The organism is Pseudomonas sp. Pseusp88 (genome assembly GCF_047303955.1).
Taxonomy (GTDB): domain Bacteria; phylum Pseudomonadota; class Gammaproteobacteria; order Pseudomonadales; family Pseudomonadaceae; genus Aquipseudomonas.
Window position 1 is genome coordinate 1 of the sequence record NZ_JBGLYM010000027.1, and the last position, 57,206, is coordinate 57,206.

The following is a 57,206-nucleotide window of genomic DNA, read 5'->3' on the forward strand; positions in this document are numbered from 1 at the left end:
GTCCCCTTCGTCTAGTGGCCTAGGACACCGCCCTTTCACGGCGGTAACAGGGGTTCGAGTCCCCTAGGGGACGCCACGATTTCTCGCTCTGCGAGACCAAGGGTCATTCGATTATTGAATGGCCCTTTTGTTTTTCTGGGGCTTTAATTTCCCTTGTCTTCTTGATCTCCCTTCCTGAATTGAAATGACACCTGCCTCTGTAGGAACGACCTGCGGGCGATGGCGCTCTACCAGTCGATAAAATTACTGCTCGTAATGCCTCCATCGCCAGCAAGCGGCGCCTACGAGATCGCCGGCGTTCAGTAGTTCAAGTTTTACCTTGCCAATTGTTATGACGAATATAATATTATCCGTGTAATTGGGGAGGTGAGCATGAGCGATAAAAAAGCCCAGACCCGCGAACGCATTCTCGAAGCCGCCAGCTGTGCGTTGATCAGTCGCGGCCCGGCCGATCCCAGTGTCAGCGAAATAATGGGTGCGGCCGGGCTGACCGTGGGCGGCTTTTACGCGCATTTCGACAGCAAGGAAGCCTTGATGCTCGAAGCGTTCAGCAGTCTGCTGCAGCAGCGGCGCAATCTGGTTGCCCAGGTCGACGAGCAATTATCCGGGAATGAGCGCAGGGCGCTGGTGGCGGCGTTCTATCTGTCGCGCAAGCATCGTGACGACCCGCATCGCGCTTGCCCCTTGCCGTCCATGGTCGGTGAGCTGACGCGCCTGCCCGAGAGCTTTCAGAGCGTGCTGTGTGAGCATCTCGAGCTGATGATGGCGCAACTGGCTTCGCGCCCTGAAGAAGCCGACAAGGTCCTCGCTGATATCGCCCTGATGCTCGGTGGAATGGCTCTGGCCCGCGCACTGGGTAACAGTGAGTTGTCGGACCGTGTGCTGCGGGCGGCGAAGTCGGCTGTGGTCTGATTGCAATCCGTTACACTGACCTTTGATTCGGGAACGACGTGCGGGAGCGGATTCATCCGCGAAGGCTGCCTGTCTGGCGACGAAAATGCGTCGGTTGTAGCGGCGTCTTCGCGAATGAATTCGCTCCCACAGGAATCGGGCCCCCTATAAATTCAAATGGTTTTGTGTAGCGGGAGCAAGCATGGTCTGGGATTTGGCAACGCCGTTCCTTATCGATCTGACGGTAATGGCTGAAGATATCGATGGCCTGGGGCACGCCAACAACGCGGTGTATGTCAGCTGGCTGGAACGTTGCGCCTGGCGTCACTCGCAGCGCTTGGGCCTGGACCTGACGGTCTATCGAAATCTTGATCGGGCCATGGCCGTGGTGCGCCATGAGGTGGATTATCTGGCGGCCGCTTATGAAGGCGACGAACTGCAACTGGCCACCTGGATCGTCGACTGGGATCAGCGCCTGCGCATGACCCGCCGCTTCCAGCTGCGCCGGGCCAGCGACGGCGTCACCCTGTTACGGGCGCAAACCACTTTTGTCTGCATCGAGCTGTCCAGCGGCAAGCCCAAGCGTATGCCCGTCGAGTTTATTGATGGCTACGGTCAGGCGCTTGTTTCCAAGCAGGTTGCCACTGAGTAAACTGCCGGACTTTTTTCGAGTGTGAAACATGCAAATTGCTCTGGCGCCCATGGAGGGACTGGTCGACGACATCCTGCGCAATGTGCTGACGCAAGTCGGCGGCATTGACTGGTGCGTGACCGAATTCATCCGGGTGACCGAGCGCGTGATGCCGGCCAGCTATTTCTACAAGTTGGCCTCCGAGCTGCACACCGATGCCAAGACCGCCGCCGGAACGCCATTGCGCCTGCAACTGCTGGGCTCTGACCCGGTGTGCCTGGCCGAAAACGCAGCGTTTGCCTGCGAGCTGGGGGCGCCGGTGCTGGACCTCAACTTCGGCTGCCCGGCCAAGACCGTCAACCGCTCCCGCGGTGGCGCGATCCTGCTCAAGGAGCCGGACCTGCTGCACGATATCGTCAGCCAGGTGCGCCGCGCCGTGCCCAAGGACATCCCGGTCACCGCGAAGATGCGCCTGGGCTATGAAAACACCGACGGTGCCCTGGATTGTGCCCGGGCCCTGGCCGATGGCGGGGCGGCGCAGATCGTCGTGCACGCGCGGACCAAGGTCGATGGCTACAAGCCGCCGGCGCACTGGGAATGGATCGGCAAGATCCAGGAGGTGGTCAAGGTTCCGGTGATCGCCAACGGTGAAATATGGACCGTGGACGACTGGCGCCGCTGCCGGGAAATCTGTGGTGCCCGGGATATCATGATCGGCCGCGGTCTGGTGGCCCGCCCTGATCTGGCCCGGCAGATTGCCGCGGCACAGGCCGGGGAACAGGTCACGCCCATGACCTGGGCCGAGCTGCAGCCGATGCTGCATACCTTCTGGCGCCGCTGCCTGGAGAAACTCAACGAGATCCAGGCGCCAGGCCGCCTCAAGCAATGGGTCGTCCTGCTGACCAAAAGCTATCCCGAGGCTGTGGTGCTCTTTGATGCCCTGCGCCGGGAGACTGATTGCACGCGCATTGGGCATTTGCTGGGTTATCGGCTGCCGGAAGCGGCCTGAAAAAATCTTCGAAAAATCTCTTGAAATGCATTTGGCGATCCTTATCTAAGGGTTACGCGATGCCGAAGTCGGGTCGCGTCATTAACCCCCTCGCTGAATTTCAGGAGATACAAAATGACTGCTGCATTTTCTCTGGCTCCACTGTTCCGTCATTCCGTTGGCTTTGACCGTTTCAACGACCTGTTCGAATCGGCCGCCCGTAACGAAACCGCTGGCAGCTACCCTCCCTACAACGTCGAGAAGCACGCTGAAGATCAATACCGCATCGTCATCGCGGCAGCAGGCTTCCAGGAAGACGATCTGGAGCTTCAGGTCGAGAAGGGCGTCCTCACCGTGACCGGCGCCAAGCGTGAGAACACTGCCGAAGGTGTGACCTTCCTGCACCAGGGCATCGCCCAGCGTGCGTTCAAGCTGTCGTTCCGCCTGGCTGATCACATCGAGGTCAAGAGCGCGGGCCTGACCAATGGCCTGTTGAATATCGACCTGCTGCGCCTGGTGCCGGAAGAGGCCAAGGCCAAGCGTATTCCGATCGCCGGTCAGAAGACCCTGGCGTAATTCCAGGCGCATAAGGCCGTTCTTGTGGGACCGGCTTCAGCCGGGAAGGCAATGCTACAGTCGCTGAGTTTCAACCGCCTGTGGCACTGCTTTCCTGGCTGAAGCCGGTCCCACGTTATTGGCGGCTGCGCAACAGCTGCGCGAACTCGGCAATATTCAACGGCTCGCTGAACAGATAGCCCTGATACAGGTAGCAGCCCAGCTGTTCGAGAAACTCCAACTGCTCGGGCTTTTCCACACCTTCGGCGATCACGATCAGATTGAGGCTCTGGGCCATGGCGACAATGGCGCGGATGATCTCGGCGTCGTTGGGGTCGGTGGTGGCGTCACGGACGAATGACTGGTCGATTTTCAGCGCATCCACCGGCAGGCGCTTGAGGTAGGTCAGGGACGAGTAACCGGTGCCGAAGTCGTCCATGGCGAAGCTGATGCCGAGTTTTTTCAGGCGACGCATTTTCGCGATGGTGTCGTCCAGATTCTGAATAACCACGCCTTCGGTGATTTCCAGCTTGAGCAGGTGACTGGGGACGCCGTTGCTATGCAGGCTGCGTTCGACCCGTTCAACAAAGTCGTTCTGACGGAACTGCCGGGGGCTGATATTGACGCAGAGCTTGAAGGCCTGCGGGTTGATCAGGTTGTCCCGTAACAGTTGCCCGCAAGCCTTGCAGGCTTCTTCGAGGACCCAGCTGCCTACTTCCAGGATCATCCCGCTTTCTTCCAGCACCTCGATGAAGCGGTTGGGCGGCAGGGTACCGTTTTCCGGGTGCAGCCAGCGCAGCAGGGCTTCTGCACCGATGATGCGGCTGCCGCGGGCATCGACCTGGGGTTGATAGCTGAGCATGAACTCGCCCCTCACCAGGGCCAGGCGCAGATCGTTCTCCAGGCGCAGGCGGTCGCTGGCGGCTTTCTGCATGCTGTTCTGGAACAACTGGGTGGTGTTGCGCCCGGAATCCTTGGCGCGATACAGGGCGATATCGGCGCGCTTGAGCAGGTCGGCCGGGTTGGAGCCGTGATCGGGGATCAGGGCGATCCCCATGCTCGGCGTGACCTGCAACCTCTGGCCGTCGAGGAACATCGGCTCGGCGAGGATCTCGCGCAGGGTGTTGGCCAGTTCGTATACCTGCTCGATGACTTCGCTGCGGCTGCCGTCCAGTTCACTGAGCAGCACCACAAACTCGTCGCCGCCCAGGCGTGCCACGGTGTCTTCCAGGCGCACGCTGGCTTCCAGGCGCGCCGTTACCACCTTCAGTACTGCGTCGCCCACCGGGTGGCCGAGGGAATCATTGATGTGCTTGAAGTGATCGAGGTCGAGGAACAGCAGGGCGCCGCGCCGGTCATGGCGCTTGAGCAGTTCGATCTGCTCGCTCAGGCGCTCTATCAGCAGGGCGCGGTTGGGCAGGTTGGTCAGGGGGTCGTGATAGGCCAGGTGCTCGATCTGCGCCTGGGCGTTCTTCAATTGAGTGAGGTCGCGAGCGGTGATGAGCAGGCAGGCGATCTCGTTGAGGATGATCGGTTCGATGGATAATTCCACGGCTAACGATTCACCATTCTTCTTGCGGCCGATCATTTCCCGGTGATGGACCCGACCTTTGTCGCGCAGCTCTTCGAGCAGCAGCAGGCGCTGTTGCGGGTCGGCCCAGATACCGACTTCCCGGGCAGTGCGGCCGATCACGTCATCCGGGTCATAGCCGGTCAGGCGGCAGAAACCGGTATTGATCTCCAGATAGCGCCCGGTTTCCTGTTCGGTGATGGTGATGGCGTCGGGACTGGAATAGAACGCTTTGGCGAATTTCTCTTCGCTGGCCTGCAAGGCGGCCTGGGCCCGTTGCTGCTGGCTGATATCGCGCAGGGTGGTGACGATGCAGGGCTGTTCGTCGACGACAATCAAGCGGCTGCTGACCAGGCAGGTCAGGTCCTCGCCATCCTTGCTGCGCAGCATCACCTGGAGGTTGTTGACTTCGCCTTCATCGATGATCTGCTGATTGCGTTTCAGGCGTTGCAAGGGGTCGGCCCAGAAACTGGTCTGTTTGACGTCCAGGCCAATAATGTCCTCGGCTTTCCAGCCGAATACCTGGCTGAACGCCGGGTTGATCTCGATGAATTCGCTGGTTGCGAAATGGGTGACGCAGACTGGATAGGGGCTGACCTGGAACAGGCTGGCGAATTTCTCTTCCGAAGCCTTGAGGCGCTTTTCCCGCTCCACTTGCTCGGATATATCGAGAAGAGTGCCGGCCATGCGCAAAGGCTTGCCGCTGGCATCCATGTGCAGGCGGGCGCGGCAATCCAGATAGCGCACCGAGCCGTCTTTCAGGGGCAGGCGATAGGTCAATTGCTGGTTGCCGACCTCACCGTTGCGCAGTCCGTCGTAGGCCCGGCGCAGATTGGCGCGTTCGGATGGGCAGGTCTGGGCGAAGAAAGCATCCAGGGATTCATGGAAGGGCTCGTCGGGCAGGCCGTGCAGTTCGGCGGCGCGGCCGGAGCAATAGATCATGTCGCTGGGAATGTGCCAGTCCCAGATACCCATCTGCGCCGAGTCCAGAGCCAGGTCCAGGCGCTCCTGACTGTCACTGAGCGCCTGCTCGGTATGCTTGTGGCGACTGTTGTCGAGAAACGAACCGAGCAGGTAGGGGCCGTCGGGCAATTCAACCCGCTGGACGTAGTAGGTGCCGTCCAGGCAGCTGCCGTCGCGAGTGCTGATCTGCACGTCAAGGCTGACCTGGGCCTCGCTTTCCAGGGCCAGGGCGATGAGTTGCTGGCGCTGCCGCGGATCGGGCCACAGGCCGATCTGCAGCGTGGTGCGCCCGATAATATCTTCCGGCCGCCAGCCGAGCAGGGTTTCAACGTGCTGGTTGACTGCGCAGATCAGGCTGTCCTCAAGACGGGTCAGCAGCACGAGGTTCGGGCTCAGGTTGTACAGGGTCGCGAAACGTTGCTCCGACGACTCGTCCGGATCGGCTGCCTGACCGGGCAATTGAAATGTACGGCTGTCCAAGGGGTTGGGCATTTGATCACGAGCCTTATAGGAAAAAGCCGGTATGACGATCGTTGAGGCAACCACCCGGGTCGCGCCAAAGCACACTGCGCTCGTGTCTACTGGGGCTGCTGTGCATCCAGTAATGCCATGAAGGCCCGTGCTGCATTCGAGAGTGTCCGCTCGGTATGCAGAATGTAGCCTAACTGGCGGGTCAGCTGTATGTCGGGCAATGGAATACGCGCTACCTGTTCATCGAGCATAGTACGCGGAAGCACGCTCCATGCCAGGCCAATGGACACCATCATTTTGATGGTTTCCATGTAGTTGGTGCTCATGGCGATATCCGGCTTGAGGCCCTGGACTTCACAGAGGCCTTTGACGATATGGTGGGTAAAAGTGTTTTCGCCGGGGAACACCGCCGGATAGCGGACGATATCCGGCAAGGTGATCGGCCCGCTGTTGGCCAGGGGATGTTCGGGGGCGCAGACAAAGTCCAGCGGGTCATCCCAGACCGGAACCGCCCGGACCAGCGTGTGAGGCTCGGGGGCCAGGGTAATCACCGCCAATTCCGCGCGGCCATGAAGGATTTCCTCGTAGGCCACTTCCGAGTCGAGGAACTGGATATCCAGGGCGACCTGCGGATAGCGCCGGGTGAACTCCCTTAATAAAGGAGGCAAGCGATGCAGGCCGATATGATGGCTGGTGGCCAGAGTCAGGCGCCCGCTTACTTCGCCTGTGAGGTTGGTAAGGGCCCTGCGAGTGTCATCGAGCACGTTGAGGATCTGATAGGCCCGTGGCAGCAGGGCGCGGCCAGCCTCGGTCAGGCTGACCTCCCGGCCCAGGCGATCGAACAGCCGTACGTCCAGCTGCTGCTCAAGACCGGCGATGCGCTTGCTGATGGCTGGCTGGGTCAGATGCAGGCGTTCCCCGGCACCGGAGAAGCTGCCGGTCTCGGCGATGGCAATAAAGGCATTGAGGTTGGCCAGATCCATGTTCGAATTCCAGTTGGTTATCCAAAGCATAAAAATTATGAATTTGAGTTATTTAAGCATATTTCATACGATCACCCCCACAAGCCAAGGGGTCATCGAACTTCGAGCACCCAAGGCATAGAAACAAGCTGATGAGGAAACCGTCTGATGGCCGGCAAAACGCTCTACGACAAGCTTTGGGATTCGCATTTGGTCAAGCAGCGCGACGATGGGTCGGCGCTGATCTACATTGACCGTCATATCATCCATGAAGTGACTTCGCCCCAGGCTTTCGAAGGCCTGCGTCTGGCCGGGCGCAAGCCATGGCGTGTCGACAGCATTGTTGCCACTCCGGACCACAACGTGCCGACCACCCCTGAGCGCAAAGGCGGTATTGAGTCCATCGTTGACCAGGTGTCCCGTCTGCAAGTCCAGACCCTTGACGACAACTGCGACGAATACGGCATCACCGAATTCAAGATGAATGACCCGCGTCAGGGGATCGTTCACGTGATCGGCCCGGAGCAGGGTGCAACCCTGCCTGGCATGAGCGTGGTCTGCGGCGACTCGCACACCTCGACCCATGGCGCGTTCGGTGCCCTGGCCCATGGCATCGGTACTTCGGAAGTCGAGCACGTGCTCGCCACCCAGTGCCTGGTCGCCAAAAAAATGAAGAACATGCAGGTCAAGGTCGAAGGCAAATTGCCCTTCGGCGTGACGGCCAAGGACATCGTCCTGGCCGTGATCGGCAAGATCGGCACCGCTGGCGGTAACGGCCATGCCATCGAGTTCGCCGGCAGCGCGATCCGTGACCTGTCTATTGAAGGCCGCATGACCATCTGCAACATGTCCATCGAAGCCGGTGCCCGTGTCGGCATGGTGGCCACCGATGAAAAGACCGTCGAGTACGTCAAAGGCCGTCCGTTCGCGCCGAAAGGCGCCGAGTGGGACCTGGCCGTAGAGGCGTGGAAGGACCTGGTGTCCGACCCGGACGCGGTGTTCGACACCGTAGTCGAACTCGACGCGACCCAGATCAAACCGCAAGTCAGCTGGGGCACTTCGCCCGAGATGGTCCTGGCCGTTGATCAGAACGTGCCGGACCCGGCGAAGGAAGATGATCTGGTCAAGCGTGGCTCCATAGAGCGCGCTTTGAAGTACATGGGCCTCAAGGCCAATCAGGCGATTACCGACATTCAGCTGGACCGCGTATTCATCGGTTCCTGCACAAACTCGCGGATCGAAGACCTGCGTGCTGCGGCGGACGTGGCCAAGGGCCGTAAAGTCGCCTCGACCATCAAGCAGGCCATCGTCGTGCCGGGTTCGGGCCTGGTCAAGGCTCAGGCCGAGAAGGAAGGCCTGCACGAAATCTTCCTTGAGGCCGGTTTCGAATGGCGTGAACCGGGCTGCTCCATGTGCCTGGCGATGAACCCGGACCGTCTGGAGACCGGTGAGCATTGCGCGTCCACTTCCAACCGTAACTTCGAAGGCCGTCAGGGCGCGGGTGGCCGTACTCACCTGGTCAGCCCGGCGATGGCGGCCGCGGCCGCGATCAACGGTCGTTTCATCGACGTTCGCGACTTGATGCAGCACTAAGGAGCCCAACATGAAAGCCTTTACTCAGCACCACGGCCTTGTCGCTCCTCTGGATCGTGCCAACGTCGACACCGATCAGATCATCCCCAAGCAGTTCCTCAAGTCGATCAAACGCACCGGTTTCGGGCCGAACCTGTTCGACGAGTGGCGTTACCTGGACGTGGGTCAGCCTTATCAGGACAATTCCAAGCGCCCCTTGAACAAAGACTTCGTGCTCAACCACGAACGCTATCAGGGCGCCAGTGTCCTGCTGGCCCGGGAGAACTTCGGTTGCGGCTCCAGCCGTGAGCACGCACCCTGGGCCCTGGAAGAATATGGTTTTCGCAGCGTGATCGCCCCGAGCTATGCCGATATCTTCTTCAACAACAGCTTCAAGAACGGCCTGCTGCCGATTATCCTCAGCGACGCCGATGTCGATGAGCTGTTCCAGCAGGTCGAGGCCAACCCTGGCTATCAGCTGAACATCGACCTGGCCGCCCAGACCGTGACCCGTCCCGACGGCAAGGTACTGAGCTTCGAAATCGACGCATTTCGCAAACACTGCCTGCTCAACGGCCTGGACGATATCGGCCTGACTCTGATGGATGCCGATGCGATTGCGACGTTTGAAAGCAAGCATCGCGCTACCCAGCCGTGGTTGTTCAGGTAAAAGGTCCTGCCCCGGACATTGTTGTGGGAGCGGATTCATCCGCGAAGACGTCAGCACACTCAGCACTAAAGTGACTGATAGATTGCTTTCGCGAATAAATTCGCTCCCACGGGTTTTTGTGACTTCAGCAAGAGGATGTTATGAGCAAGCAGATTCTGATTCTCCCAGGTGATGGTATTGGTCCGGAAATCATGGCCGAGGCGGTCAAGGTGCTGGAACTGGCCAATAGCAAGTATCAACTGGGCTTCGAGTTCAGCCACGACGTGATCGGTGGCGCTGCCATCGACAAGCATGGCGTGCCATTGGCCGACGAGACCCTGGACCGGGCCCGTGCTGCCGATGCCGTGCTGCTGGGCGCCGTGGGTGGGCCGAAGTGGGATGCGATCGAGCGTGATATCCGTCCTGAGCGTGGTCTGCTGAAGATTCGTGCGCAACTGGGTCTGTTCGCCAACCTGCGTCCGGCGATTCTCTACCCGCAATTGGCCGATGCCTCGAGCCTGAAGCCGGAAATCGTTGCCGGGCTGGATATCCTCATCGTTCGCGAACTGACCGGTGGTATCTACTTCGGTGCGCCACGGGGCACCCGCGAGCTGGATAATGGCGAGCGTCAGGCCTACGACACCCTGCCGTACTCGGAAAGCGAAATCCGCCGTATCGCCCGTGTCGGTTTCGACATGGCCCGTGTGCGCGGCAAGAAGCTGTGCTCGGTGGACAAGGCCAACGTCCTGGCTTCCAGCCAGCTGTGGCGTGAAGTGGTCGAGCAGGTGGCCAAGGATTATCCGGACGTCGAGCTGAGCCACATGTATGTCGATAACGCGGCGATGCAGCTGGTGCGTGCGCCGAAGCAGTTCGACGTGATGGTTACCGACAACATGTTCGGCGATATCCTCTCCGACGAGGCGTCGATGCTCACCGGCTCCATCGGCATGCTGCCATCGGCGTCCCTGGATTCGAACAACAAGGGCATGTACGAGCCTTGCCACGGTTCGGCTCCTGACATTGCTGGCAAAGGCATTGCCAACCCATTGGCGACCATTTTGTCGGTGTCGATGATGCTGCGTTACAGCTTCAACCAGCACGCTGCCGCCGAGGCCATCGAGAAGGCCGTGAGCCTGGTGCTGGATCAGGGTTTGCGTACTGGCGACATCTGGTCGGAAGGCAAGGCGAAGGTCGGTACTCAGGAAATGGGTGACGCCGTAGTCGCCGCGCTGCGGAATCTGTAATATTTCCGGCCCGCCCTTGAGGCGTGGCCCACTTTTTGTAAAAGGTGTAGTTGCGATGAAACGTGTAGGTCTGATCGGTTGGCGTGGCATGGTAGGTTCCGTGCTCATGCAGCGGATGCGCGAAGAACAGGATTTCGATCTGATCGAGCCGGTGTTCTTCACCACGTCCAATGTCGGTGGCCAGGCCCCTTCAGTGGGCAAGGATGTCGCACCCTTGAAGGATGCGTACAACATCGACGAGCTGAAAACCCTCGACGTGGTTCTGACCTGCCAGGGTGGCGACTACACCAACGAGGTGTTCCCCAAGCTGCGTGAAGCAGGCTGGCAGGGTTACTGGATCGACGCCGCCTCGTCCCTGCGCATGCAGGACGACGCAGTGATCATCCTCGACCCGGTCAACCGCAAGGTCATCGACCAGCAACTGGACGCCGGCACCAAGAACTACATCGGCGGCAACTGCACCGTCAGCCTGATGCTGATGGGCTTGGGTGGCCTGTTCGAGGCCGGTCTGGTCGAGTGGATGAACGTCATGACTTATCAGGCGGCTTCCGGGGCCGGCGCGCAGAACATGCGTGAACTGATCAAGCAGATGGGCACCACCCACGCTGCCGTGGCCGACGACCTGGCCAACCCCGCCAGCGCCATCCTCGACATCGACCGCAAGGTTGCCGAGGCCATGCGCAGCGAGTCCTATCCGACCGAGAACTTCGGTGTGCCATTGGCTGGCAGCCTGATTCCGTGGATCGACAAGGAACTGCCCAACGGCCAGAGCCGCGAAGAGTGGAAGGGTCAGGCCGAGACCAACAAGATCCTCGGTCGTTTCAAGAGCCCGATCCCGGTGGACGGTATCTGCGTGCGCATCGGCGCCATGCGCTGCCACAGCCAGGCGTTGACCATCAAGCTGAACAAGGATGTGCCGATCGCCGACATCGAAGGCCTGATCGCCTCGCACAACCCTTGGGTCAAGCTGGTGCCAAACCACCGCGAAGCGAGCATCCAGGAACTGAGCCCGACCGTCGTGACCGGCACCATGAGCATTCCGGTAGGCCGTCTGCGCAAGCTGAACATGGGATCGCAATACCTGGGCGCCTTCACCGTGGGCGACCAACTGCTGTGGGGCGCGGCCGAGCCGCTGCGTCGCATGTTGCGGATTCTGCTGGAGCGCTAAGCGTCACGCGGTAACGAAAAACCCGCTTCCTTTCCGGGAAGCGGGTTTTTTTGTGCCTGTGCCTGGAGGGGGGTGATGGCAGAGGCGCTGCGAATCAAGACCCGTTCTCGACGACGGTGGATAAGCCATGATGACCCTGGGCAGGGTGCTGATGCTTTGGCTTTGCCCTCAGGCCAGATCAATACAGCGTATCGGCAATGCGCCCCGGCAAGGCCTTGTCATAGGCGTCGCCGTCGATTTCCGCTGCTGAAACATCCTTGAGAATCTGCCCCGCCGTCGGCAGGGCACTGCGCTCTATCTGACGTGCGGCATCCCACAGGCCAGCGCGGATCACCGCTCTGCTGCATTGGAAGTAGACGCTGGTCACAGTGATGCGCAACACGGTTTTAGGCAGCTGGCCATTTACCGCAAAGCGGGTCAGCAGCTGCGGCTCAACGCAGATCTGCGCCGTGCCGTTGACCCGCAAGGTTTCGCCGACGCCCGGCACGAGAAACAGCAGGGCCACGTGAGGGTCGTCGATGATATTGCGCAGCGTATCGAGCCGGTTGTTGCCGCGGCGATCCGGCAGATACAGGGTCTTGCTGTCTTCGATATGCACGAAGCCCGCCTGATCGCCACGGGGCGAGGCATCAAGGCCGCCGGGGCCGGAAGAGGCGAGGATAGCGAAGGGCGCCGCTTCGATGAAAGGGCGGTACACGGGGTGAATGTGATCGACTTCTTTCACCAGCGACGGACGGGCGACTGCACCGTACAGCTTTTCCAGGGCTTCGGTCGTCGTTACGTACGAAGTGTGGTCGACGTTCGTCATGCTTGTTCCTGTCAAAGTACATATAACTTGTCGGGCCCACGCCGCTGTTGTGGGAGTGGATTTTGTGGGAACGAATTCATTGGCTCAGTCTGCACTAAGTGTTGCGTACGAGGTGTCGCGAATTATGTGGATCGTCCCATACTGGCCAGTGTTTGCTACGCGACACTCTGATTCTCCTGGACGTCTTGCCTGGCCTGCCACAGCTCATTGCATGGGGTAGCGCAGGAACGCCGGATGCTGTTCGAGCAGTGCGGTGTGCTGTTGCAGACGGGGAAAGGCTTGGGCCTTGACCACCGGCGCAATCATCAACTGGGTGAAGGACCAGGCTACTGCCGCCGTTAATGCGCCCTGGGTCAGGCGCTCGGCGGGATTGTCCGGCAAGCGCTTTTCCAGCAGCGTGTAGGCCGCCAGCAACTGCCCGGTTACCCGATCCAGCCATGGCTCGTGGAGTTTTTCCGCCGGACGCAGGTTGTGTTCGTAGACGATCTGCACACTTTTCTCGCACGCCGCCAATGCCAGTCCGGCCAGTTCCAGATCCTTGCCGCGGGCGCCGGGTTGCTGGGGAAATAGCTTGTGCGACACGGGCGCCAGGGTTTCGAAATAGTCGAGGATCAGGTTGGAGTCCTGCAGCAGTGTGCCGTCATCCAACACCATGGTGGGCGCCTTGACCACCGGATTGATCCGGGAGAACTCGGCAAAGGTGCTGAACACCGACAGCGTCTGGTGCTCGAACTCGACACCGTAGAGTTCCAGGGAAATGGCCACGCGGCGCACATAGGGCGAGTCGAGCATGCCGATCAGTTTCATGAAGCCTCCATTCATCTTTTTGTTTAACGTGGCTTACTCTATAAAAAGACCGGCTCAACGAATATTGATGATTTTTACCCGCAAAGGTTAGTAAAACTTACATGAGCGTGATTCCTCCATCGGCCAGCCTGCGCAGTTTCGAGGCAACTGCAAGGCTCGGCAGCGTGACCCTGGCCGCCAGGGAGCTGCACGTGACTCACTCGGCCATCAGCCAGCAGATCAAGGTGCTGGAGGATATCGTCGGCCTGACCCTGTTTGTCCGGGAAGGGCGCGGGCTCAAGGTCAGCGAAGAAGGGCGCCTCTATGCCTTGCAGATTCGTCAGTCACTCGGTGATATCGCTGAAGCTACGCGCCTGTTGCAGGCGCAGCCGAAAACCGACGAATTGGTAGTGGCAGTGCTGCCGTCCTTTGCCAGGTCCTGGCTGTTGCCGCGGTTGCCGGATTTTCAGCGGCTGCATCCCCACATCAATATTCGCCTGCAAGCCAGCCTGGGCCTCGCCAATCTGTATCAGGAATCCATTGATATCGGCATCCGCATGGGCAAGGGCGATTGGGAAGGGGTCGAGCAACGCCTGTTGTTCGCTGACGAACTGGTGGTGGTCGCTGCTGCGCACTTCAATGGCGGGCAGTTGCCCCTGAGCCCTCGGCAGATTGTTGAGAGTCGCATCATCTATGGCAGCGAATCCTGGCTGCCCTGGTGCCAGGCCGCTGGCGTTGAGATGAGCGCCGAGCGTCGCGGTATTTCCTGCAATGACTCGAATATCGTTCTGGAAGCCGTGCGCCTGGGCCAGGGCATTGCGCTGGAGCGGCGCAGCCTGGTCCATGACGCCATTGAACGCGGTGAGCTGGTGCAGCTTGGCGAGGTCAGTGCCGCTTATCCCTATCCTTATTGGCTAGTGTGGCCGCCCCGGGAACGTTCGCAGCATAAACAGCAGGCGTTCATTCAGTGGCTGAGCGCAACGGTCGACGTCTATAAGGGATCGATCTGATAAATCCCAAAATATGGGATTGATATTTACATATTGAGATTTTTCGCCAATCAGGTTTATAGTCCGCCTCGCACCCACTGCTTGAATATCCAATTACAAAAAGGTGAAAGCGATGCAGGCGCACTTGATTGCGCTCGATTGGGGGACAACCTCTCTGCGGGCTTATCGACTTGGCGAACAAGGCCAGGTCCTGGAACACCGCTCGCTGTCTGCGGGCATCATGCAATTGCCTTCCACCCCTCGCGCCATCGGCGGCGTGATGTGTGCCGATGGTTTCGAGCTGGCTTTCGACGAGGCCTGTGGTGACTGGCTCGATGCCCAGCCGGACCTGCCGGTGATTGCCTGCGGCATGGTCGGCAGCGCCCAGGGCTGGCGCGAGGCGACCTACCGGGAAACCCCGGCCAGTGTTGCCGGGCTGAGCGAGGCCTTGCAGATCGTGCGCAGTCGGCGCGGAGTCGATGTGCATATCATTCCGGGCGTATTGCAGCGCTCGACCCTGCCCAATGTCATGCGCGGCGAAGAAACCCAGGTGCTTGGCGTGCTGGCCGGTCTGGCTGCTGTCGAGCAGGCGCAACCCCTGCTGATCGGTCTGCCTGGCAGCCACTCGAAGTGGGTGCGGGTGGTCGATGCCAGCATCGTCCATTTCGACACTTTCATGACCGGTGAGGTCTACGCTGCTCTCTGTGCCCATACCATTCTTGGCCGGACCATGCAGCGCAACGAGGAGTTCGCCGCCGACGCCTTTGATCGCGGCCTGCAGACAGCGCTGTCAGCAGAAGGCGCTGCCGGACCGCTGTCGACAATCTTCAGTTGCCGCACCCTGGGCCTGACCGGGCAGCTCGACGCCAGCGCCCAGGCCGATTACCTGTCCGGTCTGCTGATCGGCCATGAACTGGCCAGCCTTGCCGCCTTGCTGTGGCGCAATCATGAACAACTCCCCGCCGTGGTCCTGATCGGCAGCGACGCTCTGTGCCTGCGTTATGGGCGGGCCCTGACGGCGTGCGGTTTTGCCCAGGTTCGCGTGGCGGCCCAGGCCACCGAGCGCGGCCTGTGGCAGGTCGCGGTCCAGGCCGGCTTGCTGGCACCTATTAAAGAAGAGGTCTGAGATGCTCAAACAAGCACTGACACAAAACGGTCTGGTCGCGATTCTGCGCGGCCTGCGTCCGCAAGAAGCAGAGGCCATCGGCACTGTGTTGTACGAGGCCGGGATTCGCGTCATCGAAGTGCCGCTCAATTCGCCGCAGCCTTACGACAGCATACGTCTGCTGCGTTCGCTGCTGCCGGCTGATTGTCTGATTGGTGCGGGGACGGTCCTGACCCCGGCCCAGGTGAGTCAGGTCAAGGATGCGGGCGGCCAGGTGATCGTCATGCCCCACAGCGACCCGACGGTACTGCGTGCGGCGAAGGCGGCGGGGTTGTTCCTGTCACCGGGGGTGGCGACGCCGACCGAAGCCTTCGCTGCCCTGGCCGAAGGCGCCGATGTGCTGAAGATGTTTCCTGCCGAGCAAATGGGCCCGGCGGTGGTCAAGGCCTGGCTGGCGGTATTGCCGGCCGGCACGGTGCTGCTGCCGGTGGGTGGCATCACTCCGGACAATATGGCGGCGTTCATCAGTGCCGGGGTCAAGGGCTTCGGCCTGGGTTCCGGGTTGTTCAAGCCCGGCATGAGCGCAGCCGACGTGGCTGAAAGTGCCAAGGCTTACGTAGCTGCCTGGAACAAAGGCGTGTGATCGACGCGTGTGAGCGTCTTACTCGAACAAGAGAGCATTCGTTATGAAAATCACCAAACTCACCACTTTTATCGTGCCACCGCGCTGGTGCTTCCTCAAGGTCGAGACCGACCAGGGCATCACCGGCTGGGGTGAGCCGGTCGTTGAGGGCCGTGCCCATACCGTGGCTGCGGCCGTGGAAGAACTGTCCGATTACCTGATCGGCAAGGACCCGCGCAATATCGAAGACATCTGGACCGTTCTCTATCGCGGCGGCTTCTATCGCGGCGGCGCGGTACATATGAGCGCCCTGGCCGGGATCGACCAGGCGCTGTGGGATATCAAGGGCAAGCATTTGGGCGTGTCGGTCAGCGATCTGCTCGGCGGCCAGGTACGGGACAAGATCCGCGTCTACTCATGGATCGGCGGCGATCGTCCGGCCGACACCGCCCGTGCGGCGAAAGAAGCCGTAGAGCGCGGTTTCACGGCAGTGAAGATGAATGGCACCGAGGAGCTGCAATTTCTCGATACCTTCGACAAGGTCGACCTGGCCCTGGCCAACGTGGCAGCCGTGCGTGATGCAGTAGGGCCGAACGTCGGCATCGGCGTCGACTTCCATGGCCGGGTACACAAGCCCATGGCCAAGGTGCTGATGAAGGAGCTGGACCCCTACAAGCTGATGTTCATCGAAGAGCCGGTGCTCAGCGAAAACTACGAGGCCCTGAAAGAACTGGCACCCCTGACCAGTACGCCAATTGCTCTGGGTGAGCGGCTGTTCTCGCGCTGGGACTTCAAGCGCGTGCTCAGCGAAGGGTATGTCGACATCATCCAGCCGGATGCTTCCCACGCAGGTGGCATCACCGAAACCCGCAAGATCGCCAATATGGCCGAGGCCTACGACGTCGCCCTGGCCCTGCATTGCCCTCTGGGGCCGATTGCCCTGGCGGCTTGCCTGCAACTGGATGCGGTCTGCTACAACGCCTTCATTCAGGAGCAGAGCCTGGGCATCCACTACAACGAGAGCAACGATCTGCTGGATTACATCAAGAATCCCGAGGTGTTCGACTACGACAAGGGCATGGTCAAGATCCCCAACGGGCCTGGGCTGGGCATCGAGATCAACGAGGAATACGTCAAGGAACGCGCGGCCATCGGCCACCGCTGGCGCAACCCGATCTGGCGCCATGCCGATGGCAGTTTTGCCGAGTGGTGATGGCCTGACTCTCACCAAAAGAACACCGAATCATTGGAATTGAAATGAGATTGGTGGGACCGGCTTCAGCCGGCAAGGCGCTTGGATTGACCGAGGAGATGCGGCGGATGTACCGGCCCTTTCCCGGCTACAGCCGGTCCCACGGTGTTCTTCCCAGACCTCAATAACCATAAGAAGAGGCAAACCCCATGCAGACACGCACACTCGATAGCGCGGCGCTGGCTACGCCGACCCGCAAGCGCTTTTTCATCATGGTCCTGTTGTTTATCACTGTGGTGATCAACTACCTGGACCGCAGTAACCTGTCCATCGCCGCCCCGGCCTTGACCAGTGAACTGGGCATCGACCCGGTCCACGTCGGCCTGGTGTTCTCGGCATTCGGCTGGACCTACGCGGCCATGCAACTGCCCGGTGGCTGGCTGGTGGATCGGGTGCCGCCGCGCATTCTCTATACCGCCGCCCTGGCGCTATGGTCCCTGGCCACGGTGATGCTCGGCTTTGCCGGCAGCTTCGTCGCGTTGTTCGTCTTGCGCATGGCCGTCGGTGCCCTGGAAGCGCCGGCTTACCCGATCAACAGCCGCGTGGTCACCACCTGGTTCCCTGAGCGCGAGCGGGCCACAGCCATTGGTTTCTATACTTCCGGGCAGTTTGTCGGCCTGGCGTTCCTGACCCCGGTACTGGCCTGGCTGCAAGCCACTTTCGGCTGGCACATGGTCTTTGTCAGCACCGGGATGATCGGCATCGTCTGGGCGGCGATCTGGTACATGGTCTATCGCGAGCCACGGGACTTCAAAGGCGTCAATCCCGAGGAAATCGAGCTCATCCGCGAAGGCGGCGGGCTGGTGGATATCCAGGCGGACGTGAGCAAGAAGGCCCAAGGCTTCAGTTGGCTGGATCTGGGCATCGTGCTGAGCAAGCGCAAGCTATGGGGCATTTACCTGGGGCAGTTCTGCCTGAACTCGACCCTGTGGTTCTTCCTGACCTGGTTCCCTACCTATCTGGTGAAATACCGCGGCATGGACTTCATCAAGTCCGGCCTGCTGGCCTCTTTACCGTTCCTTGCGGCGTTTGTCGGCGTGCTGTGCTCAGGGTTTTTCTCCGACTGGCTGATCCGTCGCGGTTACACCGTGGGCTTTGCCCGCAAGTTGCCGATCATTGCCGGGTTGCTGATTTCCACGTCCATTATCGGCGCCAACTTCGTTGATTCAACGCCTCTGGTCATCGCCTTCCTGGCCCTGGCGTTCTTCGGCAACGGCCTGGCGTCGATTACCTGGTCCCTGGTCTCGACCCTGGCCCCGGCGCGGCTGCTGGGCCTGACCGGCGGCACCTTCAACTTCATTGGCAACCTGTCGGCCATCGCTACGCCTATCGTCATTGGTTTTCTCGCCACGGGTGACTCGTTTGCCCCGGCCATTACCTATATCTCGGTACTGGCATTGATTGGTGCGCTTTCCTACATCCTGCTGGTGGGCAAGGTCGAGCGTATTGAGTTGTGACATCTGCCCGGGCTGGCGGCGATAATGCCGTCAGCTTTTTGATCGGATAAGGCGTGATATGCAGCTTGAACCCCCGCAACCCGAATCACCTGCCGCAGCGCCCACGGGTACCCAGACCTTGCTGCGCGGCCTTGGCGTGATCCAGGCCGTGGCCAGCGGTGCCCGGGACCTCAAGGAAATCGCCCGGCTGATCGGCACCACCCGCAGCACGACTCATCGCCTGGCCAGTTGCCTGGTGGAGGAGCGCTATCTGCGCGTATTGCCGCAGGTGGGCTACCTGCTGGGGCCCAAGCTGATCGAGCTGGGTTTCCAGGCTCGCGAAGAAGTGCCCCTGGCCATGCTGGCGCGGCCTTATCTGGATCGTCTGTCGCAATTGACTGGCGATACCGTGCACCTGGCCGTGCGTGATGGCGATGAAGTGCTGTACCTGCACAAGAACCCCGGCCGTAATGGCCCGGAGATGCGTTCGCGAGTCGGTCATCGCATGCCCTTGGCCCGCACGGGCATCGGCAAGGCGTTGTTGCTCGACAGCAGCGAAGCGGAATGGCAGCGGTTGTATGAAATCAGTCGACCGGTGGCGGGGCGTAATCCGTTGTGGCCCAGTCATGAGGAGCAATCCTGGGAGCAGGTGCGTCAGCGCATGCTGGAGTACGTGCAGGGCGGCTACGCATTCGATCTGGAAGACAACGAACCATCGATCCGCTGCGTCGCGGCGCCGATTCGCGATGCCGGTAAACAGATTGTTGCCGGGATCAGTATCGCCAGTACCGTGCCGTACATGCCGCTGGAAAAGATGGCCGAGCTGGTGCCGCTGATCAAGCAGACGGCGGCGCAGCTGTCGGCGGAGTTGGGGGGGTAAGGCGTCTGCAGCCTTGTGGATCGTTGTGGGAGCGGATTTATCCGCGAATGCAGCATTCCAGACGATACGGCTGCATCGAATGTACTGTCCTCTTCGCGAATGAATTCGCTCCCACAGGATTCGACCTTATAGGGTCGAAGGTTAGGCTTTCAATGTGGCCATATCTATCACAAAGCGATACTTCACATCACCCTTGATCACCCGTTCGAAGGCTTCGTTGATCTTGCGGATATCCAGCATCTCGATATCACAGGTTATGTCGTGCTCGGCGCAGAAATCCAGGACTTCCTGGGTTTCGGCCAGGCCGCCGATCATGGAACCGGCCAGTACTCGACGCTTCATCACCAGGTTAACCGCATGCACCGGCGGGTTGATCGGTTCGATCAGGCCGACGAGGATATGCACGCCGTCGAACTTCAGGGTATTGAGGTAGGGGTTGAGGTCGTGTTGTACCGGGATGGTGTCCAGCAGGTAGTCGAACCGACCGGCGGCGGCCTGCATCTGCGCCTCGTCGGTGGACACGACCACATGGTCAGCCCCCTGGCGGCGGGCTTCTTCGGCCTTGGCCTGGGAGCGAGTGAACAGCGTCACTTCAGCGCCCATGGCCTTGGCGAATTTGATACCCATATGGCCCAGGCCGCCCATGCCCAGTACGCCGACCTTGTCACCGGCCTTGACGCCGAAGTGCTTGAGCGGTGAATAGGTGGTGATGCCGGCGCACAGAATTGGCGCAGCGCTAGCCAGATCGAGCCCGGCCGGAATGCTGACGACGAAGCGGTCGCTGACCACGATGGCGCTGGAGTAGCCGCCCATGGTCAGGCTGCCGTCGATGCGGTCGTGACCTGCGTAAGTCTGGGTCGGCCCTTCGACGCAGTATTGTTCCAGATCCGCCGTGCAGGCTTCGCAGGTGCGGCAGGAGTCGACCAGGCAGCCGACGCCGACCAGGTCACCGACCTTGAACTTGCTGACATTGGCGCCTATGGCGGTGACTTTGCCGACGATTTCATGGCCGGGCATCAGCGGGTAGGTGGCAAAACCCCACTCGTTGCGCGCCTGGTGGATATCCGAGTGGCAGACGCCGCAATAGAGGATCTCGATGGCCACATCGTCGGCCCGTGGGGCGCGGCGTTCGAAGGTCATGGGGGCCAGGGGAGCGGTCGATGTCTGGGCGGCGTAACCGATGGCTGTGTACATGATGAACCTCGCTAATGTGTATCGGATTGAAGGCGGCCATTGTCCGGGAGGCTGCCCGGACTGACGATGTTGATTCCTCCGAGTGTCATGCCTATTCCTCCGGCGCCCGTCGCCGCGTGATCGCCTCTTGGGGCAGATCTGCGATGATAGGGCTGTCTAATCCTCTGCCAGGTCTTTCATGTTGCAGTCCTACCATTCCGACGCCAATGCCGCCTTGGTCGCGCTGATCAAGCCTTTGGCCACGCGGCCGGGTTTCGTGGCGACACGCTTGCCGCAAGTCAACGTCGTCTCCCTCTATACCTATGTCGCCAGCAGCCCGCAGATCTACGAGCCGAGCCTGATGATCATCGCCCAGGGCGGCAAGTTCGCGACACTGGGCACTCGCACCCTGGACTACGGCGCCGGGCATTACCTGGTGCAAGCGCTGTCGGTGCCGTTCATGTGCGAGACCTTTGCTACGCCCGAGGAGCCGCTGTTCGGCGTATCGGTGGCGATCGATCGGGTGGTTCTGGGCGAGCTGGTCCAGGCTCTGGGCGAGGAGCCGGACCAGATCGTCGAGGCGCAGACGCCGGAATCCATGACCTCGGCGGTGCTGGATACGGCCTTGCGCGAGAGCCTGGAGCGCCTGCTGCGCTGCCTGCACGATCCGCTGGAGTGCCAGGCCATGGGCAAGGCGCGGCTGCGTGAGGTGTTGTATGCGGCCTTGCGCGGGCCACAATCGGGTGTGTTGCGAGCGCTGGTCACCCAGCAAAGCCATTTCGCCCGGGTAGCCAGTTCGCTGACATATCTGCACAACCATTTCTCGGAGCCGCTGAACGTCGAGACCCTGGCACGCCAGGCGAACATGAGCGCTTCGACCTTCCATGAGCATTTCAAGCGCAGCACCCTGCTGTCGCCAGTGCAATACCTCAAGCGCCTGCGTCTGCTCAAGGCCCAGCATCTGCTGATCGTCGAAGGGTTGGGCGTGGCCCAGGTGGCGCTGCGGGTTGGCTATCAGAGCACGTCGCAGTTCAGTCGCGAATATAAACGCTACTTTCAGCGTAATCCGGGGGAGGAGGGGATAAGGAATACGGCCCTGTTACAGGCATAGGAGCGGATCAAGGGGGGCGAATTATAATGTGGGAGCGAATTCATTCGCGAATAGGCCAGTGAATGCAGTGCATCTGCGTTGACTGGAATACCGCTTTCGCGAATGAATTCGCTCCCACAGGTCTTTCCCAATGGGGGTGCCCGTTAGGGCATCTTACATATTGGGGTACGTTGGCCCGCCTGCGCCTTCCGGGGTGACCCAGGTGATGTTCTGGGACGGGTCCTTGATGTCGCAGGTCTTGCAGTGCACGCAGTTCTGCGCGTTGATCTGGAAACGCTTCTCGCCGTCTTCCTTGGTGACCACTTCGTATACGCCTGCCGGACAGTAGCGCTGGGCCGGCTCGTCATACAGCGGCAGGTTGGTGCCGATGGGAATGCTCGGGTCGGTCAGCTTCAGGTGGCAAGGCTGCTCTTCTTCGTGGTTGGTGCCGGAGATGAACACCGAGCTGAGCTTGTCGAAGCTGAGTTTGCCGTCGGGTTTCGGGTACTCGATTTTCTTCGAGTCGGCCGCCAGCTTGAGGCAGGCGTAGTCCGGCTTGGTGTCGTGCAGGGTAAACGGCAGCTTGCCAGCGAAGATGTTCTGGTCGATGAAGTTGAACGCACCGCCCATGATGGCGCCGAACTTGTGCAGGGCCGGGCCGAAGTTGCGGCTGCCGAACAGTTCTTCCTGCAACCAGCTGCCCTTGAATGCCTGAACATAGTTGTTCAGGGTGTCACCGCCTTCGTTACCGGCAAACAGCACGTCGGCGATGGCTTCGGCGGCGAGCATGCCGGATTTCATGGCGGTGTGGCTGCCCTTGATCTTGGCGAAGTTCAGGGTGCCCAGGTCGCAGCCGATCAGCGCGCCGCCGGGGAAGACCATTTTCGGCAACGAGTTCAAGCCGCCCTTGCAGATGGCACGCGCGCCGTAGCTGATGCGTTTGCCGCCTTCCAGGTACTGCTTGATCACGGGGTGGTGCTTGTAGCGCTGGAATTCGTCGAACGGCGACAGGTACGGGTTGCTGTACGACAGATCGACGATCAGGCCCACGACCACCTGGTTGTTTTCCAGATGATAAAGGAAGGAACCGCCCATGTTGTCGTCGTCCAGCGGCCAGCCGGCGGTGTGTACCACCAGGCCTTGCTCATGCCTGGCCGGGTCGACTTCCCAGATTTCCTTGAGGCCGATGCCGTAGTGCTGGACGTCGGACTCGTCATCGAGTTTGAAGCGCTTGATCAGCTGCTTGCCGATATGACCGCGGCAGCCTTCGGCGAACAGCGTGTATTTGCCGCGTAGTTCCATGCCGGGGGTGTACAGGCCTTCCTTGGGGTTGCCCTCGCGGTCAACGCCCAGGTCGCCGGTGATGATGCCGCGTACTACACCGTTGTCGTCGAACAGGGCTTCCTGGGCGGCGAAACCGGGGTAGATCTCTACGCCCAGGTTTTCGGCCTGCTGGGCCAGCCAGCGGCACAGGTTACCCAGAGAGATAATATAGTTGCCATGGTTGTGCATGGTCTTGGGTACGAACAGGTCCGGTACCTTGGTGGCGCTGTCGGCGCTGCGCAGTACATAGATGTCATCGCGCTTGACCGGCGTGTTCAGCGGTGCGCCGAGCTCCTGCCAGTTGGGGAACAGTTCGTTGAGGGCGCGAGGTTCGAATACCGCGCCGGACAGAATGTGCGCACCGACTTCCGAGCCTTTCTCCACCACGCAGACGCTGATCTCCTGCCCTGCATCGGCAGCTTTTTGCTTCAGGCGGCAAGCGGCAGAAAGCCCGGCGGGGCCGGCTCCGACGATGACCACGTCGAATTCCATGTATTCGCGTTCCACAGGCTATCTCCTACTCAAGGCTCTACGGTGTTTTTTTATATGGCGCATAAAAAGCGACGTATGAAGGGTGGTTGGCCCAAACGTCATTACACAAGGGGCGCATTATATCTACACCACCCTTGCGGTCCAATACAAACGTTTGTTTGAATTAGCTGCAAGCCTGATAAATCATAGAGGCGGGGCTCGTGACTGGCAGTTTTGTCGTATTGACCAGAAAAGGTGTTCCGGTCAAGATACGGGCGGTTTCGCGCTTATTGGGTGTTTGTACAGCGCCTGGCTGTTGATCCAGGAACACCTCTAAAGACATTGCGAGCCGCGTGACAGACCAGCCTCGCCTGTTGCAGGGCGGCAGGGGGATGAAGTTTACACACCCTTGTGGTCTACGGCTGTGATTGCTGGATGCGGACGGATGTTTTTGCCGAATTCCCCCTTCAGCAAGCACGAATACAGTGTTTTCAGAGGTGTTCTTTACACTGACGCGCATTCATCGTCTGGCTGATGCCGGGCGACTTCTTTTCACCGGAGAGAAACGAGGAATCCATGAAGGTTCTTGTAGCTGTCAAACGTGTGGTCGACTACAACGTCAAGGTTCGCGTCAAAGCGGATAACTCCGGCGTTGATCTGGCCAACGTCAAAATGTCGATGAACCCTTTCTGCGAAATCGCCGTGGAAGAGGCCGTCCGCCTGAAAGAGAAAGGCGTAGCGACCGAGATCGTCGTCGTTTCCATCGGCCCGACCACCGCCCAGGAGCAACTGCGTACCGCGCTGGCTCTGGGTGCTGACCGCGCCATCCTCGTTGAATCCGCCGACGAACTGAATTCCCTGGCCGTGGCCAAGCTGCTCAAGGCCGTGGTCGACAAGGAACAGCCGCAGCTGGTGATCCTGGGCAAGCAAGCCATCGACAGTGACAACAACCAGACTGGCCAGATGCTGGCAGCCCTGAGCGGTTACGCTCAAGGCACCTTCGCGTCGAAAGTCGAAGTGTCGGGTGACAAGGTTGCCGTGACCCGCGAAATCGACGGTGGCCTGCAGACCGTTTCCCTGAGCCTGCCGGCGATCGTGACCACGGACCTGCGTCTGAACGAGCCACGCTACGCCTCGCTGCCGAACATCATGAAAGCCAAGAAGAAGCCTCTCGAAGTGCTGACTCCTGACGCTCTGGGTGTTTCCACCGCTTCCACCACCAAGACCCTGAAAGTCGAAGCGCCTGCTGCCCGCAGCGCGGGCATCAAGGTCAAGTCGGTGGCTGAACTGGTCGAGAAACTGAAAAACGAAGCGAAGGTGATCTAACGATGACTATCCTGGTAATCGCTGAACACGACGGCAAAACACTGGCTCCGGCCACTCTGAATACCGTGGCTGCTGCCGTTAAGATCGGTGGCGACATCAATGTATTGGTAGCTGGCGCCGGTGTGGCTGCCGTGGCCGATGCGGCTGCAAAAATCGCTGGCGTGGCCAAAGTACTGCTGGCTGACAATGCCGCTTATGCTCATCAACTGCCGGAGAACATTGCTCCGCTGGTCGTAGAGCTGGGTGCCGGTTACAGCCACATCCTGGCTGCTGCCACCTCCAACGGCAAAAACATCCTGCCGCGGGTTGCTGCGCAGCTGGACGTTGACCAGATCTCCGAGATCATCTCGGTCGAGAGCGCCGATACCTTCAAGCGCCCGATCTATGCCGGTAACGCCATTGCCACCGTACAGTCCTCGGCTGCGGTCAAGGTCATCACCGTGCGTGCCACCGGTTTCGACCCGGTTGCCGCTGAAGGTGGTTCGGCTGCGGTTGAAACCGTTGCGGCTGCTCACGATGCAGGCAAATCCTCCTTCGTTGGTGAAGAGCTGGCCAAGTCCGATCGCCCAGAGCTGACCGCTGCCAAGATCGTCGTTTCCGGCGGCCGCGGCATGCAGAACGGCGACAACTTCAAGCACCTGTACGCCCTGGCGGACAAGCTCGGTGCAGCCGTCGGCGCCTCCCGCGCTGCAGTCGACGCCGGTTTCGTACCGAATGACATGCAGGTTGGCCAGACCGGCAAGATCGTCGCGCCACAGCTGTACATTGCCGTCGGTATCTCCGGCGCGATCCAGCATTTGGCCGGTATGAAAGACTCCAAGGTGATCGTTGCGATCAACAAGGACGAAGAAGCACCGATCTTCCAGGTGGCTGACTATGGCCTGGTGGCTGACCTGTTCGAAGCTGTGCCTGAGTTGGAAAAGCTGGTTTAAGCCCGGCTTTTTGAATCCAGCCTGATTTCTGGCTGGAACGCGATTCTGCAGGAGCCGCCTTGTTGGCGATCGGGTGCGTCGCGCTCGCAATAGCGTCGGCAAGCCGGCTCCTGCAACATCCGGTGTTTACTGAAAAACCCGTTCTTTTGGGGGACGTGGAATCCGTGGCTTGTCGCGAGGTCCCATGTTTCTCGGGAGCGGGTTTTTTATTGCGTTAAATAAAGGAAGGATTTCATGGGCCAGGTAAAGCCGTTGTCAGCGCTGATACTGGGGCTGGCATTGTTGCCGTCATTGGTGTTCGCGGCAGGCAAGTGCGAGCGGCTGATCGTCACAGGCAGTCCGGATGCACCCCCCTATTTATGGCGGGACCCCGCAGACCCTAAGCGTCTGATCGGCGCCAATGCCGATATCCTCAAGCAGGTGGCGGGGGAGCTGGGCATCAAGGTTGAGCTTCTATACGGAGGTAAACGCAGTCAGGCCCTGGATGAGGTGCGCAGCGGACGTATGGACCTGCTGGCCGATGCGCCTTTGAATGTAGAGCAACTGGAAGCCCTGGATTACATCCATCCACCCATCATGCGTAACGAAATCATGGTCTGGACGCGCAGGACGCAGGCGGCGCCGTTCAACCTGCTGATCGATCTCAAGGGTCATCCCGGAGCGATTTCGGAGAAGACCCGCCTGACTCGTTCTTTTGAAGGCTCGGCGCAGGAGCATCTGACTCTCGAGCGTGTGCCAAATCTGGCCCAGGCTTTCCAGAAACTGATGCTGGGCCAGGTCGAATACGTCCTCGCCGGGCACTACGCAGGGATGGCGTTGAGCCAGACTCTGGGCTTTGCCAACGACTTGATGCCCCAGCCATTGCCCCTGGACAAGCCCGGTTTTTATCTGGCGCTGTCGTTCAATTCACCCTGCAACGACCCCTGGTTACGCGGACAGTTGGCGAAAAAGATGACAGAATCCTCCGCCTCCGGGCTGTCGGACGAGGCGGTCAAGCGCAATCTTGACCTCTGGAAAGCTCATCTGCAGCAATCCGGCAGCACCAGTGTCCTGAACAAGTAGGAATGTTTTTGTGAGTATCCGTCCTCTATTCGCCGCCCTGGCAGTGGCCAGCCTGGCCGGTTGTGCCAGCGATCCGGCGCCCACCGAACAACTGAAATTGACTGAGCAGGCCATCGAGCAGGCCAAGGCCGTCGGTGCCGCCGATGATGAAGCCGATATGCAGATGGCCCAGGCCAAATACGCTCAGGCGCGTTCCGCGATGCTCGGCAAATCCTACAAGGATGCACGCATGCAGGCCGAAGAGGCCGAGCTGGATGCGCGCCTGGCCGAGGCCAAAGTGCTGGTGACCAAGAGCGAAGAGCAGTTGCATCAGCTCGATACCCGTCTCAATCGCCTGCATAAACAGCTGGGGACTGCGCAATGAGCCGCCTTCCCCGGTTAATCAGTGTGTGTGTATTGTTGGGTTCGGCAGGACTGTACGGGTGTGCCGGGCATCGAGACAGCGATGAGGCCTTGCGCCAGGCCAGTGCCGACTTTCAGAAAGTCAAAGAAGACCCGGATGTACTGCGCAGCGCACCCAGGGATGTGATCCGTGCCGGAGAATTGCTCGGACGTGCCGATCGTCTTTCCGGCTATATGGGCAGCAGTGCTGATGTCAGTCACTACGCCTATCTGAGCAGCCGCTACAGTGCCATTGCCCGGGAGCACAGTCAGCTGATGCTCAATCAAGAAGCCCTGGCCAGGCAGGAGCTCGAACGCCAGCGCCTGCAACTGGCTTTGCGTGAAGCCAAACTGGCCAGCGCCCAACGCCAGGGCCAGTGGCTGGAGGATCAGATTGTCGCCCTCGCCACGACCCAGACCGATCGCGGGCTGGTTCTGACCCTTGGCGATACGCTCTTCGATACCGGCCAGGCGGAGCTGAAGCCATCGGCCAACCGTACTGTGCTGAAACTGGTGCAGTTCCTTCAGCTCAATCCGGCGCGAGTGGTTCGCATCGAGGGCTACACCGACAGCACTGGCGACAAGCAGGAGAACCTGCAACTGTCCAAGGATCGCGCCCAGGCCGTTGCCGATGTGCTGACTGACCTCGGCATCGCTGAAAAGCGTATTCAGGTCGAAGGTTATGGTGATGAATTTGCCGTGGCTGCGAACACTTCCGAGCGTGGCCGGGCCATGAATCGCCGGGTCGAAATCGTTTTTTCTGACGAAAAGGGCCATCTGGGCACTGCTCGCTGAAAAAAAATCAAAAAAATCCCGATTGCGGACGCGTGGTCGGGATTTTTTATGCGCAAACACCCTGCACATTGGCGCTTTTGCCATAAATTATTTTTCTTCAATACGCAATAGTGCTAGCCCTGCGTCAAACTGTCCCAGTACACTTCCAGAATAATGAGGTAAATTACCGACTGTTTTCATTTTGAAAACCTGCTGTCGGCAAGGATCGAGGCCAGGATCATGACCAATCTTTTGCTCTATCAACGTATAGCCCAGCAGTTGGCTGAGGACATTCGTCGAGGTGTTTATCAGCCCGGTGAACGCGTACCTTCGGTACGCAAAATGAGTTCGCAGCTTAATGTCAGCCATGCGACCGTATTGCAGGCCTACGCCAACCTGGAAGATCAGGGGCTGATCCGGGCGCGGCCGCAGTCGGGTTACTACGTGCACCAGACTCCCGCGCTGACGGCGCCGACCCCCGATATTGCGCGGGTCGAGCGGCCTGGGCTGGTTACCCGCAGCAGCATTATCCAACAGGTGCTGATGGAGTCCCGGCGGGAAGGGGTGTTTCCCCTGGGTGCTGCCGTACCCCACGTCGACTACCTGCCGGTGCGAGCCTTGCACCAGCAGATCGCCAAAGTCACTCGTTTCCACAGCTCGCGGGCGTTCAGCTACATGTTCAGCCCCGGTTTTGAGCCGTTGCGTCGTCAGGTTGCCATTCGCATGCGGGATGCCGGCGTGGTGGTCGATCCGTCAGAAGTAGTCATCACCCATGGTTGCGTCGACGGGCTGCAGATGTCGCTAAGGGTCCTGACCCGTCCGGGCGACCTGATTGCAGCGGAGTCGCCGACTTATTACGGCCTGCTGCAACTGGCTGATCTGCTGGGCCTGAAAGTCATCGAGATCCCCAGTGACCCAGTCACCGGTATCAGCCTGGAAGCCCTGCAGCTGGCGGCCAATCAGTGGTCGATCAAGACCCTGGTGCTGACCTCGCGCCTGAGCAATCCCTTGGGCAGTACCATGCCGGAAGAGCGGCAGAAACACTTGCTGCGCCTGGCTTCGGACTTCGATATCCAGATTGTCGAGGACGATATCTACGGCGAGCTGATGTTCGAGCAGGGCCGTACCAAGTCGTTGAAATCCTTTGATCGCCTTGGCCGGGTGATCTACTGCTCCAGCTTCACCAAGACCCTGTCACCCGGCGTGCGTATCGGCTGGATGATTCCTGGCAAGTATCAGGCGGACATCCAGCGCCTGCAGACCTTCACTACGCATTCCGCCTGTAGCGTGACCCAGATGGGGGTAGCGGCCTACCTTGAGAATGGCGGTTACGACAGGCATCTGCGCTTTATCCGTCAGGAATACAGAAAGAATCTCAGTGCGTTCCAGTTGGGTGTGCAGCAGCACTTTCCCGAAGGTACGCAGATGAGCAGGCCTCTGGGCGGCTTTATCCTCTGGGTCAGCCTGCCGGGGCGAGTCAATACCCAGGAGTTGCATGTCCGGGCGCTGGAGCAGGGCATCAGTATTGCGCCGGGGCTGATCTTCAGTAATACCGAGCAGTTCAATCACTGCATTCGCCTCAATTGCGGCATCCCTTGGAATCGCGAGGCAGACCGTGCGCTGATGACGCTGGGGATGCTGGCCAAGCAGCTTTGTCACGAAGCTGCACACCCTTATTGATCTTATTCAGCGGCGTGCGGTCACTATCTTTACAGATCGTTTTTCTTTGTGTCTTGTCAGCTGGCCTTCAACAGGCCAGCATATGGCCCTCTGCCGTTGTCAGTTCTGCTTATGAATGTTTACCGTTTTGCTGCATTGCTGGTCATCGTTCTGCTGAGCGCCTGTGACGCTCAGCAACCCCCTGTGCCCAAGCCAAAGACTGAAACCCCCGCCAGTGCGCCTCAGGCCGCCGTCGAGGCGCCTGCGGCTCCCGCGCCAGCTGTGCCTGCGCAACCGCTGGCACCTGTCCCTGTGGCGCCGGTGGTCAAGGCCGAGGTCGAGCAGACGCCCGTGGCCAAGGTGGCGCCTTCGATGCCGGACCAGGAGCCTGTGCATGAGCTCAAGCCCAATGTGCCAGTGGTTCCGGTAGTGGCGAGCAAGCCCGCTGCCCCAGGCAAGGTATCGCCGGTCAAGGAAGCCCAGGTCAAGGCTGATGCACTCAAGTTGCCGACCCCCAAGGCTACTTCAGAGGTCTCCAGGGCCACCCTCAAGCGTGAGCCAGTGGTCAACAAAAGCAAGCCAGCCAGAGAGGTGGTCAAGGACACGCGCCTGAGCCAGCCCAAGCTGGACCTGAGCCTGCCGCCGGAACTGGTGCAGCAGATGACCCCGCCCAAAGGCGTCATCACCGCGCCGCACAAGCCGATCCTGCCGCCGATGTTCAGTACCAAGGATGCCAGCGACAGAGAGGCCTTCCAGCTCAACGGACGCCTGTTGAGCAATGAGCTGCAGCTGCAGCAGCGCAATAACGATCGCCGTGAGATAGAAGGGGCGGCGCTGGATTTCAAGTTCAAGCAGTAATGCTTGCGCAGGTCATCGGGCTGTTTTCAAACGGCCGTTTTAGCGAGTAATATCCTGCGTCTCGTCTTTTTCAATGAAGGTTTGCGTCATGGACTGCCGTTCGGGGTGTGGTGCCTGCTGCATCGCGCCCTCCATCACTTCGCCCATTCCCGGGATGCCAAATGGCAAGCCCGCTGGAGAACGTTGCCTGCATCTGTCGGTCGAACTGCTGTGCAATTTGTTCGGCAAGCCCGAGCGCCCGGCGGTCTGCGGGCGTTTTGTCGCGGCCGAGGATGTCTGTGGCAACAGTCAGGCTGATGCCATTCGTTTGATCGGTTGGTGGGAGAAGGCCACGGCAGTTGCCTGAGAAACACATTTCGCCGGAATTGATTGGCTGGAACTTCGACAATAAGGAATAAAACAATGGGTTCGCTGCATCGAATAGCGCTGGTCTGCGGTCTGACTGTAATGGTGGCCGGGGTGGTTCAGGCCGAAGACTGGCAGGTGGCCAAGGACGAAGACGGGATCAAGGTGTCACTGAGTGATGTGGCCGGTTCCAAATACAAGGCTTATCGTGGTGAAACGGTAATCAACGCCAGCATGGCCAAGGTGCGCAGCTTTCAGGAGGACGTCGCCGGTGCCTGCAAGTGGATTCACGAGTGCAAGATGCAGAAGGCGCTCAAGCAGGATGGCGACAAGGTCTGGACCTACACCCAATTCAATACGCCATGGCCGGTGACGCCGCGTGATTCGGTGTTGATGGTGACCAGTGTCAATGGTGCCGATGGCAGCCTGACCCGCAAGCTGGAAGGGCAGCCCAGGTACATTCCCGAGGAGTCGGGTTTCGTGCGCGTAGCGGCTGTGGACGGCTTCTGGAAGTTCGTGCCCAAGGGCCCGAACCAGACGGCAGTGACCTATCAGGTGCACACCGAGCCGGGCGGCAGCGTGCCGTCCTGGCTGGCCAACAAATTCGTCGTGGATGCGCCGTTCAATACGTTGAAGGCGTTGAAGGAAGTGGCTGAGAAGTAGGGTTTGTGTGCTGATCAATAAAAAGGGCTGCCAATCGGCAGCCCTTTTTTGTGCTTGTTCAGGCGCTTACTTGCGCTTGTCCAGTGGCACGATGTCGCGAGGCTCGTAGCCGGTGTACAGCTGGCGTGGACGGCCAATCTTGTACGGGCTGGAGAGCATTTCCTTCCAGTGGGAGATCCAGCCGACGGTCCGCGCCAGGGCGAAGATCACGGTGAACATGCTGGTTGGAATGCCGATCGCCTTGAGGATGATCCCCGAGTAGAAGTCGACGTTCGGGTACAGCGAGCGCTCGATGAAGTAAGGATCGGTCAGGGCGATCTCTTCCAGGCGCATCGCCAGTTCCAGTTGCGGATCGTTGTTGATGCCCAGCTCGCGCAGGACTTCGTCGCAGGTCTGCTTCATCACGGTGGCGCGCGGGTCGCGGTTTTTGTAGACGCGGTGACCGAAGCCCATGAGCTTGAACGGATCGTTCTTGTCCTTGGCCTTGGCGATGAACTTGTCGATGTTGGACACATCGCCGATTTCATCGAGCATGGTCAGCACGGCTTCGTTGGCGCCGCCGTGTGCCGGACCCCACAGCGCGGCGATGCCGGCTGCGATGCAGGCGAACGGGTTGGCGCCCGAGGAGCCGGCCATGCGCACGGTGGACGTCGAGGCGTTCTGTTCGTGGTCGGCGTGGAGGATGAAGATCTTGTCCATCGCGCTGGCCAGTACCGGGCTGATCGGTTTGATCTCGCACGGGGTGTTGAACATCATGTGCAGGAAGTTCTCGGCGTAGCTCAGGTCGTTGCGCGGGTACATCATGGGCTGGCCCATGGAGTACTTGTAGACCATCGCGGCCAGGGTCGGCATCTTGGCGACCAGGCGGATCGCGGAGATTTCCCGGTGCTGCGGGTTATTGATGTCCAGCGAGTCGTGGTAGAACGCCGACAGGGCGCCTACAACACCGCACATCACGGCCATCGGGTGGGCATCGCGACGGAAGCCGTTGAAGAAGGTCTTCAACTGCTCGTGCACCATGGTGTGGTTTTTCACGGTGACGACGAATTGTGCCTTCTGCTCGGCGTTTGGCAGTTCGCCATTGAGCAGCAGGTAGCAGGTTTCCAGGTAGTCGGACTGGTCGGCCAGCTGTTCGATCGGGTAGCCGCGATGCAGCAGGATGCCTTTGTCACCATCGATATAGGTGATTTTCGACTCGCAAGAGGCGGTCGACATGAAACCGGGGTCGAATGTGAAGCGGCCGGTGGCGGTAAGACCGCGTACGTCGATTACGTCGGGACCTACGGTGCCGGTCAGAATGGGCAGCTCGACGGGGGCAGCGCCCTCGATGATCAACTGCGCTTTTTTGTCAGCCATATGGCCTCCTATTTATGCTTCAAATCATCAGACAGACCCCCCACGCAGGGCCCGCATCACTATAGTGAGATAAATCCTAAAGTCAATTTGCTTAAAGTCTTGCTGTAGAAGGCTTTGAAGCCCTGTTTTTGTCGAATTTCCCTGCCATTTACGCCTTTTGTCCCGCTAATGCAATCCGCTATTAGGGGGAGGCCTGCGCGTTGTCATTAGTTGGCTAACTGTCTATACTCGCCGTCCGACCGCCAGTGGCTTTTGGGCCTGTTTTACTGGGGGTCGTCACTCCCTGGGTGGTGGGTACCTGACCAGTGCACTTCCCAACAACTTGCCCTGATTGTTAGGGGCTCTTCAGTGTGAAAAAAAGCCGTGAAAAGCCAACGACCTGTAAACCTAGACCTAAGGACCATCAAACTCCCCATCACCGGCGTAACGTCATTTCTTCATCGCGTTTCCGGCATCATTCTCTTCCTGGGCCTTGCCATCATGCTTTACGCATTGAGCAAGTCGCTGGGTTCCGAGGAAGGTTTCGGCGAGGTGAAGGCATGCTTGACCAGCCCTCTGGCCAAGTTCGTTGTGTGGGGTCTCCTGTCCTCCTTGCTGTATCACCTGGTGGCGGGCATTCGTCACCTGATCATGGATGCGGGTGTCGGTGAGACGCTGGAAGGCGGACGACTGGGCTCGAAAATCATCATCGCCGTTTCCCTGGTGCTGATCGTTCTGGCAGGAGTTTGGATATGGTAACCAGCGTTACGAACCTCTCGCGTTCGGGCCTCTACGACTGGATGGCGCAACGCGTCTCCGCTGTCGTGCTCGCGGCTTATTTCATTTTCCTGATCGGATACGTGGTCGCGCACCCTGGCATCGACTATGCCCAGTGGCACGGCCTGTACTCCCATACTGCAATGCGCATCTTCAGCCTGCTGGCTCTGGTCGCTCTGGGCGCTCACGCCTGGGTCGGCATGTGGACCATCGCGACCGACTACCTGACGCCGATGGCGCTGGGCAAGTCCGCGACTGCTGTGCGTTTCCTGTTCCAGGCTGTTTGCGGCGTTGCGATGTTCGCTTACTTCGTCTGGGGTGTGCAGATTCTTTGGGGTATCTGATTCATGGCTAGCATAAATACACTTTCATTCGACGCCATCATCATTGGCGGCGGCGGCGCTGGCATGCGCGCAGCACTGCAACTGGCTGAAGGCGGACACAAGACTGCCGTAGTCACCAAGGTGTTCCCGACCCGTTCCCACACGGTATCCGCCCAGGGTGGCATCACCTGCGCCATCGCTTCGGCCGATCCGAACGATGACTGGCGCTGGCACATGTACGATACCGTCAAGGGTTCCGACTACATCGGTGACCAGGACGCTATCGAATACATGTGTCAGGAAGGCCCGGCTGCGGTCTTCGAGCTGGACCACATGGGCCTGCCGTTCTCGCGCACTGAAACCGGTCGTATCTATCAGCGTCCGTTCGGTGGCCAGTCCAAGGACTTCGGTAAAGGCGGCCAGGCTGCACGTACCTGCGCAGCGTCCGACCGTACCGGTCACGCACTGCTGCACACGCTGTATCAGGGCAACCTGAAGGCAGGCACCACCTTCCTCAACGAGTACTACGCAGTAGATCTGGTGAAGAACCAGGACGGCGCATTCGTTGGCGTGATCGCGATCTGCATCGAAACCGGCGAAACCATGTACATCAAGGCCAAGGCCACTGTACTGGCGACCGGCGGCGCGGGCCGTATCTACGCATCCACCACCAACGCCCTGATCAATACCGGTGACGGCATCGGCATGGCCCTGCGTGCCGGTGTACCTGTTCAGGACATCGAAATGTGGCAGTTCCACCCGACCGGCATCGCCGGCGCCGGTGTACTGGTTACCGAAGGTTGCCGTGGTGAAGGCGGTTACCTGATCAACAAGCATGGCGAGCGTTTCATGGAGCGTTATGCTCCGAACGCGAAAGACCTCGCAGGTCGTGACGTTGTTGCTCGCTCGATGGTTAAGGAAATCATCGCCGGCAACGGTTGCGGTCCTAACGGCGACCACGTGATGCTGAAACTCGATCACCTGGGCGAAGAAGTGCTGCACAGCCGTCTGCCAGGCATCTGCGAACTGTCCAAGACCTTCGCTCACGTTGACCCGGTTGTCGCACCGGTACCGGTAGTTCCAACCTGCCACTACATGATGGGCGGCGTCGCCACCAACATCCACGGCCAGGCCATGACTCAGGACGCCAATGGCGTTGACCAGATCATCCCTGGTCTGTTCGCGGTAGGTGAAGTGGCCTGCGTATCGGTTCACGGTGCCAACCGTCTGGGCGGCAACTCGCTGCTCGACCTGGTGGTGTTCGGCCGCGCGGCCGGCCTGCACCTGGAAAAAGCTCTGACCGACGGCGTCGAATACGCTGATGCCAGCAACACTGACATCGAAGCTGCCCTGAGCCGTCTGAACAGCCTCAACGAGCGCACTGAAGGCGAAGACGTCGCCAGCCTGCGTCGCGAGCTGCAAAACTGCATGCAGAACTACTTCGGTGTGTTCCGTACCGGCGAATACATGCAGAAAGGCATTGCCCAACTGGCCGATCTGCGCGTTCGCATTGCAAACGTCAAGATCAACGACAAGTCCCAGGGCTTCAACACCGCGCGTATCGAAGCGCTGGAGCTGCAGAACCTGCTGGAAGTTGCCGAAGCCACTGCGGTCGCTGCTGAAGTGCGCAAAGAGTCCCGCGGTGCTCACGCTCGTGAAGACTTCGAAGACCGTGACGACGAAAACTGGCTGTGCCACACCCTGTACTTCCCAGGCGAGAAGCGGGTTACCAAACGTGCAGTCAACTTTGCGCCGAAGACTGTACCGGCGTTTGAACCGAAAATTCGGACCTACTAAGGGTGGCTGCTATGTTGAAAGTCGAAGTTTATCGTTACAACCCCGACAGCGACTCGGCGCCTAAAACCCAGGTGTTCGACGTTGATACCGGTGGCAAGGACCTGATGGTTCTGGACGTACTGGCCCTGATCAAGGAACAGGACGAAGGTTTCTCCTATCGTCGCTCCTGCCGTGAAGGCGTGTGCGGTTCCGACGGCATGAACATCAACGGCAAGAACGGCCTGGCGTGCATCACGCCGCTGTCCGCCGTGGTCAAGAACAACAAGCTGGTGGTGCGTCCGCTGCCTGGTTTGCCGGTTATTCGTGACCTGGTCGTCGATATGAGCATCTTCTACAAGCAGTACGAGAAGGTGAAGCCATATTTGCTGAACGACACTCCGGCTCCGGCCATCGAGCGTCTGCAAACTCCGGAAGAGCGCGAGAAGCTCGATGGTCTGTACGAGTGCATCCTGTGCGCCTGCTGCTCGACTTCGTGCCCGTCCTTCTGGTGGAACCCGGACAAGTTCCTCGGTCCAGCTGCACTGCTGCAAGCCTACCGTTTCCTGGCTGACAGCCGTGACAACAAGACCGCCGAGCGTCTGGCTTCCCTGGACGATCCGTTCAGCGTGTTCCGTTGCCGCGGGATCATGAACTGCGTAAACGTTTGCCCCAAGGGTCTGAACCCTACCAAGGCAATCGGCCATATCCGCAACATGCTCCTGCAAAGTGGCGTCTGATTCAGATTCAACCGTTGCACCGTAAACCGCTGTACCTGTAACTCCTGTGGCGCAGGCACGAGCCGGCGCCACAGTATTAACTTGAGCAGTAGCTCACAAAGCTGCGGCTCTTATTTGACGTAATTGAGACCAGCAGGGGCATCCGGGCTGGTACCCGGACTATCTGCGTGATTCCTTTCAGCTTGATTTTTCGAGGCTGCGGGGCGTTTTCGCCGGTGGTGTCCCCTAACCGAGGGTGACCAAGCATGCAAGAAAGCGTGATGCAGCGCATGTGGAACAGTGCCCACCTTTCCGGTGGTAACGCTGCCTATGTGGAAGAGCTCTACGAGCTCTACCTGCACGACCCTAACGCTGTGCCAGAAGAGTGGCGCACCTACTTTCAGAAGCTGCCAGCTGACGGCAGTTCTGCCACCGATGTATCGCACTCGACGATTCGCGATCATTTCGTGTTGCTGGCGAAAAACCAGCGCCGCGCTCAACCGGTATCGGCCGGGAGCGTGAGCAGCGAACACGAGAAGAAGCAGGTCGAAGTCCTGCGTTTGATCCAGGCTTACCGTATGCGTGGCCATCAAGGCGCCAAGCTCGACCCGTTGGGTCTGTGGCAGCGTCCTGTGCCCGCCGACCTGTCGATCAACCACTACGGTTTGACCAACGCCGACCTGGACACCACCTTCCGCGCGGGTGACTTGTTCATCGGCAAGGAAGAAACCAGCCTACGCGAAATTCTCGAAGCGTTGCAGCAGACATATTGCCGCACCATCGGCGCCGAATTCACCCACATCGTCGATTCCGAGCAGCGCAACTGGTTCATGCAGCGCCTCGAAAGCGTGCGTGGGCGTCCTGCGTTCTCCGCCGACATCCAGGCTCACCTGCTGGAGCGTGTCACCGCTGCCGAAGGCCTGGAAAAATACCTGGGCACCAAGTACCCGGGCACCAAGCGTTTCGGTCTGGAAGGTGGCGAAAGCCTGATCCCGATGCTCGACGAGCTGATCCAGCGTTCCGGTTCCTACGGCACCAAGGAAGTCGTCATCGGCATGGCCCACCGCGGTCGTCTGAACGTTCTGGTCAACACCTTCGGCAAGAACCCGCGCGAGCTGTTCGACGAGTTCGAAGGCAAGAAGAAGGTCGAGCTGGGTTCCGGTGACGTCAAATACCACCAGGGCTTCTCGTCCAACGTCATGACCGCAGGCGGTGAAGTCCACCTGGCCATGGCGTTCAACCCGTCTCACCTGGAGATCGTTTCTCCGGTGGTCGAAGGTTCGGTACGTGCCCGTCAGGATCGTCGTAACGACTCCGTTGGCGACAAGGTGCTGCCGATCTCCCTGCACGGTGATGCGGCCTTCGCAGGCCAGGGTGTGGTTCTGGAAACTTTCCAGATGTCCCAGACCCGCGGCTTCAAGACCGGCGGTACCGTACACATCGTCATCAACAACCAGGTCGGCTTCACCATCAGCAACCCGCTGGACGCGCGCTCTACCGAGTACGCCACCGACGTTGCCAAGATGATTCAGGCGCCGATTCTCCATGTGAATGGCGATGACCCTGAAGCCGTTGTTTTCGTGACCCAGCTGGCTATCGACTACCGCATGCAGTTCAAGCGTGACGTGGTGATCGACCTGGTCTGCTACCGTCGTCGCGGCCACAACGAAGCTGACGAACCAAGCGGCACCCAGCCGTTGATGTACCAGCAGATCACCAAGCAGCGCACCACCCGTGAGCTGTATGCCGAGGCACTGGTCAATTCCGGCGCTCTGACTGCCGAAGCCGCCCAGGCCCAGGTCGACGAGTACCGCAATGCCCTGGACAACGGCATGCACGTTGTGAAGAGCCTGGTCAAAGAGCCTAACAAGGAACTGTTCGTCGACTGGCGTCCATACCTGGGCCATGCCTGGACCGCGCGTCACGACACCAGCTTCGACCTCAAGACCCTGCAGGAACTGTCGGCCAAGCTGATGGAACTGCCGGAAGGCTTCGTGGTGCAGCGCCAGGTGCAGAAGATCTACGAAGACCGCCAGAAGATGCAAGCCGGTGGCCTGCCGATCAACTGGGGCTATGCCGAAACCATGGCGTACGCGACGCTGGCCTTCGAAGGCCATCCGATCCGTATGACTGGCCAGGACATTGGCCGCGGTACGTTCTCGCACCGTCATGCCGTTCTGCACAACCAGAAGGATGCCAGCACCTATATCCCTCTGCAAAACCTGTATGCCGGTCAGCCACGTTTCGACCTGTACGACTCCTTCCTCTCGGAAGAAGCGGTACTGGCCTTCGAATACGGCTACTCGACCACCTCGCCAAACGCGCTGGTGATCTGGGAAGCCCAGTTCGGTGACTTCGCCAACGGCGCCCAGGTCGTGATCGACCAGTTCATCACCAGTGGCGAGCACAAGTGGGGCCGTCTGTGCGGTCTGACCATGCTGCTGCCGCATGGTTATGAAGGTCAGGGTCCGGAGCACTCCTCCGCGCGTCTGGAGCGTTACCTGCAACTGTGTGCCGAGCACAACATCCAGGTATGCGTACCGACCACCCCGGCGCAGATCTACCATCTGCTGCGTCGCCAGGTGATTCGTCCGCTGCGCAAGCCGCTGGTTGTTCTGACTCCGAAGTCGTTGCTGCGTCACAAACTGGCAATCTCGACCCTGGAAGATCTGGCCCATGGTTCATTCCAGACGGTCATTCCGGAAATCGATACTCTCGATGCCGCCAAGGTGACTCGCCTGGTTCTGTGCAGTGGCAAGGTTTACTACGACCTGCTGGAAAAACGTCGTGCCGAAGGCCGCGAAGATATCGCCATCGTGCGTATCGAGCAGCTGTATCCGTTCCCGGAAGACGACCTGATGGAAGCCATCGCTCCGTACGGCAACCTGACCCATGTGGTCTGGTGTCAGGAAGAGCCGATGAACCAGGGCGCCTGGTACAGCAGTCAGCATCACCTGCGTCGCAGCATTGGCAACCACAACCGCAACCTCGTTCTCGAGTATGCCGGTCGTGATGCTTCTGCAGCACCCGCTTGTGGTTATGCATCGATGCACGCCGAGCAGCAGGAAAAACTGCTGCAAGATGCCTTCACTGTTTAACGCCTTCGCGCATTAGAAACCGAATTAAGGAATTACAGATAATGGCTATCGAGATCAAAGCCCCCTCTTTCCCGGAATCCGTTGCCGACGGCACCATTTCCACCTGGCACAAAAAGCCGGGCGAGGCGGTCAAGCGTGATGAACTGCTGGTCGACATCGAGACCGACAAGGTAGTCCTCGAAGTACTGGCCGAAGCTGACGGCGTACTGGCATCGATCGTGAAAGGCGAGGGCGAAACCGTCCTGTCCAACGAACTGATCGCTACCCTGGATGCTGGCGGTACCGCATCGGCTGCTCCTGCTGCCGCTGCTGCTCCAGCAGCTGCTGCTGCGCCGGCCCAGGCGGCTGCCGCACCTGCCGCTGCTGACGACGACGCTGTCGCCGCTCCTGCTGCCCGCAAGCTGGCTGAAGAAAATGGCATCAACCTGGCCAGCGTCAAGGGCACCGGTAAAGATGGCCGCGTCACCAAGGAAGACGTGGTAGCCGCCGTTGAAGCGAAGAAATCCGCTCCAGCTGCCGCTCCTGCCGCCAAGCCAGCCGCTGCTGCCGCTGCTCCTGTGTTCGCCGCTGGCGACCGCACCGAGAAGCGCGTGCCGATGACCCGCGTTCGCGCCACCGTGGCCAAGCGCCTGGTTGAAGCTCAGTCGAACATGGCGATGCTGACCACCTTCAACGAAGTGGACATGACCGAAGTCATGGCTCTGCGTTCGAAGTACAAGGACCTGTTCGAGAAGAGCCATAACGGTGTGCGTCTGGGCTTCATGTCGTTCTTCGTCAAGGCTGCTACCGAAGCGCTGAAACGCTTCCCTGCGGTCAACGCGTCGATCGACGGTTCCGATATCGTCTACCACGGCTACGCTGACATCGGTGTTGCAGTTTCCAGTGACCGTGGCCTGGTGGTTCCGGTTCTGCGTAATGCCGAGCAGATGAGCCTGGCTGAAATCGAAGGCGGCATCGCTGCTTACGGCAAGAAAGCCCGCGACGGCAAGCTGTCCATCGACGAGATGACCGGTGGTACCTTCACCATCACCAACGGTGGTACTTTCGGTTCGATGATGTCGACTCCGATCGTCAACCCGCCTCAAGCGGCCATCCTGGGCATGCACAACATCCTGCAGCGTCCTATGGCGATCAACGGTCAGGTTGTTATCCGTCCTATGATGTATCTGGCTCTGTCCTACGATCACCGTCTGATCGATGGCAAAGAAGCCGTGACCTTCCTGGTTACCATCAAGAACCTGCTGGAAGATCCGGCTCGTCTGCTGCTGGATATCTGATGGGGCAGCTCCGGGCTGCAAGCTACGAGCTGCGAGTAAAGCAGCTCGGCGCTGGGGCCCGGGTCGTCGCAACACCTTAATGAACAGGCTGCAACGTTCGTCTGTAGAGCATCACAGGCACGTTTGCAGCTTGCAGCTTGAAGCTAGCAGCTCAAAGAGGAACTCTTTTTTATGTCCCAGAAATTCGACGTAGTAGTGATTGGCGCTGGCCCTGGCGGTTATGTCGCCGCGATCAAGGCTGCACAACTTGGTCTGAAGACTGCCTGCATCGAGAAGTATCAGGACAAGGAGGGCAAGCTGGCCCTGGGCGGTACTTGCCTGAACGTAGGTTGCATTCCATCCAAGGCGTTGCTGGACAGCTCCTGGAAGTTCTACGAAGCCAAGAACGGTTTCGCGGTACACGGTATCTCCACTTCCGAAGTGAAGATGGACGTGGCTGCAATGGTTGGCCGCAAGTCCCAGATCGTCAAGGGCCTGACCGGCGGCGTTGCCAGCCTGTTCAAGGCCAACGGCGTCACTTCCCTGCAAGGCCACGGCAAACTGCTGGCCGGCAAGAAAGTCGAGCTGACCAAGCCTGACGGCACCACCGAAGTCATCGAAGCCGACAACATCATCCTGGCTTCCGGCTCGCGTCCGATCGACATTCCACCGGCTCCGGTCGACCAGAACGTCATCGTCGACTCCACTGGCGCCCTGGAATTCCAGGCCGTGCCTGAGCGTCTGGGCGTTATCGGTGCTGGCGTTATCGGCCTGGAACTGGGTTCGGTGTGGTCGCGCCTGGGTTCCAAGGTGACCGTTCTGGAAGCTCTGGAGAAGTTCCTGCCAGCGGCTGACGAAGCCGTTGCCAAGGAAGCCCAGAAGACCTTCACCAAGCAGGGCCTGGACATCAAGCTGGGCGCTCGCGTTACCGGCTCGAAAGTCAACGGCAACGAAGTTGTCGTCAACTACACCGACAAAGACGGTGAGCAGAACATCACGTTCGACCGCCTGATCGTTGCTGTAGGCCGTCGTCCAGTGACAACTGACCTGCTGGCTGCCGATAGCGGCGTCGATATCGACGAGCGCGGCTTCATCTTCGTCAACGATCAGTGCGAGACCAGCGTTCCTGGCGTCTATGCGATTGGTGACGTGGTCCGTGGTCTGATGCTGGCACACAAAGCCTCGGAAGAAGGCATCATGGTGGTAGAGCGCATCAAGGGTCACAAGACCCAGATGAACTACGACCTGATCCCTTCGGTTATCTACACTCACCCGGAAATCGCGTGGGTCGGTAAAACCGAGCAGACCTTGAAGGCCGAAGGCGTTGAAGTTAACGTCGGTCAGTTCCCGTTCGCGGCCAGCGGCCGTGCAATGGCTGCCAACGACACTGGCGGTTTCGTCAAGGTCATCGCTGACGCCAAGACCGACCGTGTACTGGGTGTACATGTCATTGGTCCGGGCGCTGCGGAACTGGTTCAGCAGGGCGCGATCGGCATGGAGTTCGGCACCAGTGCCGAAGACATCGGCATGATGGTCTTCTCCCACCCGACACTGTCCGAAGCGCTGCACGAAGCAGCCCTGGCTGTGAATGGCGGTGCCATCCACATCCAGAACAAGAAAAAACGCTAAGAAAGAAAACCACGACGGACTGCCCGTCGTGAGCCTTGCGAGCAAGACTCACCGCGGAAGGTCCGTTGGACTCGACCTCCCGGTGATTGCAGGAACTTTCCGGCAATCACCGGGACAAGCGGTCACAGGTGGTGCGGCACCCACGATGTGCAGCACCGAATGCGCAGTACCTAACGAAGACGGTAATAAGCATGAATCTCCACGAGTATCAGGGTAAGCAGCTGTTTGCTGAATACGGCCTGCCAGTTTCCAAAGGCTACGCAGTCGACACCCCGGAAGCAGCAGCAGAAGCTTGCGACAAAATCGGCGGCAGCGAGTGGGTTGTCAAAGCCCAGGTTCACGCTGGTGGCCGCGGTAAAGCGGGCGGCGTCAAGCTGGTTCGCAGCAAAGAAGACGCTGCGGCTTTCGCTTCGCAGTGGCTGGGCAAGCGTCTGGTAACCTACCAGACTGACGCCAATGGCCAGCCAGTCACCAAGATCCTGGTTGAATCCTGCACCGACATCGCCAAAGAGCTGTATCTGGGCGCTGTTGTGGATCGTTCCAGCCGTCGTATCGTGTTCATGGCTTCCACCGAAGGTGGCGTGGACATCGAGAAGATCGCTCACGACACTCCTGAGAAGATTCTCAAGGCCACTATCGATCCACTGGTTGGCGCTCAGCCATTCCAGGGTCGCGACCTGGCGTTCCAACTGGGTCTGGAAGGCAAGCAAGTTGCCCAGTTCGCCAAGATCTTCGTTGGTCTGGCCAAACTGTTCCAGGATCACGATCTGGCCCTGCTGGAAGTGAACCCGCTGGTGATCAAGGCTGACGGCGATCTGCACTGCCTCGATGCCAAGATCAACATCGACGCCAACGCCATGTACCGTCAGCCCAAGCTGAAGACTTTCCACGATCCGTCGCAGGACGATCCGCGCGAAGCGCACGCTGCCAAGTTCGAACTGAACTACGTAGCCCTGGAAGGCAACATCGGCTGCATGGTCAACGGTGCCGGCCTGGCCATGGGTACCATGGACATCGTCAACCTGCACGGCGGCAAGCCAGCCAACTTCCTCGACGTAGGTGGTGGTGCTACCAAAGAGCGCGTGACCGAAGCCTTCAAGATCATCCTGTCCGACACCAACGTCGCTGCAGTACTGGTCAACATCTTCGGCGGTATCGTTCGTTGCGACATGATTGCCGAAGGCATCATTGGCGCAGTGAAAGAAGTCGGCGTGAAAATCCCGGTTGTTGTTCGCCTTGAAGGTAACAACGCTGAACTGGGCGCTAAAGTACTGGCAGAAAGCGGCTTGAACATCATCGCTGCTACCAGCCTGACCGACGCTGCTCAACAAGTCGTCAAAGCTGCGGAGGGCAAATAATGAGCGTCCTGATCAATAAAGACACCAAAGTTATCTGCCAGGGCTTCACCGGTTCGCAGGGTACTTTCCACTCCGAACAAGCCATTGCCTACGGCACCAAAATGGTTGGCGGCGTGACTCCAGGCAAAGGTGGCACTACTCACCTGAACCTGCCTGTGTTCAACACCGTTCGCGAAGCGGTAGAACAGACTGGCGCTACTGCCAGCGTGATCTACGTTCCGGCTCCTTTCTGCAAAGACTCGATCCTGGAAGCTGCCTTCGGCGGTATCAAACTGATCGTCTGCATCACCGAAGGTATTCCTACCCTCGACATGCTGGATGCCAAGGTCAAGTGCGACGAGCTGGGTGTTACCCTGATCGGCCCTAACTGCCCAGGCGTCATCACTCCGGGCGAGTGCAAGATCGGCATCATGCCAGGTCACATTCACTTGCCAGGCAAGGTCGGTATCGTGTCGCGTTCCGGCACCCTGACCTACGAAGCTGTGAAGCAGACTACTGACGCCGGTTTCGGCCAGTCGACCTGCGTCGGCATCGGCGGTGACCCGATCCCGGGCTCGAGCTTCATCGACATCCTGAAACTGTTCCAGGAAGACCCGAAGACCGAAGCGATCGTCATGATCGGTGAGATCGGCGGTTCGGCTGAAGAAGAAGCGGCTGCCTACATCAAGGCAAACGTGACCAAGCCAGTCGTTTCCTACATTGCTGGTGTGACTGCCCCTGCGGGCAAGCGCATGGGCCATGCGGGCGCAATCATCTCCGGCGGTAAAGGCACTGCAGACGAGAAATTCGCTGCTCTGCAAGACGCTGGCGTGAAAACCGTGCGTTCCCTGGCAGATATCGGCAAGGCCCTGGCCGAGCTGACCGGTTGGGCTGTCAAGTAAGCTCCGGCTGACTGACTCGCAACCAGCAAAGGCCACCTTCGGGTGGCCTTTGTGCTTTCCGGGCCTTGAAATGCATTGCGTCTCTGTGGGACCTGCTTTAGCCGGGAAGAAGCCGTTACAGGCTGGGCATTCATGATCTGGCGCGACGCCTTACCGGCTAAAGCCGGTCCCAGACAGGTCACCTTCATTTAAATTGGCAGCTCATGGGCCGAGACCCTGTTCTCCTTTTGCGCATCCCGCCACCCGCAGCCCTGCGGCTTCATGTTAATACCTGACACAGATACCTCGCCCATCAGGAGGAACCCGTGTCCGGTCTCATCCAGTTGCAAGCTTTCGTCAACGCCCATCCGCCCCATCCCGACAATCAGCGCCCGACAGCCGCCCAGCTGGCCCGTTATGCCGAGCTACTGCCAGCCCCATTGCTGGAGCTCTGGCGCGAGCACGGGCTTGGCTACTATGGCGAGCGTCGGTTGTGTCTGTTGGCTCCGGAGCGGTGGCAGCCGGTCCTGGACCAATGGGTGTCCCATGAAGAGGACGACGTGCCTCGTATACCTATCCTGATGACGCCGTTCGGTACGCTGCTGTATTACCGCAAGCTGAGCGATGAAGATGAAGACATCTCGGCGCTGGATATCTTCGAGCAGGACATTGATCAACTGAGCTGGGATCTGCTGCAGTGCTTTAACGAGCAGCTTACCGACGAGGACTGGCTCGACGATCTGGTTTCGCCAGCCGATTACGAGCATGCGCAGCAAACGGCTGGTGTACTGGCCGAAGGGCAGGTGTACGAGCCGGATCAGCTGCTGAGCGCGATTCTGCGGCGTTTCACCCGCAAGGACGCCCTGACAATGTTCCGGGAGCAGTTCGAGATCATGCAGGCCTGCGCGGCCTTTGACTTCCCGTCCCCCGGCACCCTGGCGCAGGCGCTGCCTGACGGGCATCGTGCCGGTATCCAGGCTTTGGCAAAAAGCATCGAGGGCTATCCTGAAGGGTTGTACCTCAGCGCCTATCTGTGTCGGTATCACCTGCTGGTGCTGGCGGCGGATGGGCGGTGCAGCTTGCTGTGCTGGACCACTCACCCCAGGGATATGCGTAGCAACCCGCCACGGCTTTATCAGGGCGGTTATCGACTCGATCGGTCGGCGCAAGGGGACGCCCTCGTCACCCTGGCGCTGGACAAGGACGACGATCAGGATCGTGAGATTGCTGCCGACCAGGTGTTTTATCTGGGTGCAGGAGAGCAGGCCATGTTGATTCGCGCGGAGGATCTGGAAGATGTCGCCACTGCCCTGGATTGGGATGAATCGGTAGAGCATCCGGCCTATCCCCTGCGCAAGGTCGAGCTGGACTACTGGATTCCGGAGAGCGACCGCGAGCGCCCGACACCTTCTCGGGCAAGCCTGCCAGTGGCGCTGTCTCAGTTATTGCGCAGTGAACCTCTACGGGCGGTGATTACCGAGGTGGGTATAGCGGATAACGAGCTGGAAGAAGTCATGGTCACGGCGCGCATCGAACAAAATGGCGGCAGACCGGCGAGCATGAATATGCCGATGTGTTCGCCTGCCGGTGCGGGCAAGGCGTTGTATGGCTGGGTCTGGGAGGAGGGGGACAGCAGTGTCCGGCTCGGCTTGTCATTGACCCCGGACGGAGAAACCGCCGAAGCGCGGTCGCCGCAGGTTGGGGATGTGCTGGTTTCGCGTAAGCCGGATTTATAACGCAACGCGGATTGATGTGATTTTGCTGTGGGTCTGGGTGCCTCTCGCTCGGCGCCATAAAGGTGTGCGTTCATCGCGCGGATTGCCCTGTATCAGTGCAATAAATTGCTTAATTGGTTAGGCTAGCCGCCTTTTTGTGCTTCCCGGCCTTCACAAGAGGCCGTTGCACAGGCAGGGCTTGTCCCAAGAGGACAGGCAGCATTTCCCTTACCCATTGGGAAGTCGCTCTCTCATTCCGATTTGGCAGTGTGGTTTTTCTCGATGAAAGTGTTGAAAGGTCAGGACATCCTGGCACTTGGTTTTATGACGTTTGCCCTGTTCGTCGGGGCTGGCAATATCATTTTCCCCCCTATCGTCGGCCTGCAGGCCGGACCCCATGTGTGGATGGCAGCCCTCGGGTTTCTGGTCACGGCTGTGGGTCTGCCAGTGATCACCGTCGTCGCCCTGGCCAAGGTCGGTGGCGCCATGGACAGCCTGAGCAGCCCCATCGGCAAAGTCGCCGGAGGTATCCTGGCGGCGGTCTGTTATCTGGCGGTGGGACCGCTGTTCGCCACGCCGCGTACGGCGACGGTATCCTTCGAAGTGGGCCTGGCGCCCTTGACCGGTGAGAGCCCCTTGGCGCTGTTCATCTATAGCGCGGTGTACTTCCTGCTGGTGTTCTGGATTTCCCTGTATCCGGGGCGTCTGCTGGATACCGTAGGGCGCTTCCTGGCGCCGCTGAAGATCATTGCCCTGGCGGTGCTCGGCATTGCAGCCTTTGCCTTGCCTGCGGGGGAGGTTGGCGTGGCAGCGCCTGCCTACGTCGCTGCTCCCTTCTCCCAGGGCTTTATCAACGGTTACCTGACCATGGACACCCTCGGCGCCCTGGTGTTTGGCATTGTCATCGTCAACGCTATCCGTTCCCGTGGTGTCGAGTCGCCACGCCTGATTACCCGTTACGCGATCATTGCCGGGCTGATTGCCGGCCTCGGTCTGGCCCTGGTCTATGTCAGTCTCTTTCGCTTGGGTTCCGGCAGCCATGCCGTGGCGGCAGGTGCAAGCAACGGCGCGGCGGTGCTGCATGCTTATGTGCAACACACCTTCGGTTCGTTGGGCAGCGGTTTCCTCGCGGTATTGATTTCCCTGGCCTGTCTGGTCACGGCGGTGGGGCTGACCTGCGCCTGCGCCGAGTACTTCAGCCGCGTTTTGCCCCTGCCGTACAAGACGCTGGTGATTATGTTGGCGGCGTTCTCGTTGCTGGTCTCGAACCTGGGCCTGACCAGGCTGATCCAGTTTTCGATCCCGGTGCTGACGGCCATCTACCCGCCGTGCATCGTTTTGGTCGCCTTGAGCTTCTGCAAGGATTTCTGGCATTCCCAGGGGCGCATTGTTGCGCCAGTGATGCTGGTGTCGTTGTTGTTCGGGATCATCGATGCATTGAAAGGGGCGGGGCTTGGGGAGCATCTGCCGCAAGTAGTGGCCCACTTGCCGCTGAGTGATCAGGGGCTGGCGTGGCTGGTGCCGGCCTGCATTACCCTGGTCGTGGCTTTTATCTGTGACCGACTGTTGGGCAAGCGTAGTGAAGTGTTGGCTTAATCTGCCTGCATAACTAACAAGGCCCGCGATTAGCGGGCCTTGTTGTTTGAATACTGCTCTGCCTGTTTAAGGCTGGTTTTAAAGCTAGTTGCTGGTTTTCGGGGCTTGGCCCTGGGCTTCCTGCGCACGCTGTTGTGCGGCCTCGGCGTTCTTTTGCGCGGCCTCCTGACTTTCCTTCGCTGCGTCGTTCACCTTGTCCTGCGCTTTCTGCATGGACTCTTGGGACTGTTGCGCCGCGTCATTGGCTTTTTTCTGGGTATCGTCGGACTTCTTGTCGCACGCGGCAAGGCCCAGGGCGGCAGACAGCATCAAGGCATAAGCTAAAGTTGTACGCATGGGTGTTTCTCCTTATTGAGTAGCTACGTGCCTTTCGAGCGCTGTCCTTTTAATTAAGTTCAACTGAATGTTCACAGTCCGCAATTAACTGTTTCAGCAGTTGCGTGGCAGACAATAAAAACAGTCTGATAAACAGCTATTGCGACCGGTCCGGACAAGGCTTCTGGAATCTTTCCAGCCGGCTGGCGGGTACCGCATGATCCGCTATCCGGTAAATCGGCTTTTTCCTGCTCTTGAAATCCCTTGCCCAGCCCCCACCTTGTTGTCATCCCGCCGTTCGGCAAAGGCACACGCCGTTGTCGTATGACTTACACCATCCAATTGGAGTTTGATGACCATGAGTGTGGAAACTCAAAAGGAAACCCTGGGCTTCCAGACCGAGGTAAAGCAACTGCTGCACCTCATGATCCATTCGCTGTATTCCAACAAGGAAATTTTCCTTCGCGAATTGATCTCGAACGCCTCCGACGCCGTCGATAAACTGCGCTTCGAAGCCCTGGCCAAGCCAGAGCTGCTCGAAGGCGGCGCCGAGCTGAAAATCCGTGTGACCTTCGACAAGGATGCGAAAACCGTCACCCTCGAAGACAACGGCATCGGCATGAACCGCGACGATGTGATCACCCACCTGGGGACCATCGCCAAATCCGGCACCGCCGATTTCATGAAGAACCTGTCCGGCGATCAGAAGAAAGATTCGCACCTGATCGGCCAGTTCGGCGTCGGTTTCTACTCCGCTTTCATCGTTGCCGACCGCGTTGACGTGTACAGCCGTCGCGCCGGTTCCCCGGCCAGCGAAGGCGTGCACTGGTCCTCCAAGGGCGAGGGCGACTTTGAAGTGGCCAACGTCGAGAAGGCCGAGCGTGGTACCCGTATCGTCCTGCACCTGAAAAGCGGTGAAGACGAGTTCGCCGACGGTTACCGTCTGCGCAACATCATCAAGAAGTACTCTGACCATATCGCCCTGCCGATCGAGTTGCCCAAAGAGCAGGCCGCTGCTGAAGGCGAAGCGGCACCCGAGCTGGAGTGGGAAACCGTCAACCGCGCCAGTGCGCTGTGGACCCGTCCTCGCACCGAGGTCAAGGACGAGGAATACCAGGAGTTCTACAAGCACGTCGGTCACGATTACGAGAACCCGCTGAGCTGGAGCCACAACAAGGTCGAAGGCAAGCTGGAATACACCTCGCTGCTCTACGTGCCGGCCCGTGCGCCGTTCGATCTGTATCAGCGTGAAGCGCCGCGCGGTCTCAAGCTGTACGTGCAGCGCGTGTTCGTCATGGATCAGGCCGAATCGTTCCTGCCGCTGTACCTGCGCTTCATCAAGGGCGTGGTCGACTCCAACGACCTGTCCCTGAACGTATCTCGCGAAATTCTGCAGAAAGACCCGATCATCGACTCGATGAAAACGGCGCTGACCAAGCGTGTCCTGGACATGCTGGAAAAACTGGCGAAGAACGAGCCTGAGCAGTACAAGGGCTTCTGGAAGAACTTTGGTCAGGTCATGAAAGAAGGCCCGGCTGAAGATTTCGCCAACAAGGAAAAAATCGCCGGCCTGCTGCGTTTCGCCTCGACCAATGAAGAGGGTGGCGAGCAGGTTGTGGCCCTGGCCGAGTATCTGGCTCGCGCCAAGGAAGGTCAGGACAAGATCTACTACCTGACCGGCGAAACCTACGCACAGGTCAAGAACAGCCCGCACCTGGAAGTCTTCCGCAAGAAAGGCATCGAAGTGCTGCTGCTGACCGACCGTATCGACGAGTGGCTGATGAGCTACCTCAGCGATTTCGACGGCAAGGGCTTTGTCGATGTAGCGCGCGGTGACCTGGACCTGGGCAAGCTGGACTCGGAAGAGGACAAGAAGGCGCAGGAAGAAGTCGCCAAGGACAAGGAAGGCCTGGTCGAGCGCCTGAAAACCGCCCTGGGCGACGCGGTCGCCGAAGTGCGGGTTTCCCACCGCCTGACCGATTCGCCAGCGATCCTGGCCATCGGCGAAGCTGACCTGGGCCTGCAAATGCGTCAGATCCTCGAAGCCAGCGGGCAGAAAGTGCCGGATTCCAAGCCGATCTTCGAGTTCAACCCGGCTCACCCACTGATCGGCAAGCTGGACGCCGAGCAGAACGAAGAGCGCTTTGGCGATCTGTCCCACATCCTGTTCGATCAGGCGGCTCTGGCCGCAGGCGACAGCTTGAAGGATCCGGCTGCATACGTGCGCCGTTTGAACAAGCTTTTGGTTGAATTGTCGGTTTAAATCGACGCTCTGAACAAAACCCGCTTCGGCGGGTTTTGTTTGTTTAGCGTTTGTCTTTCTTAATCAATGTGTCAGGAGTCAGCAATGAGCAACGTTACTGTACGTTCCGTGGTTTACCAGATCGATGGCCAACCGTATGAAAGCCGTCTGGTGTTCGATTCTGCGGACACGACCTCGTCGCGCCCAGGGCTGTTGATGGCGCCGAACTGGATGGGTGTCAGTGAAGGCGCGGAGAAGATCGCCAAGAAGGTCGCCGAGCAGGGTTATGTCGTGCTGCTGGCTGATCTCTACGGGCAAAGCGTACGTCCATCCAACAATGACGAGGCCGCAGCGGCGATGATGCCGTTGAAGAATGATCGTCAGCTGTTGAACGTGCGGACCAAGGCGGCCCTGGCCCAGCTCGTGGCGCAGACAGACGTAGCAGTGGATGCCGACAAGATTGCCGTATTTGGCTTCTGCTTCGGCGGTTGCTGCGCCCTGGAACTGGCCCGCACCGGCGCTAACCTGAGAGCAGCGATCTCGTTCCACGGCACTTTGGACACACCGAACCCGAGTGATGCAAGCAACATCAAGGGCAAGGTCCTGGTCCTGCATGGCGCCTCTGACCCGTTGGTGCCGAAAGAGCAACTGCCGGCGTTCGAGGAAGAGATGAATGCCGCTGGCGTGGATTGGCAACTGCTCAGCTACGGCGGCGCGTTCCACTCTTTCACCGATCCGCATGCCAATGTCCCGGGCATGATGATGTACGACGAGAAAGTCGCCACTCGCGCATTCAAGTCCATGCATAACCTGCTGGATGAAGTGTTCAAGGGCTGATTGAAGCTGGCCCGGCCTCAAGGTCGGGCCCGTTGGAGCGAGGCTTGCCCGCGAAAGCGGTGTGGCAGGCCCGGAATATGAGCCAGGCATACCGGCCTCTTCGCGGGCGAGCCTCGCTCCCACGGTGCCTCAGCGTTTCCCCGGCAATTCAATCCTGCCCGTTTCCCCCGGCACGGTCGGCCAGTCGCCCGCTGCCCAGCGTTGCCGTGCCTGGTCGATCAATGCCGGGTCGCTGGCAACAAAGTTCCAGTTCATCCGCCGTGGCCCGTCCAGAGGCTCGCCGCCGATCAAGACCGCATGGCATTCGCTGTCGGCGCTGAGGATCGCTTCCTGGCCGCTGTCCAGTACGATCAGGCTGCGGGGTTCCACTGGCTGGCCGTCGAGCGTTGCTTCACCTTCCAACAGGTAGAGCGCACGCTCGGCGTGTTCGGTGGGGATCAACAGCGTTGTGGCGGTCTGCATGTACAATTCGGCGTACAGCGTCCCTGAGAGCACTGGTACGGGTGAAGTCAGGCAGAAGCCAGTGCCGGCGATCATGCGGATGCGAATGCCCAGGTTGTCGCTGAGCGGCAGGCTGGCTGCGGGATGATGGCTGTAGTGCCCCGGCCCCTGTTCGTGGTCCCTGGGGGAGGCGAGCCAGATCTGCAGTCCGTGCATGCGTGAGCCTTTGGTTATCAGGTCTTCGGGCGTGCGTTCGACGTGGGCGATGGCGCTGCCTGCGGTCATCCAGCTCACGTCGCCAGGCAGTACCCGCTGATCGCTGCCGAGGCTGTCCTTGTGCAGTAGCTCGCCTTCGAACAGATAGGTCAGGGTCGACAGGCCGATATGCGGGTGCTGGCGGATATCCATGCCGCTGCCCGCCGGGTAGTCGGTTTCCAGCATATGGTCGAAGAACACGAAGGGGCCGACGCTGCGGCACTGTGCTGAAGGCAAAGGACGCAGGATCGGTTGGCCTTCGACGTCTTCGGCGCGGGGTTTGATGATCAGCATGGTCAGCTCCGTTGTCAGGTCAACTGCGTCTGGATGGTGATTTCGGCGGTGGTCATGAGTTTATGCACCGGGCAGCGGTCGGCGATACGGTGCAACAGGGTGCGCTGTTCGTCACTGAGATCGCCTTCCAGGGTCAGTTCGACGTTAAGGCTGTATTTGCCTTTGCGCTCTTCGCTGTCGTCATGAGTGACCACGACGCTGATGCCGGTCAGGGGAATGTCATGCTGTTTGGCGTAGAGCTTGACGGTCAGGGCCTTGCAGGCACCCAGGGCGGCATCGAAATAGTCATGGGGCGAAGGCGCTGAATCCTCGCCGCCCAGGGAGACGGGGAGATCGGTGGCCAGCGTGTGGCGTTCATTGATCTCGACGCTGTGGCGAAAGCCTTCGGTGGAGGTGCTGCTGACGATGACGGACATGGGGGCCTCGGATATCGAATACAAAGAAATTATCTGAATTGAAATGAGATTTCTGTAGGAGCTGGCGAAGGCTGCGAAAGCGGTGCATCAGGTTGAGTTATTCGCAGCCTTGGGCAGCTCTTGCAGAGAATGCGCAAAACCACATCTTGAATCCGTGTGCTATTTCCAGCAGGCACAAAAAAGGCGCCGGTGAGGGCGCCTTGATTGTAGTACTGCGGCAGTGATTACTTGCCGGTCCAGCGCTTCATGATCAGCGTGGCATTGGTGCCGCCGAAACCGAAGCTGTTGCTCATGACCTGGTCGATCTTCGCGTTTTCGCGAGTCTTGGTCAGGATCGGCATGTCGGCCACTTCCGGGTCCAGCTCGTCGATGTTGGCCGAGCCGGCCATGAAGTTGCCTTCCATCATCAGCATGCAGTAGATCGCTTCGTGAACGCCGGCGGCGCCCAGGGAGTGACCGGACAGGCTCTTGGTGGAGCTGATGGCCGGAGCGTTGTCGCCGAAGACTTCACGCACGCCTTTCATTTCCGCGACGTCGCCGACCGGGGTCGAGGTGCCGTGGGTGTTCAGGTAGTCGATCGGACCTTCGGTGGTCGACATTGCCATCTGCATGCAGCGGATGGCGCCTTCGCCACTCGGGGCAACCATGTCGTAGCCGTCGGAAGTCGCGCCGTAGCCGACGATTTCTGCGTAGATCCTGGCGCCGCGGGCGAGGGCATGTTCCAGCTCCTCGACCACGACCATGCCACCGCCACCGGCGATGACGAAACCGTCACGCTTGGCGTCGTAGGCGCGGGAGGCTTTTTCCGGCGTCTCGTTGTACTGGGACGACAGAGCGCCCATGGCGTCGAACAGGAACGACTGGCTCCAGTGCTCTTCTTCACCGCCGCCGGCGAAGACGATGTCCTGCTTGCCCATCTGGATCTGTTCCATGGCGTTGCCGATGCAATGCGCGCTGGTGGCACAGGCCGAAGCGATGGAGTAGTTCAGGCCCTTGATCTTGAATGGCGTGGCCAGGCAAGCGGAAACGGTGCTGCTCATGGTCCGGGTGACGCGGTATGGGCCAACACGCTTGACGCCTTTTTCGCGCAGGATATCCAGCGCTTCCATCTGGTTCAGGGTCGACGCGCCACCGCTGCCGGCGATCAGGCCGGTGCGTGGGTTGGACACCTGCTCTTCGGTCAGGCCGGAGTCAGTGATGGCGTCTTTCATGGCCAGGTAGGCGTAGGCCGCCGCGTGGCCGACGAAGCGATAGATCTTGCGATCGATCAGTTCTTCGAGGTTGAGGTCGATGGAGCCGGAAACCTGGCTGCGCAGACCCATTTCGGCATATTCCGGGTTGAAACGGATGCCAGGGCGGCTTGCACGCAGGTTGGCGGAGACGGTGTCTTTGTCATTGCCCAAGCAGGAAACAATGCCCAGACCAGTGATAACGACGCGGCGCATGCGAATACCCTTAGAAATTTTCAGTGGAAGTGAACACGCCGACCCGAAGGCCTTCGGCAGTGTAGATCTCGCGGCCATCAACGCTGACCGAACCATCGGCGATGGCCAGGTTCAACTTGCCGCGCAGAACGCGCTTGATGTGAATGTTATAGGTGACTTTCCTGGCGGTCGGCAGGACCTGGCCAAAGAATTTCACTTCACCCGAACCCAGGGCGCGGCCGCGGCCAGGCAGACCCTGCCAGCCGAGGAAGAAACCGACCAGCTGCCACATGGCGTCGAGGCCCAGGCAGCCCGGCATCACCGGGTCACCTTCGAAATGGCAGGCGAAGAACCACAGGTCCGGGGTGATATCCAGCTCGGCGACCAATTCACCTTTGCCGAACTTGCCGCCTTCTTCGCTGATATGGGTGATGCGATCGACCATCAGCATATTGGGGGCGGGCAGTTGCGCGTTACCTGGGCCGAAAAGCTCGCCGCGACTGCAACTCAGCAATTCTTCCCGGGTAAAGGCGTTTTGTTTGGTCATGCGAGCTCCTCAATAGTCATGTGCGGCAGGGAGGGGGTCATATGCCCCGGCCTCCGGTCCTTGCATACTTCAATCGCAGGGACTTGGCGATCAGCCTACCCATAGACTATTGCGTTGTAGTGAAAGTCACAGCACAGGAAAAATGAAAGTACACCTGTGCACTGAAATTTGTCGTCCAGCAGATGGCTGGGGTCGATCCGGTTGCCAAGACTGCCGCAATTTATCATTTATCGCCAGTCGCAGGTGCTCGAAAGGCGAGCCATCGTTGTAAAACCTGCTGCAAATCACTGCGTTTGAAGGGTTTGGCCAGGTAATCGTTCATGCCCGCCTGTATACAGGCGTCGCGGTCGCCGTACAGGGCGTTGGCCGTCAGGGCAATGATAGGCAGATGCTCCAGATGCGGATGCTGGCGAATCAGCCGCGTGGCCTGGTAGCCATCCATGACCGGCAGTCGGCAATCCATCAGCACAGCGGCGTAATCACCTGTCTCGACCATGCCGACGGCCTCGGCGCCATCGCCGGCAACACTGACTTCCAGACCCAGGCTGCGCAGCATGGCTTCAATTACCGTGCGGTTGACCGGATTGTCCTCGACCAACAGGACATGGGAGCTGCGCTGGGTTTCATGGGGGCTGCTGACGACGACGCCGGGTACATTGGGCGGGTGCTGTAACAGGGTCAGGGGAATATCCAGGGTGAACACCGAACCCAGGCGCTCTTCGCTCTGGGCGCGCAAGGTCCCGCCCATGCGTTCGGCCAGGGTACGGGCGATGGGCAGGCCCAGGCCGGTGCCGCCGTAGCGCCGGGAGATCGAGCTGTCGGCCTGCTGGAAGGCATTGAACATAGATTCCAGGCGCTCCGGGGGAATCCCGATGCCGGTATCGCGTACGGTACAGATGAAGGTGATCTGATCGTCGCCGTTGCGACACCAGTTGGCATGGATGCGGACGCTGCCGACTTCGGTAAATTTCAAGGCGTTGCCGACCAGATTGACCAGAATCTGCCGGATGCGCGTCGGGTCACCCAGCACCGTGAAGGCTTCCAGTCCCGGCTGTATATGCAGCGCCAGGGTCAGGCCGCGCTGTTGGGCATCATGGTTGAACGCCTGAGTCGTGGTGTTGATCAACTCGACCAGATTGAAGACGATGCTTTCCATTTCCAGCGCATCGCGTTCGATTCGCGAGAAATCGAGGATGTCGTTGATCACCCGCAGCAGGTGTTCCGTGGACTCGGTGGCCAGGGCGGCGTATTCGCTCTGCTCCTCGGTCATGTTCGTGGTTTCCATCAATTGCAGCATGCCCAGTACGCCATTCATGGGCGTGCGCAACTCATGACTCATCATGGCCAGGAAGTCGGACTTGGCGGTGTTGGCGCGTTCGGCCTCTTCCCGGGTGCGAATCAACTGATCGATGGCGCGCTGTTGTTCGTGACTGGCGCTTTCCAGATCCCGCGCCAGATTGTTGATATGCCGGGCCAGATCACCCAGTTCGGCGTCCTCCGGCACGGGCAACGGGGTCGTGTAGTCGCCTTGCTGGATGGCCTTGACCGCTTCCCCCATGTCGCTGATCGGCTGCGACAGGCTCAGGGCCAGGCGCCGCGCCAGGATAAAGGTGAACAACAGGGCGAACAGCGCGAGGATCGCGGCCTTGAACAGTATTTCCTGCTGACGCTGGCTGAACGCATCGTTGGACATGCCTACCAGCACCCGGCCCAGATAATCCCCGGCGGGCCAACGGTTGCTTTCATCGGCGTTCGCGTTGCTGAGGAAATCCTTGCCGAGCTTGATCCGTTGCGAGCGGATGGGGGCCTGGAAGACTTCCACTTGCTTGGGGTTGCTGCCATCAGCACTCGGTTGTTCGACGTAGACCAGCACGTTGTTGGCCCGGTCCTGGATTTCCAGGAAACGCACATGGGGAGTGGACAGCGTGGCGCGCATCAGGCTGTTGAGCACTTCGTCGTTGCCGACGATCACGCCATATTCCGAGGCGGGCGCCAGTTGGTTGGCGATCAATTGGCCGGTGTGATTGAGCTCCTGGCGCAGGTCCTGAATGCGCACGAAAGTAAAAAAGCTGATCAACAGCAGGGTCAGCAACAGTGCCGGACCGAGGCTGATGATCTGTGTTCGCTTGTTGATATCCCAGCGTCGGTGCAAGGTCATGGGCGACGTTCTCCTTGAGCCAGGCTCGCTGCCAGAGCCGCCTCGTTGATCGGCGCCAGGCCCAGGGAGCGTGCCACCTGAGGGTTGCTCATGACCTTGAAATGGTTGGGGTAGAGGGATCTCGGCCAGCGTTGCGGGGCCTGTTCGAGCAGATCGCTGAGGGTATTGATCCAGTCGCTCTGATCACTGTAAGTGCTGGCCAGGCTGCCGGCCTTGACGAAGCTGGCGCTCGGACCGAT

The 57,206-nt window shown here is 59.7% G+C and carries 51 protein-coding genes and 1 tRNA gene (1 of these 52 running past the window's edge); 38 read left to right on the forward strand and 14 right to left on the reverse strand.

Annotated elements, in window-relative coordinates:
* From ACCD02_RS25320 to ACCD02_RS25340, 5 genes are all read left to right on the forward strand, one after another.
* A tRNA-Glu gene (locus ACCD02_RS25320) sits at nt 1–76 on the forward strand.
* A 296-nt stretch (nt 77–372) separates the two neighbouring features.
* On the forward strand, nt 373–912 hold the full coding sequence (locus ACCD02_RS25325) for a TetR/AcrR family transcriptional regulator (RefSeq protein ID WP_413308165.1): 540 nt from the start codon (nt 373–375) through the stop codon (nt 910–912).
* Between the two features lie 181 nt (nt 913–1,093).
* Nucleotides 1,094–1,543, forward strand: coding sequence for an acyl-CoA thioesterase (locus ACCD02_RS25330; RefSeq protein WP_413308168.1), 450 nt, complete (start codon nt 1,094–1,096; stop codon nt 1,541–1,543).
* 28 nt (nt 1,544–1,571) lie between these two features.
* Nucleotides 1,572–2,531 (forward strand): tRNA dihydrouridine synthase, encoded by a 960-nt coding sequence (locus tag ACCD02_RS25335; protein WP_413308171.1) that lies wholly within the window; start codon nt 1,572–1,574, stop codon nt 2,529–2,531.
* 114 nt (nt 2,532–2,645) lie between these two features.
* Nucleotides 2,646–3,086 (forward strand): Hsp20 family protein, encoded by a 441-nt coding sequence (locus tag ACCD02_RS25340; RefSeq protein ID WP_413308174.1) that lies wholly within the window; start codon nt 2,646–2,648, stop codon nt 3,084–3,086.
* A gap of 115 nt (nt 3,087–3,201) precedes the next feature.
* On the opposite strand, the gene ACCD02_RS25345 is transcribed toward ACCD02_RS25340, so the two are convergent.
* Together ACCD02_RS25345 and ACCD02_RS25350 are read right to left on the reverse strand one after the other, a co-directional pair.
* Nucleotides 3,202–6,090, reverse strand: coding sequence for an EAL domain-containing protein (locus ACCD02_RS25345; RefSeq protein ID WP_413308176.1), 2,889 nt, complete (start codon nt 6,088–6,090; stop codon nt 3,202–3,204).
* 86 nt (nt 6,091–6,176) lie between these two features.
* A complete protein-coding gene (locus ACCD02_RS25350) occupies nt 6,177–7,052 on the reverse strand; it encodes a LysR family transcriptional regulator (RefSeq protein WP_413308178.1) in 876 nt (291 codons plus the stop codon).
* Between the two features lie 147 nt (nt 7,053–7,199).
* On the opposite strand from ACCD02_RS25350, the gene leuC reads away from it, so the two are divergent.
* From leuC to asd, 4 genes are all read left to right on the forward strand, one after another.
* A complete protein-coding gene (gene leuC / locus ACCD02_RS25355) occupies nt 7,200–8,624 on the forward strand; it encodes a 3-isopropylmalate dehydratase large subunit (RefSeq protein WP_413308181.1) in 1,425 nt (474 codons plus the stop codon).
* Between the two features lie 10 nt (nt 8,625–8,634).
* A complete protein-coding gene (leuD, locus tag ACCD02_RS25360; RefSeq protein WP_413308184.1) occupies nt 8,635–9,273 on the forward strand; it encodes a 3-isopropylmalate dehydratase small subunit in 639 nt (212 codons plus the stop codon).
* A 140-nt stretch (nt 9,274–9,413) separates the two neighbouring features.
* Nucleotides 9,414–10,496 (forward strand): 3-isopropylmalate dehydrogenase, encoded by a 1,083-nt coding sequence (gene leuB / locus ACCD02_RS25365; RefSeq protein WP_413308187.1) that lies wholly within the window; start codon nt 9,414–9,416, stop codon nt 10,494–10,496.
* A 55-nt stretch (nt 10,497–10,551) separates the two neighbouring features.
* On the forward strand, nt 10,552–11,664 hold the full coding sequence (asd, locus tag ACCD02_RS25370) for an aspartate-semialdehyde dehydrogenase (protein ID WP_259100415.1): 1,113 nt from the start codon (nt 10,552–10,554) through the stop codon (nt 11,662–11,664).
* A 178-nt stretch (nt 11,665–11,842) separates the two neighbouring features.
* Here asd and ACCD02_RS25375 read toward each other — a convergent pair whose 3' ends face one another.
* Both ACCD02_RS25375 and ACCD02_RS25380 read right to left on the reverse strand, forming a co-directional pair.
* On the reverse strand, nt 11,843–12,472 hold the full coding sequence (locus ACCD02_RS25375) for a pyridoxamine 5'-phosphate oxidase family protein (RefSeq protein ID WP_413308191.1): 630 nt from the start codon (nt 12,470–12,472) through the stop codon (nt 11,843–11,845).
* Between the two features lie 204 nt (nt 12,473–12,676).
* Complete coding sequence (locus ACCD02_RS25380) at nt 12,677–13,279, reverse strand: glutathione S-transferase family protein (RefSeq protein ID WP_413308194.1); 603 nt, start codon at nt 13,277–13,279, stop codon at nt 12,677–12,679.
* Between the two features lie 101 nt (nt 13,280–13,380).
* Between ACCD02_RS25380 and ACCD02_RS25385 the strand changes: the two genes are divergently transcribed.
* From ACCD02_RS25385 to ACCD02_RS25410, 6 genes are all read left to right on the forward strand, one after another.
* Nucleotides 13,381–14,268 (forward strand): LysR substrate-binding domain-containing protein, encoded by an 888-nt coding sequence (locus ACCD02_RS25385; protein WP_413308197.1) that lies wholly within the window; start codon nt 13,381–13,383, stop codon nt 14,266–14,268.
* Between the two features lie 112 nt (nt 14,269–14,380).
* Nucleotides 14,381–15,373 (forward strand): 2-dehydro-3-deoxygalactonokinase, encoded by a 993-nt coding sequence (locus ACCD02_RS25390; RefSeq protein WP_413308200.1) that lies wholly within the window; start codon nt 14,381–14,383, stop codon nt 15,371–15,373.
* Between the two features lies 1 nt (nt 15,374).
* Nucleotides 15,375–15,995 (forward strand): 2-dehydro-3-deoxy-6-phosphogalactonate aldolase, encoded by a 621-nt coding sequence (locus tag ACCD02_RS25395; RefSeq protein WP_413308203.1) that lies wholly within the window; start codon nt 15,375–15,377, stop codon nt 15,993–15,995.
* Nucleotides 15,996–16,038: 43 nt separating this feature from the next.
* Nucleotides 16,039–17,187: a galactonate dehydratase gene (gene dgoD / locus ACCD02_RS25400; RefSeq protein ID WP_027900875.1), complete on the forward strand. Its 1,149-nt coding sequence runs from the start codon at nt 16,039–16,041 to the stop codon at nt 17,185–17,187.
* Between the two features lie 188 nt (nt 17,188–17,375).
* A complete protein-coding gene (locus ACCD02_RS25405) occupies nt 17,376–18,683 on the forward strand; it encodes an MFS transporter (protein ID WP_413308206.1) in 1,308 nt (435 codons plus the stop codon).
* Between the two features lie 58 nt (nt 18,684–18,741).
* Entirely contained in the window at nt 18,742–19,542 is an 801-nt protein-coding gene (locus tag ACCD02_RS25410) for an IclR family transcriptional regulator (RefSeq protein ID WP_413308208.1), read from the forward strand.
* Between the two features lie 141 nt (nt 19,543–19,683).
* On the opposite strand, the gene ACCD02_RS25415 is transcribed toward ACCD02_RS25410, so the two are convergent.
* A complete protein-coding gene (locus ACCD02_RS25415; protein WP_413308211.1) occupies nt 19,684–20,736 on the reverse strand; it encodes an NAD(P)-dependent alcohol dehydrogenase in 1,053 nt (350 codons plus the stop codon).
* A 178-nt stretch (nt 20,737–20,914) separates the two neighbouring features.
* Between ACCD02_RS25415 and ACCD02_RS25420 the strand changes: the two genes are divergently transcribed.
* The gene (locus ACCD02_RS25420; protein ID WP_413308213.1) at nt 20,915–21,826 is read left to right on the forward strand and encodes an AraC family transcriptional regulator N-terminal domain-containing protein; all 912 of its coding nucleotides are present in this window, start codon (nt 20,915–20,917) and stop codon (nt 21,824–21,826) included.
* Between the two features lie 153 nt (nt 21,827–21,979).
* On the opposite strand, the gene ACCD02_RS25425 is transcribed toward ACCD02_RS25420, so the two are convergent.
* Complete coding sequence (locus ACCD02_RS25425; protein ID WP_413308216.1) at nt 21,980–23,635, reverse strand: electron transfer flavoprotein-ubiquinone oxidoreductase; 1,656 nt, start codon at nt 23,633–23,635, stop codon at nt 21,980–21,982.
* A gap of 540 nt (nt 23,636–24,175) precedes the next feature.
* On the opposite strand from ACCD02_RS25425, the gene ACCD02_RS25430 reads away from it, so the two are divergent.
* The 9 genes from ACCD02_RS25430 to ACCD02_RS25470 all read left to right on the forward strand — a co-directional run bounded on the left by ACCD02_RS25430 (nt 24,176) and on the right by ACCD02_RS25470 (nt 31,599).
* Nucleotides 24,176–24,925 carry an electron transfer flavoprotein subunit beta/FixA family protein gene (locus ACCD02_RS25430; protein WP_413308219.1) on the forward strand — a complete coding sequence of 250 codons (750 nt, stop codon included), beginning with the start codon at nt 24,176–24,178 and terminating at the stop codon, nt 24,923–24,925.
* Nucleotides 24,926–24,927: 2 nt separating this feature from the next.
* Nucleotides 24,928–25,857 (forward strand): electron transfer flavoprotein subunit alpha/FixB family protein, encoded by a 930-nt coding sequence (locus ACCD02_RS25435; protein ID WP_413308222.1) that lies wholly within the window; start codon nt 24,928–24,930, stop codon nt 25,855–25,857.
* A 234-nt stretch (nt 25,858–26,091) separates the two neighbouring features.
* Nucleotides 26,092–26,919, forward strand: a complete 828-nt coding sequence (locus tag ACCD02_RS25440) for a substrate-binding periplasmic protein (protein ID WP_413308225.1) — start codon at nt 26,092–26,094, stop codon at nt 26,917–26,919.
* 10 nt (nt 26,920–26,929) lie between these two features.
* A complete protein-coding gene (locus ACCD02_RS25445; protein WP_413308228.1) occupies nt 26,930–27,283 on the forward strand; it encodes a DUF4398 domain-containing protein in 354 nt (117 codons plus the stop codon).
* Entirely contained in the window at nt 27,280–28,095 is an 816-nt protein-coding gene (locus ACCD02_RS25450) for an OmpA family protein (RefSeq protein WP_413308231.1), read from the forward strand. The genes ACCD02_RS25445 and ACCD02_RS25450 overlap by 4 nt, the downstream gene beginning before the upstream one ends.
* 219 nt (nt 28,096–28,314) lie before the next feature.
* Entirely contained in the window at nt 28,315–29,754 is a 1,440-nt protein-coding gene (locus ACCD02_RS25455; RefSeq protein ID WP_413308233.1) for a PLP-dependent aminotransferase family protein, read from the forward strand.
* A gap of 111 nt (nt 29,755–29,865) precedes the next feature.
* Nucleotides 29,866–30,591 (forward strand): translation initiation factor 2, encoded by a 726-nt coding sequence (locus ACCD02_RS25460; protein ID WP_413308236.1) that lies wholly within the window; start codon nt 29,866–29,868, stop codon nt 30,589–30,591.
* An 88-nt stretch (nt 30,592–30,679) separates the two neighbouring features.
* On the forward strand, nt 30,680–30,937 hold the full coding sequence (locus ACCD02_RS25465; protein WP_413308239.1) for a YkgJ family cysteine cluster protein: 258 nt from the start codon (nt 30,680–30,682) through the stop codon (nt 30,935–30,937).
* Between the two features lie 56 nt (nt 30,938–30,993).
* Nucleotides 30,994–31,599 carry an START domain-containing protein gene (locus tag ACCD02_RS25470; protein WP_413308242.1) on the forward strand — a complete coding sequence of 202 codons (606 nt, stop codon included), beginning with the start codon at nt 30,994–30,996 and terminating at the stop codon, nt 31,597–31,599.
* Nucleotides 31,600–31,665: 66 nt separating this feature from the next.
* Here ACCD02_RS25470 and gltA read toward each other — a convergent pair whose 3' ends face one another.
* Nucleotides 31,666–32,955 carry a citrate synthase gene (gene gltA / locus ACCD02_RS25475; RefSeq protein ID WP_259100390.1) on the reverse strand — a complete coding sequence of 430 codons (1,290 nt, stop codon included), beginning with the start codon at nt 32,953–32,955 and terminating at the stop codon, nt 31,666–31,668.
* Between the two features lie 363 nt (nt 32,956–33,318).
* On the opposite strand from gltA, the gene sdhC reads away from it, so the two are divergent.
* From sdhC to brnQ, 11 genes are all read left to right on the forward strand, one after another.
* Nucleotides 33,319–33,693 (forward strand): succinate dehydrogenase, cytochrome b556 subunit, encoded by a 375-nt coding sequence (sdhC, locus tag ACCD02_RS25480; protein ID WP_413308245.1) that lies wholly within the window; start codon nt 33,319–33,321, stop codon nt 33,691–33,693.
* Nucleotides 33,687–34,055: a succinate dehydrogenase, hydrophobic membrane anchor protein gene (gene sdhD, locus ACCD02_RS25485; protein ID WP_259100388.1), complete on the forward strand. Its 369-nt coding sequence runs from the start codon at nt 33,687–33,689 to the stop codon at nt 34,053–34,055. The genes sdhC and sdhD overlap by 7 nt, the downstream gene beginning before the upstream one ends.
* 3 nt (nt 34,056–34,058) lie before the next feature.
* Nucleotides 34,059–35,831: a succinate dehydrogenase flavoprotein subunit gene (gene sdhA / locus ACCD02_RS25490; protein WP_413308248.1), complete on the forward strand. Its 1,773-nt coding sequence runs from the start codon at nt 34,059–34,061 to the stop codon at nt 35,829–35,831.
* Between the two features lie 11 nt (nt 35,832–35,842).
* The gene (locus ACCD02_RS25495) at nt 35,843–36,547 is read left to right on the forward strand and encodes a succinate dehydrogenase iron-sulfur subunit (protein ID WP_259100386.1); all 705 of its coding nucleotides are present in this window, start codon (nt 35,843–35,845) and stop codon (nt 36,545–36,547) included.
* Nucleotides 36,548–36,792: 245 nt separating this feature from the next.
* Nucleotides 36,793–39,624, forward strand: coding sequence for a 2-oxoglutarate dehydrogenase E1 component (locus tag ACCD02_RS25500; protein ID WP_413308250.1), 2,832 nt, complete (start codon nt 36,793–36,795; stop codon nt 39,622–39,624).
* A 41-nt stretch (nt 39,625–39,665) separates the two neighbouring features.
* Nucleotides 39,666–40,901 (forward strand): 2-oxoglutarate dehydrogenase complex dihydrolipoyllysine-residue succinyltransferase, encoded by a 1,236-nt coding sequence (odhB, locus tag ACCD02_RS25505; protein WP_413308252.1) that lies wholly within the window; start codon nt 39,666–39,668, stop codon nt 40,899–40,901.
* A gap of 171 nt (nt 40,902–41,072) precedes the next feature.
* A complete protein-coding gene (gene lpdA / locus ACCD02_RS25510) occupies nt 41,073–42,509 on the forward strand; it encodes a dihydrolipoyl dehydrogenase (protein WP_413308254.1) in 1,437 nt (478 codons plus the stop codon).
* Nucleotides 42,510–42,700: 191 nt separating this feature from the next.
* Entirely contained in the window at nt 42,701–43,867 is a 1,167-nt protein-coding gene (gene sucC, locus ACCD02_RS25515; RefSeq protein WP_259100382.1) for an ADP-forming succinate--CoA ligase subunit beta, read from the forward strand.
* A complete protein-coding gene (gene sucD / locus ACCD02_RS25520) occupies nt 43,867–44,748 on the forward strand; it encodes a succinate--CoA ligase subunit alpha (RefSeq protein WP_259100381.1) in 882 nt (293 codons plus the stop codon). Before sucC ends, sucD begins: the two co-directional genes overlap by 1 nt.
* A gap of 305 nt (nt 44,749–45,053) precedes the next feature.
* Entirely contained in the window at nt 45,054–46,463 is a 1,410-nt protein-coding gene (locus ACCD02_RS25525; RefSeq protein ID WP_413308256.1) for a GAD-like domain-containing protein, read from the forward strand.
* A gap of 261 nt (nt 46,464–46,724) precedes the next feature.
* Complete coding sequence (gene brnQ / locus ACCD02_RS25530) at nt 46,725–48,038, forward strand: branched-chain amino acid transport system II carrier protein (RefSeq protein WP_413308258.1); 1,314 nt, start codon at nt 46,725–46,727, stop codon at nt 48,036–48,038.
* Between the two features lie 84 nt (nt 48,039–48,122).
* On the opposite strand, the gene ACCD02_RS25535 is transcribed toward brnQ, so the two are convergent.
* Nucleotides 48,123–48,374, reverse strand: a complete 252-nt coding sequence (locus tag ACCD02_RS25535; protein WP_413308260.1) for a hypothetical protein — start codon at nt 48,372–48,374, stop codon at nt 48,123–48,125.
* A gap of 337 nt (nt 48,375–48,711) precedes the next feature.
* Between ACCD02_RS25535 and htpG the strand changes: the two genes are divergently transcribed.
* Together htpG and ACCD02_RS25545 are read left to right on the forward strand one after the other, a co-directional pair.
* Complete coding sequence (htpG, locus tag ACCD02_RS25540) at nt 48,712–50,616, forward strand: molecular chaperone HtpG (RefSeq protein ID WP_413308262.1); 1,905 nt, start codon at nt 48,712–48,714, stop codon at nt 50,614–50,616.
* An 84-nt stretch (nt 50,617–50,700) separates the two neighbouring features.
* A complete protein-coding gene (locus ACCD02_RS25545; protein WP_413308264.1) occupies nt 50,701–51,432 on the forward strand; it encodes a dienelactone hydrolase family protein in 732 nt (243 codons plus the stop codon).
* Nucleotides 51,433–51,561: 129 nt separating this feature from the next.
* On the opposite strand, the gene ACCD02_RS25550 is transcribed toward ACCD02_RS25545, so the two are convergent.
* From ACCD02_RS25550 to ACCD02_RS25575, 6 genes are all read right to left on the reverse strand, one after another.
* Nucleotides 51,562–52,422 carry a pirin family protein gene (locus ACCD02_RS25550; RefSeq protein WP_413308266.1) on the reverse strand — a complete coding sequence of 287 codons (861 nt, stop codon included), beginning with the start codon at nt 52,420–52,422 and terminating at the stop codon, nt 51,562–51,564.
* A gap of 14 nt (nt 52,423–52,436) precedes the next feature.
* A complete protein-coding gene (locus ACCD02_RS25555) occupies nt 52,437–52,838 on the reverse strand; it encodes an OsmC family protein (RefSeq protein ID WP_413308268.1) in 402 nt (133 codons plus the stop codon).
* Nucleotides 52,839–53,062: 224 nt separating this feature from the next.
* Nucleotides 53,063–54,283 carry a beta-ketoacyl-ACP synthase I gene (gene fabB / locus ACCD02_RS25560; RefSeq protein WP_413308270.1) on the reverse strand — a complete coding sequence of 407 codons (1,221 nt, stop codon included), beginning with the start codon at nt 54,281–54,283 and terminating at the stop codon, nt 53,063–53,065.
* A gap of 10 nt (nt 54,284–54,293) precedes the next feature.
* The gene (gene fabA, locus ACCD02_RS25565; protein WP_413308272.1) at nt 54,294–54,809 is read right to left on the reverse strand and encodes a 3-hydroxyacyl-[acyl-carrier-protein] dehydratase FabA; all 516 of its coding nucleotides are present in this window, start codon (nt 54,807–54,809) and stop codon (nt 54,294–54,296) included.
* Between the two features lie 223 nt (nt 54,810–55,032).
* A complete protein-coding gene (locus tag ACCD02_RS25570) occupies nt 55,033–56,967 on the reverse strand; it encodes an ATP-binding protein (RefSeq protein WP_413308274.1) in 1,935 nt (644 codons plus the stop codon).
* A protein-coding gene (locus ACCD02_RS25575; RefSeq protein ID WP_413308276.1) for an ABC transporter substrate-binding protein crosses the window boundary here: on the reverse strand, nt 56,964–57,206 show its final stretch. 696 nt of this gene lie beyond the right edge of the window; only the last 243 of its 939 coding nucleotides appear in the window; the start codon falls outside the window, past its right edge — the gene reads right to left on this strand; the stop codon is at nt 56,964–56,966. The genes ACCD02_RS25570 and ACCD02_RS25575 overlap by 4 nt, the downstream gene beginning before the upstream one ends.

Bases quoted from the DNA above. Each gene is read 5' to 3' on its own strand.
- ACCD02_RS25325 (WP_413308165.1), top strand. From the start codon at position 373: ATGAGCGATAAAAAAGCCCAGACCCGCGAACGCATTCTCGAAGCCGCC.
- ACCD02_RS25330 (WP_413308168.1), top strand. From the start codon at position 1,094: ATGGTCTGGGATTTGGCAACGCCGTTCCTTATCGATCTGACGGTAATG.
- ACCD02_RS25335 (WP_413308171.1), top strand. From the start codon at position 1,572: ATGCAAATTGCTCTGGCGCCCATGGAGGGACTGGTCGACGACATCCTG.
- ACCD02_RS25340 (WP_413308174.1), top strand. From the start codon at position 2,646: ATGACTGCTGCATTTTCTCTGGCTCCACTGTTCCGTCATTCCGTTGGC.
- ACCD02_RS25345 (WP_413308176.1), bottom strand. From the start codon at position 6,090: ATGCCCAACCCCTTGGACAGCCGTACATTTCAATTGCCCGGTCAGGCA.
- ACCD02_RS25350 (WP_413308178.1), bottom strand. From the start codon at position 7,052: ATGGATCTGGCCAACCTCAATGCCTTTATTGCCATCGCCGAGACCGGC.
- leuC (WP_413308181.1), top strand. From the start codon at position 7,200: ATGGCCGGCAAAACGCTCTACGACAAGCTTTGGGATTCGCATTTGGTC.
- leuD (WP_413308184.1), top strand. From the start codon at position 8,635: ATGAAAGCCTTTACTCAGCACCACGGCCTTGTCGCTCCTCTGGATCGT.
- leuB (WP_413308187.1), top strand. From the start codon at position 9,414: ATGAGCAAGCAGATTCTGATTCTCCCAGGTGATGGTATTGGTCCGGAA.
- asd (WP_259100415.1), top strand. From the start codon at position 10,552: ATGAAACGTGTAGGTCTGATCGGTTGGCGTGGCATGGTAGGTTCCGTG.
- ACCD02_RS25375 (WP_413308191.1), bottom strand. From the start codon at position 12,472: ATGACGAACGTCGACCACACTTCGTACGTAACGACGACCGAAGCCCTG.
- ACCD02_RS25380 (WP_413308194.1), bottom strand. From the start codon at position 13,279: ATGAAACTGATCGGCATGCTCGACTCGCCCTATGTGCGCCGCGTGGCC.
- ACCD02_RS25385 (WP_413308197.1), top strand. From the start codon at position 13,381: ATGAGCGTGATTCCTCCATCGGCCAGCCTGCGCAGTTTCGAGGCAACT.
- ACCD02_RS25390 (WP_413308200.1), top strand. From the start codon at position 14,381: ATGCAGGCGCACTTGATTGCGCTCGATTGGGGGACAACCTCTCTGCGG.
- ACCD02_RS25395 (WP_413308203.1), top strand. From the start codon at position 15,375: ATGCTCAAACAAGCACTGACACAAAACGGTCTGGTCGCGATTCTGCGC.
- dgoD (WP_027900875.1), top strand. From the start codon at position 16,039: ATGAAAATCACCAAACTCACCACTTTTATCGTGCCACCGCGCTGGTGC.
- ACCD02_RS25405 (WP_413308206.1), top strand. From the start codon at position 17,376: ATGCAGACACGCACACTCGATAGCGCGGCGCTGGCTACGCCGACCCGC.
- ACCD02_RS25410 (WP_413308208.1), top strand. From the start codon at position 18,742: ATGCAGCTTGAACCCCCGCAACCCGAATCACCTGCCGCAGCGCCCACG.
- ACCD02_RS25415 (WP_413308211.1), bottom strand. From the start codon at position 20,736: ATGTACACAGCCATCGGTTACGCCGCCCAGACATCGACCGCTCCCCTG.
- ACCD02_RS25420 (WP_413308213.1), top strand. From the start codon at position 20,915: ATGTTGCAGTCCTACCATTCCGACGCCAATGCCGCCTTGGTCGCGCTG.
- ACCD02_RS25430 (WP_413308219.1), top strand. From the start codon at position 24,176: ATGAAGGTTCTTGTAGCTGTCAAACGTGTGGTCGACTACAACGTCAAG.
- ACCD02_RS25435 (WP_413308222.1), top strand. From the start codon at position 24,928: ATGACTATCCTGGTAATCGCTGAACACGACGGCAAAACACTGGCTCCG.
- ACCD02_RS25440 (WP_413308225.1), top strand. From the start codon at position 26,092: ATGGGCCAGGTAAAGCCGTTGTCAGCGCTGATACTGGGGCTGGCATTG.
- ACCD02_RS25450 (WP_413308231.1), top strand. From the start codon at position 27,280: ATGAGCCGCCTTCCCCGGTTAATCAGTGTGTGTGTATTGTTGGGTTCG.
- ACCD02_RS25455 (WP_413308233.1), top strand. From the start codon at position 28,315: ATGACCAATCTTTTGCTCTATCAACGTATAGCCCAGCAGTTGGCTGAG.
- ACCD02_RS25460 (WP_413308236.1), top strand. From the start codon at position 29,866: ATGAATGTTTACCGTTTTGCTGCATTGCTGGTCATCGTTCTGCTGAGC.
- ACCD02_RS25465 (WP_413308239.1), top strand. From the start codon at position 30,680: ATGGACTGCCGTTCGGGGTGTGGTGCCTGCTGCATCGCGCCCTCCATC.
- ACCD02_RS25470 (WP_413308242.1), top strand. From the start codon at position 30,994: ATGGGTTCGCTGCATCGAATAGCGCTGGTCTGCGGTCTGACTGTAATG.
- gltA (WP_259100390.1), bottom strand. From the start codon at position 32,955: ATGGCTGACAAAAAAGCGCAGTTGATCATCGAGGGCGCTGCCCCCGTC.
- sdhD (WP_259100388.1), top strand. From the start codon at position 33,687: ATGGTAACCAGCGTTACGAACCTCTCGCGTTCGGGCCTCTACGACTGG.
- sdhA (WP_413308248.1), top strand. From the start codon at position 34,059: ATGGCTAGCATAAATACACTTTCATTCGACGCCATCATCATTGGCGGC.
- ACCD02_RS25495 (WP_259100386.1), top strand. From the start codon at position 35,843: ATGTTGAAAGTCGAAGTTTATCGTTACAACCCCGACAGCGACTCGGCG.
- ACCD02_RS25500 (WP_413308250.1), top strand. From the start codon at position 36,793: ATGCAAGAAAGCGTGATGCAGCGCATGTGGAACAGTGCCCACCTTTCC.
- odhB (WP_413308252.1), top strand. From the start codon at position 39,666: ATGGCTATCGAGATCAAAGCCCCCTCTTTCCCGGAATCCGTTGCCGAC.
- lpdA (WP_413308254.1), top strand. From the start codon at position 41,073: ATGTCCCAGAAATTCGACGTAGTAGTGATTGGCGCTGGCCCTGGCGGT.
- sucC (WP_259100382.1), top strand. From the start codon at position 42,701: ATGAATCTCCACGAGTATCAGGGTAAGCAGCTGTTTGCTGAATACGGC.
- sucD (WP_259100381.1), top strand. From the start codon at position 43,867: ATGAGCGTCCTGATCAATAAAGACACCAAAGTTATCTGCCAGGGCTTC.
- brnQ (WP_413308258.1), top strand. From the start codon at position 46,725: ATGAAAGTGTTGAAAGGTCAGGACATCCTGGCACTTGGTTTTATGACG.
- ACCD02_RS25535 (WP_413308260.1), bottom strand. From the start codon at position 48,374: ATGCGTACAACTTTAGCTTATGCCTTGATGCTGTCTGCCGCCCTGGGC.
- htpG (WP_413308262.1), top strand. From the start codon at position 48,712: ATGAGTGTGGAAACTCAAAAGGAAACCCTGGGCTTCCAGACCGAGGTA.
- ACCD02_RS25545 (WP_413308264.1), top strand. From the start codon at position 50,701: ATGAGCAACGTTACTGTACGTTCCGTGGTTTACCAGATCGATGGCCAA.
- ACCD02_RS25550 (WP_413308266.1), bottom strand. From the start codon at position 52,422: ATGCTGATCATCAAACCCCGCGCCGAAGACGTCGAAGGCCAACCGATC.
- ACCD02_RS25555 (WP_413308268.1), bottom strand. From the start codon at position 52,838: ATGTCCGTCATCGTCAGCAGCACCTCCACCGAAGGCTTTCGCCACAGC.
- fabB (WP_413308270.1), bottom strand. From the start codon at position 54,283: ATGCGCCGCGTCGTTATCACTGGTCTGGGCATTGTTTCCTGCTTGGGC.
- fabA (WP_413308272.1), bottom strand. From the start codon at position 54,809: ATGACCAAACAAAACGCCTTTACCCGGGAAGAATTGCTGAGTTGCAGT.
- ACCD02_RS25570 (WP_413308274.1), bottom strand. From the start codon at position 56,967: ATGACCTTGCACCGACGCTGGGATATCAACAAGCGAACACAGATCATC.